This window comes from Pseudomonas sp. 13B_3.2_Bac1, assembly GCF_025466205.1.
Taxonomy (GTDB): domain Bacteria; phylum Pseudomonadota; class Gammaproteobacteria; order Pseudomonadales; family Pseudomonadaceae; genus Aquipseudomonas; species Aquipseudomonas fluorescens_H.
Map to the genome: position 1 here is coordinate 1 of NZ_JANLOG010000112.1, position 50,345 is coordinate 50,345.

At 59.9% G+C, this 50,345-nt stretch carries 46 protein-coding genes, 5 tRNA genes and 1 riboswitch; of the genes, 15 read left to right on the forward strand and 36 right to left on the reverse strand.

The window, feature by feature from the left end:
* Positions 1 to 65: 65 nt before the first annotated feature.
* Positions 66 to 890, reverse strand: a complete 825-nt coding sequence (gene ttcA, locus NTD85_RS18090; RefSeq protein WP_003227187.1) for a tRNA 2-thiocytidine(32) synthetase TtcA — start codon at positions 888 to 890, stop codon at positions 66 to 68.
* Positions 891 to 1,333: 443 nt separating this feature from the next.
* On the opposite strand from ttcA, the gene NTD85_RS18095 reads away from it, so the two are divergent.
* Together NTD85_RS18095 and NTD85_RS18100 are read left to right on the forward strand one after the other, a co-directional pair.
* Positions 1,334 to 1,936, forward strand: a complete 603-nt coding sequence (locus NTD85_RS18095; RefSeq protein ID WP_003227189.1) for a Yip1 family protein — start codon at positions 1,334 to 1,336, stop codon at positions 1,934 to 1,936.
* A gap of 148 nt (positions 1,937 to 2,084) precedes the next feature.
* Positions 2,085 to 2,579: a SprT family zinc-dependent metalloprotease gene (locus NTD85_RS18100; RefSeq protein ID WP_003227192.1), complete on the forward strand. Its 495-nt coding sequence runs from the start codon at positions 2,085 to 2,087 to the stop codon at positions 2,577 to 2,579.
* Between the two features lie 111 nt (positions 2,580 to 2,690).
* Here the strand turns inward: NTD85_RS18100 and NTD85_RS18105 are convergent, their stop codons facing one another.
* Positions 2,691 to 3,872: a CaiB/BaiF CoA transferase family protein gene (locus NTD85_RS18105; protein WP_262142836.1), complete on the reverse strand. Its 1,182-nt coding sequence runs from the start codon at positions 3,870 to 3,872 to the stop codon at positions 2,691 to 2,693.
* A gap of 257 nt (positions 3,873 to 4,129) precedes the next feature.
* Positions 4,130 to 5,464 (reverse strand): dicarboxylate/amino acid:cation symporter, encoded by a 1,335-nt coding sequence (locus NTD85_RS18110; RefSeq protein WP_226499623.1) that lies wholly within the window; start codon positions 5,462 to 5,464, stop codon positions 4,130 to 4,132.
* A gap of 351 nt (positions 5,465 to 5,815) precedes the next feature.
* Here NTD85_RS18110 and NTD85_RS18115 point away from each other — a divergent pair, with 351 nt between their 5' ends.
* Complete coding sequence (locus NTD85_RS18115) at positions 5,816 to 6,814, forward strand: AraC family transcriptional regulator (protein WP_262142837.1); 999 nt, start codon at positions 5,816 to 5,818, stop codon at positions 6,812 to 6,814.
* 130 nt (positions 6,815 to 6,944) lie between these two features.
* Here NTD85_RS18115 and NTD85_RS18120 read toward each other — a convergent pair whose 3' ends face one another.
* Together NTD85_RS18120 and NTD85_RS18125 are read right to left on the reverse strand one after the other, a co-directional pair.
* On the reverse strand, positions 6,945 to 8,291 hold the full coding sequence (locus tag NTD85_RS18120) for an ATP-binding protein (RefSeq protein ID WP_201136848.1): 1,347 nt from the start codon (positions 8,289 to 8,291) through the stop codon (positions 6,945 to 6,947).
* Positions 8,288 to 8,965, reverse strand: a complete 678-nt coding sequence (locus NTD85_RS18125; RefSeq protein ID WP_103485452.1) for a response regulator transcription factor — start codon at positions 8,963 to 8,965, stop codon at positions 8,288 to 8,290. The genes NTD85_RS18120 and NTD85_RS18125 overlap by 4 nt, the downstream gene beginning before the upstream one ends.
* A 220-nt stretch (positions 8,966 to 9,185) precedes the next feature.
* On the opposite strand from NTD85_RS18125, the gene NTD85_RS18130 reads away from it, so the two are divergent.
* Together NTD85_RS18130 and NTD85_RS18135 are read left to right on the forward strand one after the other, a co-directional pair.
* Positions 9,186 to 9,977, forward strand: coding sequence for a dienelactone hydrolase family protein (locus NTD85_RS18130; RefSeq protein WP_262142838.1), 792 nt, complete (start codon positions 9,186 to 9,188; stop codon positions 9,975 to 9,977).
* Between the two features lie 191 nt (positions 9,978 to 10,168).
* Positions 10,169 to 10,894 (forward strand): 4'-phosphopantetheinyl transferase, encoded by a 726-nt coding sequence (locus NTD85_RS18135; protein ID WP_262142839.1) that lies wholly within the window; start codon positions 10,169 to 10,171, stop codon positions 10,892 to 10,894.
* Between the two features lie 115 nt (positions 10,895 to 11,009).
* Here the strand turns inward: NTD85_RS18135 and NTD85_RS18140 are convergent, their stop codons facing one another.
* Both NTD85_RS18140 and NTD85_RS18145 read right to left on the reverse strand, forming a co-directional pair.
* Positions 11,010 to 12,620 (reverse strand): ATP-binding protein, encoded by a 1,611-nt coding sequence (locus NTD85_RS18140; protein WP_003227208.1) that lies wholly within the window; start codon positions 12,618 to 12,620, stop codon positions 11,010 to 11,012.
* A complete protein-coding gene (locus NTD85_RS18145) occupies positions 12,617 to 13,339 on the reverse strand; it encodes a response regulator (protein ID WP_103485449.1) in 723 nt (240 codons plus the stop codon). The genes NTD85_RS18140 and NTD85_RS18145 overlap by 4 nt, the downstream gene beginning before the upstream one ends.
* 849 nt (positions 13,340 to 14,188) lie before the next feature.
* On the opposite strand from NTD85_RS18145, the gene NTD85_RS18150 reads away from it, so the two are divergent.
* Positions 14,189 to 17,083: a ribonucleoside-diphosphate reductase subunit alpha gene (locus NTD85_RS18150; RefSeq protein WP_103521694.1), complete on the forward strand. Its 2,895-nt coding sequence runs from the start codon at positions 14,189 to 14,191 to the stop codon at positions 17,081 to 17,083.
* 11 nt (positions 17,084 to 17,094) lie between these two features.
* Here the strand turns inward: NTD85_RS18150 and NTD85_RS18155 are convergent, their stop codons facing one another.
* The 7 genes from NTD85_RS18155 to NTD85_RS18185 form a co-directional block, all read right to left on the reverse strand.
* A complete protein-coding gene (locus tag NTD85_RS18155) occupies positions 17,095 to 17,388 on the reverse strand; it encodes a hypothetical protein (RefSeq protein ID WP_262142840.1) in 294 nt (97 codons plus the stop codon).
* Positions 17,389 to 17,780: 392 nt separating this feature from the next.
* A complete protein-coding gene (gene flgE, locus NTD85_RS18160; protein WP_201136845.1) occupies positions 17,781 to 19,112 on the reverse strand; it encodes a flagellar hook protein FlgE in 1,332 nt (443 codons plus the stop codon).
* A gap of 30 nt (positions 19,113 to 19,142) precedes the next feature.
* Positions 19,143 to 19,868 (reverse strand): flagellar hook assembly protein FlgD, encoded by a 726-nt coding sequence (gene flgD / locus NTD85_RS18165; protein WP_003227214.1) that lies wholly within the window; start codon positions 19,866 to 19,868, stop codon positions 19,143 to 19,145.
* A 15-nt stretch (positions 19,869 to 19,883) separates the two neighbouring features.
* Positions 19,884 to 20,327: a flagellar basal body rod protein FlgC gene (gene flgC, locus NTD85_RS18170; protein ID WP_003227217.1), complete on the reverse strand. Its 444-nt coding sequence runs from the start codon at positions 20,325 to 20,327 to the stop codon at positions 19,884 to 19,886.
* Positions 20,328 to 20,330: 3 nt separating this feature from the next.
* Complete coding sequence (flgB, locus tag NTD85_RS18175; protein WP_003227219.1) at positions 20,331 to 20,738, reverse strand: flagellar basal body rod protein FlgB; 408 nt, start codon at positions 20,736 to 20,738, stop codon at positions 20,331 to 20,333.
* A 371-nt stretch (positions 20,739 to 21,109) separates the two neighbouring features.
* Positions 21,110 to 21,937, reverse strand: a complete 828-nt coding sequence (cheR, locus tag NTD85_RS18180; RefSeq protein WP_003227220.1) for a protein-glutamate O-methyltransferase CheR — start codon at positions 21,935 to 21,937, stop codon at positions 21,110 to 21,112.
* 46 nt (positions 21,938 to 21,983) lie between these two features.
* Entirely contained in the window at positions 21,984 to 22,916 is a 933-nt protein-coding gene (locus NTD85_RS18185; RefSeq protein ID WP_003227223.1) for a chemotaxis protein CheV, read from the reverse strand.
* A gap of 82 nt (positions 22,917 to 22,998) precedes the next feature.
* On the opposite strand from NTD85_RS18185, the gene flgA reads away from it, so the two are divergent.
* The 4 genes from flgA to NTD85_RS18205 all read left to right on the forward strand — a co-directional run bounded on the left by flgA (position 22,999) and on the right by NTD85_RS18205 (position 25,601).
* Positions 22,999 to 23,760, forward strand: a complete 762-nt coding sequence (gene flgA / locus NTD85_RS18190; protein ID WP_080593261.1) for a flagellar basal body P-ring formation chaperone FlgA — start codon at positions 22,999 to 23,001, stop codon at positions 23,758 to 23,760.
* 159 nt (positions 23,761 to 23,919) lie between these two features.
* Positions 23,920 to 24,246 (forward strand): flagellar biosynthesis anti-sigma factor FlgM, encoded by a 327-nt coding sequence (flgM, locus tag NTD85_RS18195; RefSeq protein WP_003227226.1) that lies wholly within the window; start codon positions 23,920 to 23,922, stop codon positions 24,244 to 24,246.
* Positions 24,247 to 24,294: 48 nt separating this feature from the next.
* The gene (locus tag NTD85_RS18200; protein WP_025112926.1) at positions 24,295 to 24,762 is read left to right on the forward strand and encodes a flagella synthesis protein FlgN; all 468 of its coding nucleotides are present in this window, start codon (positions 24,295 to 24,297) and stop codon (positions 24,760 to 24,762) included.
* A gap of 92 nt (positions 24,763 to 24,854) precedes the next feature.
* Positions 24,855 to 25,601: a flagellar brake protein gene (locus NTD85_RS18205; protein ID WP_262142842.1), complete on the forward strand. Its 747-nt coding sequence runs from the start codon at positions 24,855 to 24,857 to the stop codon at positions 25,599 to 25,601.
* Positions 25,602 to 25,830: 229 nt separating this feature from the next.
* Here the strand turns inward: NTD85_RS18205 and NTD85_RS18210 are convergent, their stop codons facing one another.
* The 6 genes from NTD85_RS18210 to NTD85_RS18235 form a co-directional block, all read right to left on the reverse strand.
* Complete coding sequence (locus NTD85_RS18210; protein WP_262142843.1) at positions 25,831 to 27,207, reverse strand: MFS transporter; 1,377 nt, start codon at positions 27,205 to 27,207, stop codon at positions 25,831 to 25,833.
* Between the two features lie 69 nt (positions 27,208 to 27,276).
* The gene (locus tag NTD85_RS18215) at positions 27,277 to 28,518 is read right to left on the reverse strand and encodes a glutamine synthetase family protein (RefSeq protein ID WP_193774894.1); all 1,242 of its coding nucleotides are present in this window, start codon (positions 28,516 to 28,518) and stop codon (positions 27,277 to 27,279) included.
* 200 nt (positions 28,519 to 28,718) lie between these two features.
* Positions 28,719 to 29,411: a sensor histidine kinase gene (locus NTD85_RS18220; RefSeq protein ID WP_262142844.1), complete on the reverse strand. Its 693-nt coding sequence runs from the start codon at positions 29,409 to 29,411 to the stop codon at positions 28,719 to 28,721.
* Positions 29,408 to 31,012, reverse strand: a complete 1,605-nt coding sequence (locus NTD85_RS18225; protein WP_003227240.1) for a tetratricopeptide repeat-containing response regulator — start codon at positions 31,010 to 31,012, stop codon at positions 29,408 to 29,410. Before NTD85_RS18225 ends, NTD85_RS18220 begins: the two co-directional genes overlap by 4 nt.
* 387 nt (positions 31,013 to 31,399) lie before the next feature.
* The gene (locus NTD85_RS18230; protein WP_262142845.1) at positions 31,400 to 31,648 is read right to left on the reverse strand and encodes a hypothetical protein; all 249 of its coding nucleotides are present in this window, start codon (positions 31,646 to 31,648) and stop codon (positions 31,400 to 31,402) included.
* A 309-nt stretch (positions 31,649 to 31,957) separates the two neighbouring features.
* Positions 31,958 to 32,034: transfer RNA gene (locus NTD85_RS18235), tRNA-Arg, on the reverse strand.
* A 294-nt stretch (positions 32,035 to 32,328) separates the two neighbouring features.
* Between NTD85_RS18235 and NTD85_RS18240 the strand changes: the two genes are divergently transcribed.
* Positions 32,329 to 32,559: a hypothetical protein gene (locus NTD85_RS18240; protein WP_226499598.1), complete on the forward strand. Its 231-nt coding sequence runs from the start codon at positions 32,329 to 32,331 to the stop codon at positions 32,557 to 32,559.
* A gap of 20 nt (positions 32,560 to 32,579) precedes the next feature.
* On the forward strand, positions 32,580 to 32,759 hold the full coding sequence (locus tag NTD85_RS18245; protein ID WP_003227249.1) for a PA3371 family protein: 180 nt from the start codon (positions 32,580 to 32,582) through the stop codon (positions 32,757 to 32,759).
* Here the strand turns inward: NTD85_RS18245 and phnN are convergent.
* On the reverse strand, positions 32,734 to 33,303 hold the full coding sequence (gene phnN, locus NTD85_RS18250) for a phosphonate metabolism protein/1,5-bisphosphokinase (PRPP-forming) PhnN (protein WP_262142846.1): 570 nt from the start codon (positions 33,301 to 33,303) through the stop codon (positions 32,734 to 32,736). The genes NTD85_RS18245 and phnN overlap by 26 nt on opposite strands.
* A gap of 389 nt (positions 33,304 to 33,692) precedes the next feature.
* Between phnN and NTD85_RS18255 the strand changes: the two genes are divergently transcribed.
* A complete protein-coding gene (locus NTD85_RS18255) occupies positions 33,693 to 34,019 on the forward strand; it encodes an Arc family DNA-binding protein (protein ID WP_003178899.1) in 327 nt (108 codons plus the stop codon).
* 225 nt (positions 34,020 to 34,244) lie between these two features.
* Here the strand turns inward: NTD85_RS18255 and mgtE are convergent, their stop codons facing one another.
* Positions 34,245 to 35,687, reverse strand: coding sequence for a magnesium transporter (mgtE, locus tag NTD85_RS18260; RefSeq protein ID WP_003227256.1), 1,443 nt, complete (start codon positions 35,685 to 35,687; stop codon positions 34,245 to 34,247).
* Positions 35,688 to 36,007: 320 nt separating this feature from the next.
* Between mgtE and NTD85_RS18265 the strand changes: the two genes are divergently transcribed.
* A complete protein-coding gene (locus NTD85_RS18265) occupies positions 36,008 to 36,526 on the forward strand; it encodes a cell envelope protein SmpA (RefSeq protein ID WP_262142847.1) in 519 nt (172 codons plus the stop codon).
* A gap of 18 nt (positions 36,527 to 36,544) precedes the next feature.
* Here the strand turns inward: NTD85_RS18265 and NTD85_RS18270 are convergent.
* The 8 genes from NTD85_RS18270 to ltaE all read right to left on the reverse strand — a co-directional run bounded on the left by NTD85_RS18270 (position 36,545) and on the right by ltaE (position 42,656).
* Positions 36,545 to 36,621: transfer RNA gene (locus NTD85_RS18270), tRNA-Arg, on the reverse strand.
* 72 nt (positions 36,622 to 36,693) lie between these two features.
* A tRNA-Arg gene (locus tag NTD85_RS18275) sits at positions 36,694 to 36,770 on the reverse strand.
* Between the two features lie 71 nt (positions 36,771 to 36,841).
* Positions 36,842 to 36,918, reverse strand: a tRNA-Arg gene (locus NTD85_RS18280).
* A gap of 107 nt (positions 36,919 to 37,025) precedes the next feature.
* Positions 37,026 to 37,116 (reverse strand) — tRNA-Ser (locus NTD85_RS18285).
* 62 nt (positions 37,117 to 37,178) lie between these two features.
* Positions 37,179 to 37,367 carry a carbon storage regulator CsrA gene (gene csrA, locus NTD85_RS18290; RefSeq protein WP_002554426.1) on the reverse strand — a complete coding sequence of 63 codons (189 nt, stop codon included), beginning with the start codon at positions 37,365 to 37,367 and terminating at the stop codon, positions 37,179 to 37,181.
* Between the two features lie 187 nt (positions 37,368 to 37,554).
* On the reverse strand, positions 37,555 to 38,796 hold the full coding sequence (locus tag NTD85_RS18295; RefSeq protein WP_003227260.1) for an aspartate kinase: 1,242 nt from the start codon (positions 38,794 to 38,796) through the stop codon (positions 37,555 to 37,557).
* Positions 38,797 to 38,886: 90 nt separating this feature from the next.
* The gene (gene alaS / locus NTD85_RS18300) at positions 38,887 to 41,505 is read right to left on the reverse strand and encodes an alanine--tRNA ligase (RefSeq protein ID WP_086794684.1); all 2,619 of its coding nucleotides are present in this window, start codon (positions 41,503 to 41,505) and stop codon (positions 38,887 to 38,889) included.
* 146 nt (positions 41,506 to 41,651) lie between these two features.
* Complete coding sequence (gene ltaE / locus NTD85_RS18305) at positions 41,652 to 42,656, reverse strand: low-specificity L-threonine aldolase (protein ID WP_262142848.1); 1,005 nt, start codon at positions 42,654 to 42,656, stop codon at positions 41,652 to 41,654.
* Positions 42,657 to 42,933: 277 nt separating this feature from the next.
* A riboswitch (FMN riboswitch) is annotated at positions 42,934 to 43,104 on the forward strand.
* A gap of 101 nt (positions 43,105 to 43,205) precedes the next feature.
* Here ltaE and NTD85_RS18310 point away from each other — a divergent pair.
* A complete protein-coding gene (locus NTD85_RS18310) occupies positions 43,206 to 43,715 on the forward strand; it encodes a 6,7-dimethyl-8-ribityllumazine synthase (RefSeq protein WP_003227266.1) in 510 nt (169 codons plus the stop codon).
* Between the two features lie 155 nt (positions 43,716 to 43,870).
* On the opposite strand, the gene astE is transcribed toward NTD85_RS18310, so the two are convergent.
* From astE to aruF, 6 genes are all read right to left on the reverse strand, one after another.
* Positions 43,871 to 44,881: a succinylglutamate desuccinylase gene (gene astE, locus NTD85_RS18315; RefSeq protein WP_262142849.1), complete on the reverse strand. Its 1,011-nt coding sequence runs from the start codon at positions 44,879 to 44,881 to the stop codon at positions 43,871 to 43,873.
* Positions 44,882 to 44,893: 12 nt separating this feature from the next.
* Positions 44,894 to 45,184 carry a hypothetical protein gene (locus NTD85_RS18320; RefSeq protein WP_003227270.1) on the reverse strand — a complete coding sequence of 97 codons (291 nt, stop codon included), beginning with the start codon at positions 45,182 to 45,184 and terminating at the stop codon, positions 44,894 to 44,896.
* Positions 45,185 to 45,241: 57 nt separating this feature from the next.
* On the reverse strand, positions 45,242 to 46,588 hold the full coding sequence (astB, locus tag NTD85_RS18325; protein ID WP_003227272.1) for an N-succinylarginine dihydrolase: 1,347 nt from the start codon (positions 46,586 to 46,588) through the stop codon (positions 45,242 to 45,244).
* A 142-nt stretch (positions 46,589 to 46,730) separates the two neighbouring features.
* Positions 46,731 to 48,200, reverse strand: a complete 1,470-nt coding sequence (gene astD, locus NTD85_RS18330) for a succinylglutamate-semialdehyde dehydrogenase (RefSeq protein WP_262142850.1) — start codon at positions 48,198 to 48,200, stop codon at positions 46,731 to 46,733.
* Complete coding sequence (astA, locus tag NTD85_RS18335; protein ID WP_003227276.1) at positions 48,197 to 49,222, reverse strand: arginine N-succinyltransferase; 1,026 nt, start codon at positions 49,220 to 49,222, stop codon at positions 48,197 to 48,199. The genes astD and astA overlap by 4 nt, the downstream gene beginning before the upstream one ends.
* 51 nt (positions 49,223 to 49,273) lie before the next feature.
* On the reverse strand, positions 49,274 to 50,293 hold the full coding sequence (gene aruF / locus NTD85_RS18340) for an arginine/ornithine succinyltransferase subunit alpha (RefSeq protein ID WP_007951057.1): 1,020 nt from the start codon (positions 50,291 to 50,293) through the stop codon (positions 49,274 to 49,276).
* Between the last annotated feature and the right edge of the window lie 52 nt (positions 50,294 to 50,345).

The window sequence follows — 50,345 nt, forward strand, 5'->3', positions numbered from 1 at the left end:
AAAAAAAAAAAAAAAAAAAAAACCCCCCCCCCCCCCCCCCCCCCCCGCTCCCACCTGGAATGGGTTTACAGGTTGACCACGTTGACGAAGCGCGAAGCCGCCGTCTCGTCGATCTTCAGGCTGGTGAAGTCGAACAGGTTGCGGTCGGCCAGTTGCGACGGCACCACGTTCTGCAGACTGCGGAAGATGCTTTCAGTTCGGCCCGGAGTCTTGCGCTCCCAGTCCTGAAGCATTTCCTTGACCACCTGACGTTGCAGGTTTTCCTGCGAACCGCAGAGGTTGCACGGGATGATCGGGAATTCCTTGAAGTCCGAGTAAGCCTGGATGTCTTTCTCGTTGCAGTACGCCAGCGGGCGGATCACCACATTACGCCCGTCGTCGGCGCGCAGCTTCGGCGGCATCGCCTTGAGGGTGCCGTTGAAGAACATGTTGAGGAAGAACGTCTCGACGATGTCATCGCGATGGTGACCGAGGGCCATTTTGGTCGCGCCGATTTCGTCGGCGAAGGTGTACAGCGTGCCGCGACGCAGGCGCGAGCACAGCGAACAGGTGGTCTTGCCTTCCGGCACCAGTTCCTTGACCACCGAGTAGGTGTCCTTCTCGACGATGTGGTACTCGACGCCCAGCTCTTTCAGATAGGCCGGCAGCACATGCTCGGGGAAACCCGGCTGCTTCTGATCCATGTTCACCGCGACGATCTCGAACTTGATCGGTGCAACCTTCTGTAGGTGCATCAGCACGTCGAGCATGGTGTAGCTGTCCTTGCCTCCGGACAGGCAGACCATGACCTTGTCGCCGTCTTCGATCATGTTGAAATCGGCGACCGCTTCGCCGGCCAGGCGGCGCAGGCGCTTTTGCAGTTTGTTCTGGTTGACCGTAAGAGTGCCCATGACGCGAAATCCGTGAGGTGTGACGAAAGGCGGGCATTTTACGCAAAAACGCCGGGAGCGCGAAGGGCCGTGGGTCTGTCCCTTTCACCCGATCCCCTGTGGCGAGGGAGCTTGCTCCCGCTGGGGTGCGAAGCGCCCCCAAACCTGCAGCCGCTATTTTCCTGACGCACCGAACCGCAAGGATTGGCCACTGCTGCGCAGCCGAGCGGGAGCAAGCTCCCTCGCCACAGAGGGGATCCGGCCTCAACCGTGCAAGACCCTGCCGCGATTACACCCCGTGTTTACAGCGCGATTTGCTCTAAGCCCCTATCACCTGTGCGGTTAAGTCCTTTCTATACTGCGACATAAGGTCGCACACATCTGAAGACCTGTATTTGCTCGGCCACCTTGGCCCGTAGGCGCTCCGCTGGGGGGCGATGGCAATAACAAGAGGAGTGACTGGCATGATCCATCACGTAGTGGGACTTTTTACCCACCCCGATCAGGAATGGAAGGAAATCCGTGGCGACCAAGAGGAAAGCATCAGCCACATGTACCTGACGCACACGCTGATCCTGGCGGCGATTCCGGCCGTTTCGGCGTTTATCGGCACCACTCAGGTCGGCTGGGTGATCGGCAGCCGCGCGCCGGTGATGCTCACCGTGGAAAGCGCAATCTGGATGACCGTAATGTCGTACCTGGCGATGCTTGGCGGCGTCGCGGTGATGGGCGCGTTCGTGCACTGGATGGCCCGCACCTATGACGCCAACCCGAGCCTGGCCCGTTGCGTGGCCTTCGCCACCTACACCGCGACACCGTTGTTCGTCGGCGGGCTGGCGGCACTGTATCCGCATATGTGGCTGGGGATGATCGTCGGCACGGCGGCCATCTGCTACACGGTTTATCTGCTGTATGTGGGGTTGCCGACGTTCATGAACATTCCGTCGGACGAAGGCTTCCTGTTTTCCAGCTCGGTGCTGGCGGTGGGTCTGGTGGTACTGGTGGCCATCATGGCGTTCACCGTGATTGTCTGGGGCCTCGGCGTGGGGCCGGTGTATACCAACTGACATGATTCACCCCCGAGAACAACAAGATCTGCCAATACAGGCCGCCGCAAGGCGGCCTTCTCGTATGGCGGATGACCATTCGGCAGGTCAGCGATTCGCAAGTCCGGGAGGTTGCGGCATACTCGACGCCTCTGGAGATCCATCAAGCATGCCCGAGCAACTCAATACCCGCGTCGAAGACTGTTACCAACTCGCTGAAGCCTTTTTCAAACGTCATTTCCAACGCCCCGTCGTCAGCCTCAAGCTGCGCGGGCAAAAAGCCGGTGTCGCGCATCTGCACGAGAATCTGCTGCGCTTCAATCCGCAGCTGTACCGGGAAAACACCGAACACTTCCTCAAGCAGACCGTGGCCCACGAAGTCGCGCACCTGATCGCCCACCAACTGTTCGGCGACCGCATCCAGCCGCATGGCGAGGAGTGGCAACTGATCATGCGCGGGGTTTACGAACTGCCGCCGGATCGCTGCCACACTTACGCAATCAAACGCCGCAGCGTGACCCGCTACATCTACAAATGCCCGTGCGCCGACAGTGATTTCCCGTTTTCGGCGCAGCGCCATAGTCTGGTACGGCAGGGGCGACGGTATTTGTGCCGTAGATGCCGCAACACCTTGGTGTTCAGTGGTGAGATGCGGGTGGAATAGCCGGTTTGGTGTTGTCGCCGCCGACGCCTTCGCGAGCAAGCTCGCTCCCACAGGGGGAATGCATTTCAAAATGTGGGAGCGGGCTTGCTCGCGAAAGGGGCGGCACAGACGCTAGAGAATCACCTTGGCACGCCGCAACTCGGCAATCCGCTCAGCACTAAACCCCAACTCCCCCAACACCTGCTCCGTATGCTGCCCCAACGCCGCCCCGACATGTCGCGGCGCCGGCAGCGCCTCGGAGAACTTCAGCGGACAGGCAATCTGCGCCTGGGTCGTACCGTCCTCGCGCGGCACCTGGGTCACCAATTCACGCGCCTGCAACTGCGGATGCTGCACCGCCTCGCTCAGGTTCAATACCGGCTCGACACAGGCATCGACCCCGGCAAACAACTCGCACAGCTCGGCAAAGTCGTGTTTCTCGAATTCAACTTTCAGCGCGTCCTTCAATAACCGCTGCTGCTCGGGTTTCGGCGACAAGCCCTGCGCCGCCAGCTCCGGCCGGCCCAACGCCGTGCACAGCTGCTGCATGAACCCCGGTTCCAGACTGCCCACCGACAGCCAGCGCCCGTCGCGGGAACGGTAGTAGTCATAGAAGCTGCCGCCATTGAGCATCTGCTCTTCCCAATGCGGCTCCTCGCCACAGGCCAGATACCCGGCACCGGCCATGGCGTTCAGGCTGAAGGCGCAGTCGGTCATGCTCACGTCCAGGTGCGTGCCCTGCCCTGTCTGCTGCCGGGCGATAACCGCCGCCAGCAAACCGATCACCCCATGCAGCGACCCGCCAGCCACATCCGCCACCTGCATGCCCAGTGGCAACGGCCCGCTGTCGGCGCGGCCGGTGTAACTGGCAAGCCCGGCCAGCGCCAGATAGTTGATGTCATGCCCGGCGCGGTCCTTGTACGGGCCGGTCTGGCCGTACCCGGTGATCGACACGTAAATCAGCTTCGGGTTGATCGCCTTCAGCGCCTCGTAACCCAGGCCCAGACGCTCCATCACACCGGGACGAAACTGCTCGAGGACGATGTCGTATTCAGTCAGCAACTGCCGAACCACCTCCAGCGCCTCCGGCTGCTTGAGGTCCAGCGCCAGACTGCGCTTGTTGCGGTTCAGGTAAGCGTGGCTGGCCGACATGCCCTGATCGTGCGGCGGCAGCACCCGCAGCAGATCCATGCGCGTCGGTGATTCAATGCGCAACACATCGGCGCCCATGTCCGCCAGCAACAGCGAGGCGAACGGCCCCGGCAGCAGGGTCGAGAAATCCAGCATTTTCAGTGAGGCCAGCGGCGCAGACATGGGCGATCTCCTTGGGCGATACACCCAGCCTAGGCAGCGCTGCCGCGCACGGCAATCACCGGATGCATCAGCGGCAGTGACCGTAATGCTCAAATCGCAGGCAATAAAAAACCTGCCGAGGCAGGTTCTTCAGTGCCTGTGTGGCGAGGGAGCTTGCTCCCGCTGGGGCGCGAAGCGGCCCCGCTCTTCAAAGAGGGGCCTGCTGCGCAGTCCAGCGGGAGCAAGCTCCCTCGCCACAAGGTAGTACCAAATTGCAGTTACTTGACGTTGCTCGGAGTAGCACCTTCAGCCACACCCAGATCATCTTCCGGACGGGTATCCGCGATACCGCGACCGCCCGAGGCCAGCTCGGATTGCAGTACGTCGGTGTCCAGCTCTTTGACCCACTTGGCGACCACGATGGTTGCCACGGCGTTGCCGACCAGGTTGGTCAGGGCGCGGGCTTCGGACATGAAACGGTCGATACCCAGAATCAGCGCCAGACCGGCCACCGGCAGGTGACCGACCGCCGACAGGGTGGCTGCCAGCACGATGAAGCCCGAACCGGTCACACCGGCTGCGCCTTTGGAGGACAGCAGCAACACCACCAGCAGGGTGATCTGGTGCGTGATGTCCATGTGCGTGTCGGTGGCCTGAGCAATGAACACCGCGGCCATGGTCAGGTAGATCGCGGTACCGTCGAGGTTGAACGAGTAACCGGTCGGGATCACCAGACCCACTACCGATTTCTTCGCGCCCAGACGCTCCATCTTGATCAGCATGCGTGGCAGTACCGATTCCGACGAAGAAGTACCCAGTACGATCAGCAGCTCTTCACGGATGTAGCGAATCATCTTCAGCACGCTGAAGCCGTGCATGCGGGCGATGGCACCCAGCACGATCAGGATGAACAGCACGCAAGTGATGTAGAAGCAGGCCATCAGTTGACCCAGCTGCACCAGCGAGCCGACACCGTAGGCACCGATGGTGAATGCCATCGCACCGAAGGCACCGATTGGCGCGAGCTTCATGATCATGTTGATGATGTTGAACATCACGTGGGCGAAACGATCGATGAAGTCGAGGATCGGACGGCCGTAGTCACCCAGGCGATGCAGGGCGAAACCGAAGATCACCGAGAACATCAGCACTTGCAGGATGTCACCGGTGGCGAACGCGCCGACGATGGTGGTCGGGATCACGTTGAGCAGGAAGCCGACAACGCTCTGATCAGCACCTTGAGCCACGTAGGTGGCAACTTTCGAAGCGTCCAGAGTGCTGACGTCGATGTGCATGCCGTTGCCCGGCTGCACGATGTTGACCACGATCAGGCCGACCAGCAGGGCGATGGTTGAAACGATTTCGAAGTACAGGAGTGCGTAACCACCGGTCTTGCCGACCGATTTCATGCTTTGCATGCCGGCGATGCCGCTGACCACGGTGCAGAAGATGATCGGGGCGATGATCATCTTGATCAGTTTGATGAACCCGTCACCCAGCGGCTTTACCGCGACACCGAACTGCGGGTAGTAGTGACCGAGTGCAATACCGATGATGATTGCGACGATCACCTGGAAATACAGGGATTTGTAGAGTGGCTGACGAGTCGTCATTGCAAGTTTCCTCAAGCGTCCTGCGGGCAACATCCATCTGTCGAGCGCAAAACCTGAATTGCGAACCCTCCTGCACTGGAGGGATTTGTTGTGTCGAGCGGCGCTTCTCCGGCGGGATAGACGCACACTTCTGTCGCTCTTATCGCAAACGCCGTGCCACATTGGTGCAATTCGCTACAAGCCTTTTGATATCAGGGAGTGCAGGGTAATTTTTGTCACTGCCCGGTGACGTAAGTGTGGCGGATTTCCGCCAACTCGTTGGTTCTCGTCCTACAATTTGGCGGAAATCCGCCTTGTTGCCCTGCGCATGCCCCGGCTACCATCCGGCGCCAGAGGAAGGATCTGCCGCTTATGCGCGAACGCACCATCGCCAGCCATTTCGCCCGTGCCGCCCTCGGTGGCGCACGCCGTTCGGGCTTCGACTATTCGCTACTGCTGCAGCGACTGGGCATCAGTCCCGAGTTGCTGGATGAGCCGCGGGCGCGAATTGCACCGGAGCAATTCACCCAACTGATCCAGAGCCTGTGGCTGGCGCTGGATGATGAGTACCTGGGCTTCGGCAACGTACCGAGCAAACCCGGCAGCTTCGCGATGATGTGCCACGCCCTGATCCACTGCCGCAACCTGGAGAAGGCACTGCAACGCGGTTTATTGTTTTATAGCCTATTCCCGGGGGCCCCGCGCCTGGACCTGAGCCGCGAAGACGAATGGGTGCGCCTGAGCCTCGATGATTCGCAGCTATGGGACCCGGATCACTTTCTCAGCGAGAGCCTGCTGGTGATCTGGCATCGCCTCGGCAGTTGGCTGATCGGCCAGCGGATTCGTCTGGAGCAGGCCACTTTCAGTTACCCGAAACCGGCGCACGGTGCCGAGTACGACCTGCTGTTCCCCTGCCCGCTGGTGTTTGCCGAGGGCCAAAGCAGCCTGCTGTTTCACAGCCGCTACCTGCACATGCCGCTGTTGCAGGACGAACGCACCCTCAAGCACTTCCTTGAACGCTCCCCCGCCGACCTGCTGTCACGCCCGGACGACGGCGACAGTCTCAGCAGCCGCCTGCGCCGCTTGCTCAGCCGCGACAGCGCACACTGGCCGGATCTGGAAGCGGTGGCCGCGCACCTGCACATCAGCCCGCAAACCCTGCGTCGGCATTTGCGTGAGGAAGGCACCAGTTTTCAGGAATTGAAGGATCAGTTGCGCCGCGACATCGCCATTTATCATCTGGGACGGGCGGATCTGTCGCTGCAACAGATTGCCGAGCAGCTGGGGTTTTCCGAGCCGTCGGCGTTTCACCGGGCGTTCAAGAAATGGACGGGGCTGACACCGGGGGCTTATCGGGCGCAGGAGCAGTAAGCCTCCGCAGAGTTTTACGCCGAGGCGGCAGGCCCCTTCGCGAGCAAGCTCGCTCCCACAGGGGAATGGCGAGCGCCGCCGATTCAATGTGGGAGCGAGCTTGCTCGCGAAGAGGCCCGAAAGGTGCCGACTAAACCGCAGGAAACTGAATCCTGAACGCCGCCCCGCCCATCGGTGAATCCCCGAGCATCAACTTGGCGTTGTAGCTCTCGATAATGTCCTTGACCACCGCCAGCCCGATGCCCTGCCCGGGGTGCTGTCGATCCAGACGCTCGCCACGCTCGAGAATCCGCGCCCGTTGATTCGGCGGTACGCCCGGGCCGTCGTCTTCGATGCACAACTCGGTCCCGGCCAGACTCTCGCGAACGCTGATGCGCACTTCGCCCAGACACAGGCGATAGGCGTTCTCCAGCAGGTTGCCCATCATTTCCAGCAAAGCGCCCTGCTCGATCGGCACATAGCAGTGCTCCGGCAGATCGAAGGCCACCCGCACACGTTTGTCGCGGTAGACCTTGTCCAGTGTGTCGCACAGGCTTTTGAGCACCGGCTGCAGACGCACCTGGTGGCGCACCAGCCCACTTTTGCGCAGGCTGGCGCGTTGCAGTTGGTAGCTGATCTGCTGACTCATGCGCTCGATCTGGGTTTGCAGCACCCAGGCTTGATCACGATCTTCGGGACGTTTCGCCATGTCTTCGCTGACCCCTTGCAACACCGCCAGAGGGGTTTTCAGGCTGTGCGCCAGATCATCGAGAGAGTCGCGGTAGCGGCTGCGCTGCTGGCGTTCGCTGAGCAGCAAACGGTTCAGCGAGCCGGTCAGGCGCAGCAGTTCGCGCGGGTGCTGCTCGGTGAGGCTTTCGCGGGTGCCGCTTTCGATTTCATCGAGTTCCTGGCTGAGCTGGCGCAGCGCCTTGAGGCCCCAGGTCAGGCCGATCCACAACAGCGCCAGCAACACCAGCAATGCGGCACCGAAGCCCAGATAGAGATTTTCGCGCAGGCCTTCGAGGGTGTTTTCGTATTCACGCACCGGTTGCAGGGCAACGATACTGAATGCGGCACTTTTACCGCCAAGCAGTTTGACTTCGACGTCGTAGACGAAGAACTCCTGACCATCGCTCTCGCGGATTCGCGCGAACTCGTTACCCATGCCGTCGTAACGCGGCTTGTAGTTGATCTGCTCTTCCTGCGTGCCTTTCGAGCGCCAGACCAGTTTGCCTTCGCGATCGTAGATGTAGCCGAGCAAGCGGTTGTCGGTGAGGTTGAAACGCTCATCGGGCAACTGCGACGGCATCATCAGGCGGCCGTTCTCGATGCGGGCGGCAGAGATCAGCGTGGTGGCGTCCGAGGCCAGCCGCTGCTCGATCGAGTCCTGCAACGCCAGGCTGAACGCGCCCTGCATGGCGGGGAGCAAGCCGAGCATGAACAACACCGCCAACGTGGTGGCGGCGAGCATCAAGCGAACGCGAAGAGAACGAATCAAGTGCAAGGCTCATTGAACAGATAGCCGAGACCGCGCACGGTATCGATCGGCTTGAACCCCCGCGTGCCTTCGAGCTTGCGGCGCAGGCGGCCGACCAGCACTTCGATCACGTTCGGATCGCGCTCGTCGTCGTCCGGATAGAGCTGTTCCATCAGGCGATCCTTGGGCACCACTTGCTGGTGGTGGCGCATCAGGTATTCGAGGATGCGGTATTCGTAGGCAGTCAGCGCCAGCGGCTCTTCATCCAGCGATGCCTGCTTGCGATTGAGGTCCAGCAACAGCGGTCCGGCGACGATGGTGGACTGGGTGAACCCGCTGGAGCGACGCAGCAAGGCGTTGAGTCGTGCATCGAGTTCTTCGAACTGGAACGGCTTGACCACGTAATCGTCGGCACCGGCGGCCAGGCCTTCGACCTTGTCCTGCCAGTTGCCGCGCGCAGTGAGGATCAGCACCGGAAACGTCTTGCCGGTCGAGCGCAACTGCCGGATCAAATCCAGACCGCCCATGCCCGGCAGACCGAGGTCGATGACCGCCAGATCGAAGTTGAACTGCCCGGTCTGGTACAGCGCCTCTTCGGCATTGGCCACGGACTCGACCACATGACCGCTCTCCGTCAGGCGGGTTTGCAGGTGATGGCGCAACAGCGCTTCATCTTCGACGACCAACAGTTTCATAACGCTCTCCCGGGTAAATCAAAAGCTCCAACTTCAACAGCATACCTGTGAGAGCGAGTCTGCTCGCGAAGGCGACGGCACGGGCGACGACTTTCTCATTGCTGTTCGACTGGATGCAAGGTTAGCAAGCCGCCCCTGTACCTGCCCTGAACGCTCGGTGAACCTGCACTGAATCAAATCGACTAGGCTGTCCTGACCACTTTCGATAAGGAGACCGACCATGCGCCTGTTCCTCGCCCTCGCCCTGCTCGCCGCCAGCAGCCTGGCCAACGCCGCGATCAAGACCCAGGAGATTCCCTACCAGAGTGCCGACGGCACCAGACTGATCGGCTACTACGCCTACGACGATGCGATCAAGGGCAAACGCCCGGGGATCGTCGTGGTGCATGAATGGTGGGGGCTGAACGACTACGCCAAACGCCGCGCCCGCGACCTCGCCGAGCTGGGCTACAGCGCACTGGCGATCGATATGTACGGCGAAGGCAAGAACACCGAGCACCCCAAGGATGCGATGGCATTCATGCAGGCCGCGACCCAGGATGCCGCCGCCTCCAGCAAGCGCTTCGAGGCCGGGCTGAACCTGCTGAAAAAGCAGCCACAGACCGACGTGAATAAAATCGCCGCCATCGGTTACTGCTTCGGCGGCGGCGTGGTGCTCAACGCGGCGCGTCAGGGCGAGCCGCTGGCGGGCGTGGTGAGTTTCCACGGTGCACTGGCGACCACCACCCCGGCGACGCCCGGCAGTGTGAAGGCGAAGATTCTGGTCGAGCATGGTGCGCTGGACAGCATGGTCACCCCGGCCAACGTCACCGCATTCAAATCCGAGATGGACAAGGCCGGCGCCGACTACACATTCGTCAGCCTCGACGGTGCCAAGCATGGTTTCACCAATCCGGATGCCGATCGTTTGAGCCACGGTGAACACGGTGGCCCGGATATCGGCTACAACAAAGCGGCCGATGAAAAATCCTGGGCGGACATGAAAACGTTCTTCCAGAAAATCTTTGGCTGACATTGCCCCTGTGGCGAGGGAGCTTGCTCCCGCTCGGCGGCAAAGCCGTCGCAAAAACCTGCCGATGCGGTTTACCTGACAGACCTCGCCCACAGTTTTGGGGGGCTTTGCCCCCAGCGGGAGCAAGCTCCCTCGCCACAAAAGTGTGCAGCCTCTACCCAGTCGCGGCTTCAACCGGCAAAATGCCCGCCATGAATTCCAGCCCGCCCCTCCCCACCTGCTGCACCGCGCTCGACGCTCACTGGCCGTTGCCCAGCGTGCTGCCCGAGACCGTCCTGCTGAGCACCCGTTTCGACCCGAAACAATTGCTCGGCGACGACTTCCAGCGCAGCGCCATCGAGCCGCCGCCGAGCATTCAGCGTTCGGTTGCCAAGCGCCAGGCAGAGTTTCTTGCCGGGCGGATTTGCGCCCGGGCGGCGTTGCAGCAACTGGAAGGCTCAAGCGTGATTCCGGCGATTGGCGAAGACCGTGCACCGGTATGGCCGGCGCACATCTGCGGCTCGATCACCCACAGCACCGGGCGTGCGGCGGCGATTGTCGCCAACAGGCAGCATTGGCGTGGCTTGGGCATGGACCTGGAAAACCTGCTCGACACCGACCGCGCCGAACGCCTGGCCGGGGAGATCCTGACGCCTGCGGAACTGCAGCGCATGGCCGCCGGTTCGAGGGAACAACTGGCGTTGCTGGTGACGCTGACGTTTTCGGTGAAAGAAAGCCTGTTCAAGGCGTTGTACCCGATTGTGCAGAAGCGCTTTTATTTCGAGCACGCCGAGGTGCTGGAGTGGACAGAGCAAGGGCAGGTTAGGTTGCGTTTGCTGACTGACTTGTCTGGCGAATGGCGTCATGGCACCGAGCTGGAAGCGCAATTTGGGGTGCAGGATGGGCAGTTGCTGAGTCTGGTCAGCATTCCGGCCTGAGGATTTTTCAGCCTGTCCCGCCGCCTTCGCGAGCAAGCCCGCTCCCACCCTTGAAATGCATTCCCCTGTGGGAGCGGGCTTGCTCGCGAAGGCATCATCCCTGCCACCACAAAACTCAGCGGCGTTCCTGATTCCGCGGCCAACTCAAACTGAAGCAGGCCCCGCCCAGACTCTTGCTCTTATTGATCAGCGCCCGGCCGTCATGCCAATGGATGATCCGCCGCACAATCGACAGCCCCAGCCCATGCCCGCCCGACGCCCGCGTACGGCTGTCATCCAGACGCAGAAACGGCGTGAAGATGCGCTCCCACGCCACCTCCGGCACGCCCGGCCCGTCATCCTCGACATCGACCCGGCAGCGCAACTGCCCGACCTGATAACTCACCGTGACTTTCGAGCGCGCATGGCGCATCGCGTTGCTCACCAGATTCTGCAACGCCCGATGCAGGAAGCGCGGTTCGGCCTCGACCCAGGCGCCGTCGTTATCGGTGGATGACAGGCACATACCACGCTGCACCGTGACTCCGGCACGCAACGGCGCCAGCTCTTCGATCACCTGATTGACCAACGCATCGAGGTCGATGCGTTGAAAGGTCAGCGCCGGCGAGCCCTGCTCCAGTCGCGCGTAGGTGAGCATCTCGTCCACCAGCTTATCGAGATCCTCGATGTCGTGATCCATGCCCTCGCGGTACTTTTCCAGCGCCTGCGGGGTAGTGGCCGAGCCGATCATCTCCAGGCCGAAACGCAGGCGCGCCACCGGTGTTCGCAGTTCGTGGGAGACTGCGCGCACCAGCTCGCGCTGGATCGCCAGCAACTGCTGCAAGTGCTCGGCCATGCCGTTGAACGCCGCCGCCAGCCGTCCTACCGAGTCAGCGCCCCGGGCCGGCACGCGGGTTTCCAGGCTGCCCTTGGCGATGCGCGTGGCGGCGGCCTCGAGGCCGCGCAAACGCCGTTCGAGCTGGCGCACCAACAGGTAAACGATCAGGCCGATCAGACTCAGGCCGAGCACGGCGATCAGCACCAGCCATTGCGGCGGATACGGATTCATCTGATACAGCGGGCCGATTTCCAGCACCCACGGCGTGCCGACCATGCCGGCAAACACCCGGATCGAGTCACCACCCTTGCCCAGCGCCATCACCGTGTCGCCCTCGGACACGCGGCGGCTCTGGTCTTCGTCCATGTCGGCCTCGTTGACCGTGACCAGTCGCAGATCAAAACCGAAGCCCTTCTCCTCCTTTAACTGCGCCAGCCGCTTGGGTTGTTCGCCTACCGGAAAACGCACCAATTCATCGGCCAGCAGATAAATGGTCGCGCGGGCCAGTTGCTCGCTGATCTGTTGTACGTCACCGGTCAGCAGCAACTGTTCCTTGTCGCTGACCAGTCGATAGACCCGCGCCGCATGCGGGCCGGTCTGCTCCACCAACGCTTGACCGCGTTGCACCCGGGTACGCTGTGACAAGTCCAGATCAGTCTCGGAAAACTTCTTCAGCGCCAGCGGAATCCCCAGCAGCCGCTCCCACACCAACAGCGCCCGATGGCGCTCGGTTTCGTTCATCGGTTGCAGGTTGTCGGCCATCAGCGAAAACGTGCCGTGGGCGAGGCGCTCGCGGTACTGCTCGCTGCGCACCTGATTGAGCAGATGCAACGCCAGCACGCCGAGCACCGCCACCAGAATCAGCGCCGCGCACATGCCGCCGTAGATGCGCAGAAAAATCGAGTTCACAGCGCCAGGTCTACGCAGGCTTCAGGGACGAACAGATAGCCTTTGCTGCGGATGGTCTTGATCAGGCGCGGGTGGTCGGGGTCGTCGCCGATTTTCGGGCGGATGCGCGAAATGCGCACGTCGATCGAGCGGTCCTGGCCGTCGTAACCGATGCCCCGCAGCGCAGTAAAGATCTCTTCGCGAGAGAGGATTCGCCCGGCATTCGACACCAGCAGCCAGAGCAGGTCGAATTCGGCGCTGGTCAGTTCGATGCCGCTGTCGCTGAGCCAGGCTTCGCGCAAGGCGTTGTCCACCACCAGCGGGCCGAATTGCAGGCGACGGCTTTTTTCCGCGACGGGCTCGGCTGTGTCACTGCGTCGCAGCAAGGCCTGAATCCGCGCCAGCAACAGCCGTGGACGCACCGGTTTGCACACGTAATCGTCGGCGCCGAGGTCGAGGCCCTGGATCTGGTCGGCATCGTCGGTGCGCGCGGTGAGCATCAGGATCGGCCCGTCATAACGGTCGCGCACCTTGCGGCAGATGCTCAGACCGTCTTCACCGGGCAGCATCAGGTCGAGGATCACCAGGTCCGGCTGCTCCTTGATGATCCGCGCCGCCGCCAACGCGCCGTTGCCTTCAATCTCCACCTGCAATCCATTGGCTTGCAGGTATTCGCGGGTGAGTTCGGCCAGACGCTGGTCGTCCTCGACTATCAATACCTGCCAGGCTTCTTGCTCCACCAGTGACCTCTGCTTGCTGTTTTTATTAATAAGGAAGAATGCTCGGCCTGACTCAATTCCCCTGTGGGAGCGGGCTTGCTCGCGAAGACGGCGGCATGGTCAACATGGATATTGCCTGACCCACCGCTTTCGCGAGCAAGCCCGCTCCCACATTTCTCCCGTCTTTTTGTCATCTTTCGGGAGGATAAGAATGGGTAAACACTGCCCGATTGTATAAACGGCGTACAACCAGAACACAAGTCGCCAAATGCGTTCGGACAACCCGGTTTTTTGTGATAGGGTTCGCGCCCTTAAAAATCCGCTGAAGCGTTTTTCCCGAGTGAAAAACAGTGACAAACGGTCTAGCTCAGCAGGTTCGCGGCCTACACGGGAATTCCTGGTTTCTTACACAATTTACGCACAGGCTTATCCACAGCTAGTACGTTGCAAGCCCCCTCGAAACGCATTATCTTGTAGCACGGCGCAAGGAGAGACCCTACATATAGGGTTTTCCGCTCAAACGCCCAACCACATTTCGGACCTGAAACTCAAGCGCTTTATTGCCGGTTTCCGGTTGAACCAAGCAAGTTTTTCAAAGCCCAAACCGCACTTGCGGATGGCACCGTTTTTTGGGTTGGAAACAACCGGAACGGTACGGGTGTTGCAGTCATGACTGTCACCCTGGAAGGAATCCGGCTCGAGCCCTGGCTCGCAGCCAAAAACTTCGGCAAGGATGCGGCGTCATTAGCCTTTTTCCTACTGGTCCGAAGTTGTTATGCCCGACGCCCGTCGGTTGTAGTGCTTCGGACCAGAACGGTGAGCACCATGATGGTGCCCAAACAAACATAGAGAATGTGGAGATCACCCCCCATGCAAACCGACACAACTCGCGAGAACCCGCAGGGCACCTTGCCGCAGGCCGCCGATTCGAATTCGGATCTGGCTGCCACCGCGCCTGGTCAACTGCGCGTGATCAAGCGTAATGGCACTGTCGTTCCTTACACCGATGACAAGATCACCGTCGCTATCACCAAAGCGTTTCTCGCAGTTGAGGGCGGCACCGCTGCCGCTTCGTCGCGAATCCACGACACCGTTGCCCGTCTGACCGAACAAGTCACCGCGACCTTCAAGCGTCGCATGCCGTCGGGCGGCACCATCCACATCGAAGAAATCCAGGACCAGGTCGAACTGGCCCTGATGCGTGCCGGCGAGCAGAAAGTCGCTCGTGACTACGTGATCTACCGTGACGGCCGTTCGAAAGAACGCGCTGCCCACGCTCCGGTCGAAGCTGCGGTCGACGCGCACCCGTCGATCCGTATCACCCGCGCCGACGGCAGCCTCGCGCCGCTGGACATGGGCCGCCTGAACACCATCGTTACCGAGGCTTGCGAAGGCCTGGCTGAAGTCGATGGCGACCTGATCCAGCGCGAAACCCTGAAGAACCTGTACGACGGCGTGGCCCTGAACGACGTCAACACCGCACTGGTGATGACCGCGCGTACCCTGGTTGAACGTGAGCCGAACTACTCGTTCGTGACCGCGCGCCTGCTGATGGACACCCTGCGTGCCGAAGGCCTGGGCTTCCTGGGTGTGGCCGAAAGCGCCACTCACCACGAAATGGCCGACCTGTACGCCAAGGCGCTGCCAGCCTACGTTGCCAAAGGTATCGAGTTCGAACTGCTGAACCCTGTGCTGGCCACCTTCGACCTGGAAAAACTGGGCAAGGCGATCAACCACGAGCGCGATCAGCAATTCACCTACCTGGGCCTGCAGACCCTGTACGACCGTTACTTCATCCACAAGGATGGCGTGCGCTTCGAACTGCCGCAGATTTTCTTCATGCGCGTGGCCATGGGCCTGGCAATCGAAGAGAAGCAGAAAGAAGACCGTGCGATCGAGTTCTACAACCTGTTGTCGTCCTTCGACTACATGGCGTCGACTCCGACCCTGTTCAACGCCGGCACCCTGCGTCCACAGCTGTCGAGCTGCTACCTGACCACCGTTCCGGACGACCTGTCGGGCATCTACCACGCGATCCACGACAACGCCATGCTGTCGAAATTCGCTGGCGGCCTGGGCAACGACTGGACCCCGGTTCGTGCACTGGGCTCGTACATCAAGGGCACCAACGGCAAGTCGCAAGGGGTGGTTCCGTTCCTGAAAGTGGTGAACGACACCGCTGTAGCCGTCAACCAGGGTGGCAAGCGCAAAGGCGCTGTGTGTGCCTACCTGGAAACCTGGCACATGGACATCGAAGAGTTCATCGAGCTGCGCAAGAACACCGGTGATGATCGTCGTCGTACCCACGACATGAACACCGCCAACTGGATCCCTGACCTGTTCATGAAGCGCGTCTTCGATGACGGCAAGTGGACCCTGTTCTCGCCATCCGAAGTTCCGGACCTGCACGACCTGACCGGTAAAGCCTTCGAAGAGCGCTACGAGTACTACGAAGCCCTGACCGAGTACCCGGGCAAGGTCAAGCTGTTCAAGACCATCCAGGCCAAAGACCTGTGGCGCAAGATGCTGTCCATGCTGTTCGAAACCGGCCACCCATGGCTGACGTTCAAAGACCCGTGCAACCTGCGTAGCCCGCAGCAGCACGTCGGCGTGGTTCACAGCTCGAACCTGTGCACCGAGATCACCTTGAACACCAACAAGGACGAGATCGCCGTTTGCAACCTGGGCTCGATCAACCTGCCGAACCACATCGTCGACGGCAAGCTGGACACCGCCAAGCTGCAACGCACCGTGAACACTGCCGTGCGCATGCTCGACAACGTGATCGACATCAACTACTACTCGGTGCCGCAAGCGAAGAACTCCAACTTCCGCCACCGTCCGGTCGGCCTGGGCATCATGGGCTTCCAGGACGCGCTGTACCTGCAGCACATCCCTTACGGTTCCGACGCTGCCGTCGAGTTCGCCGACAAGTCGATGGAAGCGGTCAGCTACTACGCGATCCAGGCGTCCTGCGACCTGGCAGACGAGCGTGGTGCTTACGAGACCTTCAACGGTTCGCTGTGGTCCAAAGGCATCCTGCCACTGGATTCGCAACAGATCCTGATCGAGCAACGTGGCCAGAAGTACATCGACGTTGACCTGAACGAGACCCTGGACTGGGCACCGGTTCGCGCCCGTGTACAGAAAGGCATTCGTAACTCCAACATCATGGCCATCGCACCGACCGCAACCATCGCCAACATCACTGGCGTATCGCAGTCGATCGAACCGACCTACCAGAACCTGTATGTGAAATCGAACCTGTCGGGCGAATTCACCGTGATCAACCCGTACCTGGTTCGCGACCTCAAGGCTCGCGGTCTGTGGGACTCGGTCATGATCAACGACCTGAAGTACTACGACGGTTCGGTGCAGCAGATCGAGCGCATCCCGCAAGAACTCAAAGAGCTCTACGCGACCGCGTTCGAAGTGGACACCAAGTGGATCGTTGACGCCGCCAGCCGTCGTCAGAAGTGGATCGACCAGGCCCAGTCGCTGAACCTGTACATCGCCGGTGCATCGGGCAAGAAGCTCGACGTGACCTACCGCATGGCCTGGTACCGTGGTCTGAAAACCACTTACTACCTCCGTGCCCTGGCCGCGACCAGCACCGAGAAGTCGACCATCAACACCGGCAAGCTGAACGCTGTTTCCAGCGGCGGCAACCACGGCGACGATTCGGTTCTGGCAGCTCCGGCAGGTCCAGCTCCAGTGCCAAAGGCTTGCGCGATCGACGAGCCGGATTGCGAAGCTTGCCAATAAGCTGAGCTGAGTCAGGCGTCGCGAGGCGCCTGATTCTTCCAGGCAAAAGAAACCCCCGACAGGCTTCTGGTTTGTCGGGGGTTTTCTTTTGCCTGCCATTTAACTGTAGGAGCTGTCGAGAGTAACGAGGCTGCGATCTTTTGATCTTCAGTGCTGCTGCCACAGATCAAAAGATCGCAGCCTTCGGCAGCTCCTACAGTGATTACATGAATCTGACGGAGATTAGTTGGCTCGCGGGCCGCCATCGCCAGCAGGCTGGTTTCCACAGAAGAGCAAAAGCCAAGCGCATGCTTTTCACCACTCAATGGCCGAGTGTCAGCTCGCCGAAAGCTTTTGATTTTGCCGTACCGGCCCCGTCGGCAGGCTGAGTGGAGGGATTTATCCGGGGGTGGGAGCGAAGCGACCGTTTGGCGAAGCCAAACACATCGAGAGGAGGTGCAGCGAAGCAAACCGTAGGCGATGCCCCCGGATGAATCCCGCAGCGAAGGAACCCGAGCCTAAGCGAGGGCCGAACGCTGGGGCCAAGCCTTTTGGTTACTTTTTGGCGTCTGAAAAAGTGACTCGCCGTAAGGGCGAAACAGCCAGCCGCAGCACCCGAAGCAACGGATATTCACCCAATCAAAACAGCTGCCACCCAATAGCCGCCCACAAAAAAGCCCCTCAAAAAGAGGGGCTCTTGCACAACCAGAAACCGCAATCAGGTCATCTGAATGATGGTCTGCATGATGGTGCTCTGAGTCGAAATGGTCTTGGCGTTCGCCTGATAGTTGCTCTGGCCCTTGATCAGGTCTACCAGCTCGTTGGTCAGGTTAACGTTGGACTCTTCCAGCGAGTTGGAAGCGATCGAACCCAGAGTACCGGTTTCCGGCGCATCGTAGCCTGGGATACCCGAGGCGAAAGTCTCTTTCCAGCTGGTACCGCCGACCGCCTGCAGGCCTTGTTCGTTGGTGAAGCTGGCCAGCGCAACCTGGCCGATGGCCTTGCTCTGGTTGTTGCTGAAGTTGGCGAACAGCGTACCGGTGCCGTCGATGGTCAGGTTGGTGATCTGGCCAGTGGCGTAACCGTCCTGAGTCGGGATCGAACGGGCGGTATCAGCGTTGAACTGAGTGGTCTTGGCCATGGAAATGGTCACGCCATTGGTGTTGGCAGACGCGCCGTTTGGCGTGAAGGTGCCGTTGGTCACGGTACCCGGTACCCAGCCGGTCAGCTTCAAGTCGCTGCTGATGATCGGCTTGGTCGCATCCGCCGGGTTAGGCGTGCTGACCTGAGTGAGATTGCCCGAACTGTCGAACGTCAGTGTCGAAGCAGTCGGGGCGGTCTTGGTTGGATCGCTGCCGGTTGCATCCGGATTGCGCCCGTCCACCAGGGTGTAGACCTTCCAGGTGTTTTGGCCGGTTTTCACCATGTACTGATCCATGACGTGCGAGTTGCCCTGAGAGTCATAGATCGGTGTGCTGAACGACTTGGTGTAGGTTTCGAGTTTTGCCGGGTCGAACTTGCCTGCCGCCACTGTGTCGTCGATCACTGGGGCCGACGAGTTCAGGTTGATGGACGAAGTCACCAGCGAAGTCGATTTCGGCGCCAGGTTCGAGGTGTCGATCTTCAGGTCGGTCAACACGCCGTTGATGATCTTGCCATTGGCATCCACACCATAACCTTGCAGGCGCGAGGTGTAGTCGGTGTTGGTGATGAAGCCGTTATTATCGACCTTGAACGTACCGGCACGGGTGTAGGTGATCGCGCCGTTGTTGCTCATGGTGAAGAAACCGGAACCGTTGATACCCATGTCCAGCACGTTACCGGTGTTGTTGATGTCACCCTGGGTGAACTGCTGGGACACGTTGGCCAGGCGCACACCGTTGCCGATGACTTTGCTGCCGCTACCCAGGCGAGTGGCCGAGTAGACGTCTTCGAATTCTGCACGGGACGATTTGAAACCGGCGGTCGCGACGTTGGCGATGTTGTTGCCGGTCACGTCCAGTTGTTTGTTGGCTGCATAGAGACCGCTAAGGCCGATATTGAAAGACATATTCCACTCCTTTGTGCCGGTTAGTCGGCTCTATATACCAATGGTTTGTACTTTGGACAGGGCAACGGTGCCCTTGCCGGACAGGTTGAGCATCAGCTCGCCACCGGTCTGGCTGATGGTCACACTGTTGACCGTGGCTGGCAGATAGGTCGCCATATCGGTCGAGGTGCCATTGATCGAGGCGTTGGCCTTGACGGTGTAGGTACCGGTCTTCACCAGGTTGCCGTCCTTGTCCTTGCCGTCCCAGGTGAAGCTCGCGCTGCCTGCGGCGCGACTGCCCAGATCGATGGTGCGAACGACCGTGCCGCTGCTGTCGGTAATGCTGACGGTGCCGCCGGCAATCGACGACGGAACGGTGACCGAACCGGTCATGCCTTTGCTCGGGTCGTCCAATTGAACGGTGTTGGTCTGCACGATCACGTTGCGGCCCACCAGCGACGACGCCTGCAGGGCCTGCGAGGAGTTGTAGTTGCCGGCCAGCGAGCTGACGGTGCTGTTAAGCGTGGTGATGCCTTCCAGACTGCTGAACTGCGCCAACTGCGCAACGAACGCGCTGTTGTCCTGCGGGTCGAGCGGGTTCTGGTTTTTCAGCTGGGTGACCAGCAATTGCAGGAACGCATCCTTGCCCAGCGCCTGGCCGCCGGTGGAACTGTTAGTCGCAGAAGCAATGCCATCGGCGGTCGAACTGGTCTTCTTCGACGAGTTCGCCAGGATGTCATTCATGCTCAAGCTGCTGGTGGTATCGGAAACACTCATGGCAGTCGCCCCTTATTACTGACCGAGGGTCAGCACCTTCTGCATCATGGTTTTGGCGGTGTTCATCATTTCGGCGTTGGTCTGGAACGACCGGCTCGCGGAAATCATGTCAGCCATTTCTTCCACCACGTTGACGTTCGGGTAGTAGACGTAGCCCTTGGCGTCAGCGGCCGGATGGTTCGGCTCGTAGCGCGCTTCGAGGTTGCTCTGGTCTTCGACCACGCCAAGCACCTGTACGCCCTGCCCTGCAGCGTCCTGGCTCTGGAACAGCGAGTTGCTGCCACTGTTCTGGCCACCCTGGAACATGGTGGCGAACACCGGGTGACGGGCGCGGTAGGTCTGGTCGATGCTCGATGAGACGGTTTCGGCGTTGGCGATGTTCGAAGCCACGGTGTTCAGACGCGTGGTTTGTGCGCTCATGCCGCTGCCGGCAATGTTGAAAACGCTGGACAGGGACATGGATTACTCTCCGCGCAGGGCTGACACCAGCCCTTTGAATTTGCTGTTGAGCAGAGTGAAGCTGGCCTGGAAGCCGACCGCGTTTTCCGCGTAGTTCGACTGCTCGAGCTGAGCGTCCACGGTGTTCTGGTCGATCGAAGGCTGCATCGGCGTGCGATACATCAGCGACTCGTCGCCATTGCCCACGCCTTCAGCTTCGATGTGACGGCTGTTGGTCATGTTCAGGGCGATGGTGCCGTTGGCGTTCTTCTGGCTCTGTGCTTCGAGCACTTTGGAGAAGTCCAGATCCCGAGCCTTGTAGTTCGGGGTATCGGCGTTGGCGATGTTGTTGGCCAACACTTCAGCGCGCTGGGCGCGGAAGCCCAATGCCTTTTCGTGAATGCCGAGCGCTTTATCGAAGCTGATGCTCATGTCGGGAACCTTCGGGTGACCGGTTTTTCGTACCTGAGCTTTAGCAAGCCGCGTGCCAATGCGAGAAATCCCCGAAAACCGGGGCTTTGCGGGGCGTTGGCAAAGCGGCAATGCCAGAAAAGCGGCAAACGGCTTCCGCTGGCTGCCGCTTTTCTGCCGCTTTGCCCTCCCCTCGCACCTACACCACAGACCCACTGTGGGAGCGGGCTTGCTCGCGAAAGCGTCGAGTCAGTCGATATCTGTTTTTCTGACACACTGCCTTCGCGAGCAAGCCCGCTCCCACAGGGGATTTGTGGTGTGTGAGGGAGATAATTCAGGCACAAAAAAACGGGAGCCCCTGAGGCCTCCCGTTTTTTGTATTGCCGATGCAATCACTTCGCCTGGTAAATGATCCCTGGGCTGCACTGGACCATCTGGTAATGATCCGGCAAACCGTTCAGCGCTTCGGAAGCGCCGAGGAACAGATACCCGCCCGGCTTCAGCGTGCTGTGAATGCGCAACAGGATGTCTTTCTTCACCTCGGCGGAGAAGTAGATCAGCACGTTGCGGCAAAACACGATGTCGAACTTGCCCAGACTCGCATAGCTGTCGAGCAGGTTGAACGAGCGGAACTCCACGCGATTCTTGATCGGCGCCTTGACTGCCCAGCGTCCCGGCCCTTTCGGGTCGAAGTAGCGCTGCAGACGATCGGCGGACAAACCGCGACCGATCGCCAGACTGTCGTACTCGCCGGTCTTGCAGTTGTTCAGCATGCTGCCGGACAGGTCGGTGGCAACGATCTGCACACCCATCTTCAACTGACCGAGGTTGCTGCGCTCGAACTCATCGATCGACATCGACAGCGAATACGGTTCCTGACCCGACGAGCACGCCGCCGACCAGATCCGCAGACGCTGGTTGGGACTGGCCTTGATCGCCTCGGGCAGCACCTTGTTCTTCAAGACTTCAAACGGATAGGTGTCCCGAAACCACAGGGTTTCGTTGGTCGTCATGGCATCGACCACCTGCTCGCGCAAACCGCTGCGCGGCTGGGTCTGGATGCGCTGTACCAGCTCACCCAGGGACTTGATGCCTTGCTGCTCCATCAGTTTGTTGAGACGGCTCGAGACCAGGTACTGCTTGTTTTCACCGAGCAAAATGCCACAGGCTTTTTCCAGGAAGACCCGGAACTGTTCGAAATCCAAATTACCCGTAGACAATGATGCCGCCTCTTAAATCGTGTTGACCGCCAGGGGCAGAAGGCCCCTAGCTGATATCTGCTGCTTTGATCCGGTCGACTACCCGGGATGCCAGGTCATCAGGACGGAATTTGGCCAGGAAGTCATCGGCACCGACTTTCTTGACCATCGCCTGATTGAAAACCCCCGACAACGAAGTATGCAGGATGATATGAAGCTTTTGCATGCGCGGGTCGCTGCGGATCTCCGCCGTCAGGGTGTACCCGTCCATCTCCGGCATCTCGATGTCGGAAATCATCATCAGGAACTCTTCTTCCGGCTTCTTGCCCTCATCGACCAGCTTGCGCAGGTAATCCAGCGCCTGCTTGCCGTCGTTCAGCGCCACCACTTCGACACCGACCGTCTGCAGGCAACGCGTGACCTGCTTGCGCGCCACCGACGAGTCATCGACCGTCAATACCCGCAGCGACAACGCCTTGCTCTGGGTCTCGACATCGACCACACCGACCGAAATCGCCTCGGGGGTCGGCGCGACTTCCGCCAGCACCTTCTCGACGTCGATGATTTCGACTAACTGATTGTCGACTCGAGTCACAGCGGTCAGGTAATGATCGCGCCCCGTGCCCTTGGGCGGCGGATGGATCTCTTCCCAGTTCATGTTGACGATGCGCTCCACCGAGCGGACCAGGAAACCCTGGGTCTTGGTGTTGTACTCCGTGATGATCACGAACGGATTTTTCTTGTCTTTCAACGCCCCGGAACCGGTCGCCATTGCCAGATCAAGGATCGGAATGGTCGCCCCCCGGATATTCGCCACCCCGCACACGACAGGACTGGACTTGGGCATCAACGTCAGCGACGGGCATTGCAGCACTTCCCGCACCTTGAACACGTTGATTCCGTAGAGCTGTTGACCGTCGAGACGGAACAACAACAGCTCCAGGCGATTCTGCCCTACCAGTTGCGTGCGCTGGTTCACCGAATCCATTACACCAGCCATGCCCAGACTCCTACACCAACGCCAAGTGTTGTTGCGACGCACATTCATTGCTAAACGGCACGGCGCTTGCTTTTTAACTCGTATGAACGCTCAAACGACATTTTTCCGACGCCTGACCTCCCGCACCCGCAAAGCGTTGTGCGCGACGTCTGCCGTCTGCTTGTTTTTCGCTGGCAGCCCTGCCGGTGCTGATACGGTTACCTTGCCTGACATGCTTATCGGCGTCACTCAGGGCTTTCTTGAGTTCACCGTAGAAGACTATCTGGCTACCAGTCAAACCGAAGGCCGCTACGAAATCGAGGTCAACCAGCTCGATCCACGTATGCGCATGCCTATGTGCGACAAGGAATTGACAGCGTCGCTGGAGAGTCCGGCACGCCCGCTGGGCCGGGTCACGGTCAAGGTCCGTTGCGAGGGAAGCTCGCCCTGGACGGTGTTCGTGCCCGCTCAAGTCCGCCTGTTTCGCGAGATTGTCACCACCACCCGACCGCTCAAACGCGCCGGGATTATCGAGCCGCAGGACGTGACCTTGCGTGAACGCGACGTCAGCCAGATCAATCAGGGTTTCCTGACGTCGGTGGATGAAGCCATCGGGCAAAAATTAACCCGACCAACGGTCGCCGATCAGGTCATTACCCTGGTGCACCTGGAACAGGCTGAAGTGGTGCGCAAGGGCGATCAGGTGGTCATCATCGCCCGCAGCGGTACGCTCGCCGTACGCATGCCCGGCGAAGCCCTGGCCAATGGCGGTCTGAAGGAACAGATCCGGGTGAAAAACCTGAACTCGAACCGGGTGATCAAGGCGCAGGTCATCGCGCCGGGCCAAGTGGAAGTGGCCATGTAAAACGCTCACGCAGAAAACTGGCGCCGGCCTCGACGCTTCCCTAAACTGTGCCGAAGCAGGACACGCTTCGACGCATGCAGCTCATTGCAAATGAGCCTAAAGTTTTCCAGGGGATGGCCGAGAACATGGCAAGCGTCCAAATTCCCAGAGGTTTTTAACATGGTCATCGATTTCAGCCGTTTGAACAGCTCCTCGTCACTTACGGGCAGTACACGTACCAGCAACGCCAAGGAAACCGCCGATACCGGCACCTCCGCGCCGCTGAATACCCCGGCCGAAACGGCCAGTACCGTAAAAAGCGGGGAATCGGTACACCTCAGCAATGAGGCTCAACAGTTGCAGAAGGTCACTGACAAGCTGCGCGATCAGCCTGCCGTCGACAAAGCCCGAGTGGCCGAGTTGAAAGCAGCGATTGCCGATGGCAGCTATAAAGTCGACAGCAACCGTGTAGCCAGCAAACTGCTCAACTTCGAAGCCCAGCGCTAGGCTTTTGCCGGCGCCAGGCTTTTGGACGCTTAGAACCCAAGGCCAGCCATGCACGACACTAATTTATTGCAACTGATCACCGACGACTTTGCTCCAGCTCAACAATTGCTGGAGTTATTGCAAACCGAGTCCCTCGCCTTGCACGGTCGCGACATGCCCTTGCTCGAAGATATTCTGGCGCGCAAACAGGCATTGATCATTCTGCTTGAACAGCATGGCCGCAAGCGCAGCGAAATCCTCGCCAGCCTCAACCTGCCGCTCGATCGTCAGGGCCTGGAGCAACTGGCCAGCCAGTCGAGCATTGGCGATCAGTTGCTGTCCCAGAGCGACGTGCTGACAGACCTGATTGCCCAGTGCCAGGCGGCCAACGTCAAGAACGGTCAGTCGATCCAGATTCAGCAGGCCACCACGGCCAATCAGCTGAAAATCCTCACCGGGGGCGAGCCACCAGCGTTGTATGACGCCACAGGCACTTTCGCCAAGCCCACCAAGCCGCGTACGCTCAGCCAGGCGTGAGCCATTCGATGTGCCTGCACTATCAACCCGCGAAACATGCTGGCAAAATGCTGGCTAGTCGTAGTCAAATTTTGTCTGGAGATTGAGAAAACGTGCCAAACGCCCTAAGCGCGGATGATACTCCGCAGCCACCAAAGGTGCTGACCACGCCCCTGGAAATCTCCAGCAACCTGCGCCAGCTGCAAGAAAGCCACGATCCGCTGATCATCACCTTTCACGAGCGCAGTCAGCGCTTCCAGAGCTACCTGATCAAGGTTGACCGCGAAACCGCGACGATTGCCCTGGACGAAATGATCCCGCGCGATGGCGAGCGTTTTCTGCTGGCCGGCGAACCGTTCAAGGTCGAAGGCTTCCACGAAGGCGTGCGTATCGCCTGGGAATGCAACGGCACGCTGAACATTGAAGAATCCGAAGGCGACCGCTTCTACACCGGCGAACTGCCGACCGAAGTGGTTTACCACCAGCGCCGCAACGCTTTTCGCGCGGCCCTGAAACTGACCGATCTGGTCAGCGTTGAACTCGGCGGCGAAAAGCTCAAGGCACCGATCAACGGTAAACTGCTGGATATTTCCGCCACCGGTTGCAAGCTGCGCTTTGACGGCGACATCACCGACCGCCTGCAACTGGGCCAGGTTTATGACCGCATGATCGCCACCCCGCTGTTCGGCAATCAGCCGACTTCGGTCGAACTGCGTTATCTGCACTTCGAAGAAAAGCTCAACATCACCTTCGCCGGCCTGCGTTTCCACAACATCAGTGGTCAGGCGGCGCGCAACGTCGAGCGCTTCGTTTATCAACTGCAGCGTGAAGCACGCCGGTTCGATAAAGACGATCTGTGATTCGTACAGGCAAATAGAAAGGGCAGCCCCTCGCGGGACTGCCCTTTTTTATGCCAAAAATCTTTCTGCCAGCAACGGACACCTGTGGCGAGGGAGCTTGCTCCCGCTGGGGCGCGAAGCGCCCCCACCCTTTATCTGGCAAGCGGTGCCTGCTGCGCAGTCCAGCGGGAGCAAGCTCCCTCGCCACAGTTACAGTGTCTGTCTCTGAACAGCCTTACTCTCACCCGACTCAGGGTCTGGCCCCACTGATGTCCGGTGTCGGTTTATCACCCTCATCTGCCGAATCAGTTTCTGCCACAGCTTCAGGCTGAACCTCGGGTTCTGGCTCTGGCTCCGGCGTAACCGTGGTTTGCATCTGCTCCTGCACCACCTGCTCATCCACTCGCGGATCGAGTGCTGCCACCAGCGGCGAACTCGACATGCTGTCCGGCATCGCCACGTGATGCAGCGGTGCGTCGTCGACCTGATGCAGATTGGTCACGGCTTTCGGGCGAATGCGCCACACCAGCACCAGTGCAAAGAAGCTGAAGAACGCGTACAGACTCTGACTGCCGAACAGCTTCATCAGCACACCCGCCAGCAGCGGGCCGATACTTGCGCCGACACCGTAGGTCACCAGCAGCATCGCCGTCAGCGACACCCGGCGATCGCCCTCGACGTGGTCGTTGGAGAACGCCACCGCCAGCGGATACAGGCAAAACTGCACCAGCGAACAGAGGAAGCCAACCACAAACAGCACCTCCAGCGGCACCTGCGGCAGGATCGCCAACGGCAACGCCGCCACCGCGAGAAAACCGGCGAAGCAACGGATCAGCAGCGCCCGGTCATAACGGTCGGACAACCAGCCCAACGGCCACTGCACCAGCAGCCCAGCAAAAATGCAGCTACCCATGAACAGACCAACCTGCTCGGTCGACAGCCCCTGCTGCGACGCATACAGCGGCGCCAGACCGTAGAACGAGCCGATGATCAGACCGGCCCCCAGCACCGTGCTCAACGACTGCGGCACCCGCTTGATAAAGAAGCGCGGCTCCATCGGTGCCGGATGCAGTGGCGCCGGGTGGATCCGTCGAGTCAGCGCCACCGGCACCAGACACAAGGCAAAACACAGCGCGACCAGCATCAGCAGTTCCAGGCCGAGGCCCGGGTGCATGACCAGAATCAGCTGACCCAGCACCAGCCCCAGATACGAAGCGATCATGTAACCGCTGAACACCAGCCCGCGCTGGTTGGCGTCGGCCTGCTCGTTGAGCCAGCTCTCGATCACCATGTATTGGCACATCATGCCCAGACCGACGATGGTCCGCAGCACCAGCCATGCCGGCAGCCAGTCGACCAGACCATGTCCGAGCACCGCCGCGCCGACGATCCCGGCACACGCCGAATAAGCCCGAATGTGTCCGACCCGGGCGATCAGCCGGTGACCGATCTTGCCGCCCAGCACCAGGCCGAAGTAGTTGGCCGCCATCAGCGCACCGACCCACAGCCCATCGACATGGTCAGCGGCCAGGCGCAATGCCAGATAAGTAGATAGAAGGCCCGAGCCGATCAACATCATCAGCGAGGCGAAATACAGCGCTCGAAAGGATTTCCAGATTTGGCGCATCGGCGTTCCGAGCGGCTCCTTGCAGTAAGTATCGGGCTATCCAAACGATAGCCCGATGACGACAGTTCGTCAGGCCTGGGCTGCTAGAACACGCCGTTCCCAGGGAGTGATTTCATCAAAGAAGCTGGTCAACTCCATGGTCTTCGAAGCGATGTAGCCTTCGATGAACTCCTGTCCGAACAGTTCCCTGGCCAATTGGCTACGTTTCAGACGCTCGAGCGCGGCATGCAAGGTACACGGCAACGAAAGATTGTCCGGCACTTCGAATTCGCCCTGAATCGCAGCGCTCGGCTCCAGCTCATGCTCGATACCATGCAAGCCGGCGGCCAGGCTCGCGGCAATCGCCAGATACGGATTGGCATCGGCGCCAGGCAAACGGTTTTCGACCCGCCGGGCCACCGGCGAACTGGCCGGAATCCGTAGCCCTGCCGCGCGATTGTCGTGGGACCAGCAGGCATTGTTCGGTGAAGCATACGGATGACACAGACGCTGATAGGAGTTCACGTTCGGTGCAAACAGTGCGGTGAAATCAGCCATGCCCGCCTGCTGCCCGCCGATGAAATGGCGGAACATTGCGGTCGGCTGGCCGTTCTCGTCGCTGAACACGTTGTTGCCAGTGGCGATCTCGACGATGCTCTGGTGAATGTGCATCGAACTGCCCGGCGTGTGTGCCAGCGGCTTGGCCATGCACACCACGCTCAGACCATGCTTGAGCGCGACTTCCTTGAGCAGGTGTTTGAACAGGAAAGTCTGGTCGGCCAGCAACAGCGGATCACCGTGCAGCAAGTTGATCTCGAACTGGCTGACGCCCATTTCATGCATGAAGGTATCGCGTGGCAGACCGAGGGCCGCCATGCATTTATAGACTTCGCTGAAAAACGGCCGCAGACCATTGTTGGAACTGACGCTGAACGCCGACTGACCATCCTCGCGGCGTCCATCCAGGCCTACCGGCGGACGGAACGGCTGAGTCGGATCGGTGTTCGGGGCGAAGACAAAAAATTCCAGCTCGGTCGCCACCACCGGCGCCAGACCGCGCGCAGCGTAACGGGCGATGACTTTTTTGAGTTGACCGCGGGTCGACAGATTGGAGCTTTCGCCGCTCAGTTCGTCGGCATCGCAGATGGCCAGGGCACGTGGCTCGTCGCTCCATGGCAGAGGGTGAATCATGCTCGGCTCGGCCACCAGTGCCAGGTCGCCGTCATCGCTGCCGTAAAACCGCGCCGGCGGATAACCGCCCATGATGCATTGCAGCAGCACCCCCCGTGCCATCTGCAAACGCCGCCCTTCGAGGAAACCCTCGGCAGTCATCACTTTGCCGCGCGGCACGCCGTTCAAATCTGGCGTGACACATTCAATCTCATCAATGCCGGTCAGTCGCTGCGCGAGTGAACGCTGGCCATCGGTTGTCATGACGCAATCCTTGTTATTGTGCGAGCCGCGAACGGCGACCCGTACAAAATAGGCTCCGGCTGTTCGGAATATCAAGCAGCGTCAAACAAAAACCCGGGTCACGGCAGATAAAGGCTGAACACCCCGCCACCCAGTGGTCCGCCATTGCGAATTTCGGTGTGCCCGACCACGCCATTGCGCTGATGCAACGCGGCAATCCGGTTGGCGAAATACAGACCCAACCCGGTGCTGCCACTGCTGTGATTGATGCCCTGCACGTAATCGGCCTGCCGCTCGAGCATCTCGGCCGGGTAACCATCGCCGTCATCGTTGATGCTCAACACCAGTTGCCCGGCCTCGTCGCTGACGGTGATCAGCAGCGACTCGCGGGCGTAACGAATGGCGTTGTTGATGCAGTTGCCCAACACCGAGGCAACCAACTCGCGATCGAAGAAACCCAACGGGCTCAGCGGATCGACTTCATAGGTGGCGATGATCCCGCGACTGGCGAACACCTCTTGGTGCGATGCCAGTTGCGCCTCGATGAAATCATCGAGTTCGTGATACGCCGGTTGCAGCGGCATCTGGTTGACGCCGAGCTTGTACAGCCCGAGCAACTGCACCAGCATGCCGTTGAGGTGGGCGAACTCGAAATCGATCACACCCTGCTCCGCCCCACCGCGCTGCCCTTCGGGCAACCGCGCCAGCCACTGGCTGTGGGCCTGCATCAGCATCGCCAGCGAGTTCTTCATGTCGTGAACGGTGGAGGCGATCACCGTGGAGAAATCCAGCGCCTGCTCGTCTTGGTTCATTCGCCAAACGCCTTGCTTTTCAGCTTCTGATAACGCGCATAACGCGCGTCGGTGTCGGGCATCAGGCCGACCATTTTCAGGCAGGCCCGACATTCTTCCAGCTCCGCCGACGGCACACTGGTGTCGGTGCCGTGCAGCAGCGACTGGGCCATGTTCAGCGCGATACTGATGTTCTTCGGTTGCATCTTCAGCGCCTTGCGGAACACCTCGCGGGCCTCCACCAGATTGCCGGTCTTGTACACGCGCACGCCCTGACGGTTGAGGTCGGCGGCGGCGTTACTCGAACTGAGGATAGTCGGGTCATCGGTGAGCTTGGCGATGTCTTTCATCACCGCCGGATCGTCGCCGTAAATCTCCGCGCAGCTCTTGAGCATCGAAGTGCCCGCCTCGGCCTGACCGAGCATCTGCAACTGCTTGGCGACCAGCAACGCCGCCTCGGGACTCATGAACTGCTCCATGCCGTCGAGGCGCATCAGCGCTTGTTCGGTGAGCTTGTCGGCGGTCTCGGCATCGTTGAGCAGCAGACTGGTGGCCTTCATCAGGCGCGCACGAATCTGCAGGCCCGGGTCAGACGGGTTCTCTTTGGCGACGGCGCTGAGCGTGGTGTTGATCTCCAGCCGCGTGCGCGTGTCGAGACCGCGCTCACTGCCCTTGCTGATCAAGGCATGAGCCAGACCGAGGTTGCTTTCCGGATCCTTGAACCGCGACTGCGCGCCCTGCGCCACTGCCTGGCGATAGGCCCGGGACGCGGTGTCAAAGTCTTCATTGGCCATCGCCAGTTTGCCGAGCAACGCCTGCCGGCGCACCGCCAGCGGCGATAAGCGAATGGCCTCCTCCAGCACTCGCTGCGCGCCTTTGGTATCGCCCTCGGCGACCAGCACATCGGCCATGCCGTCGTACAGCGCCGGCATCATCGGGAACACTTTCAGGGCTTTTTCGTAAACACCCTTGGCCTGCGCCACTTGCCCACGCTTGAACAACAACTTGCCCAGCCCGGCGAACGCCCACGGCAACGGCCGGTCAGCGATGATGCTGTCGTAAAGGCGTTCGAGCGCTTCGTTCTGATTCATGTCACGCAGCGCATCGGCGCGATAACGCAGGCACAGCGGCGAATAACGGATGTCCTGCTTGCACAGCGCAATGCAGGCATTGAGCACCTCGACCGGCTTACCGCGATCAAGGGCTTGCAGAATCGGTTTGAGCAACGTCTTGCGCTGCTCCAGACGCTCCAGGCGCTGCGCCAGGCCGGAGCGGTTGAACGGCTTGGTCAGGTAGGCATCCGGCTCATGCTCCAGGGCACTGAGCACCATCGCCTGACTGGTCTCGGCCGTCACCATGACAAACACCGCTTCATGACTGATGAGCTTTTCCGACATCAGGTCTTCCAGCACCTGCTGGCCGTTCTTCTTGCCGTCACCGAGGTGGAAATCCTGCAGGATGAAGTCATAAGACTTCTGCGCACACATCTTCAGCGCCTGCTCGCCGGTATCGGCGGTATCCACGTCCTTGACCCCCAGCTCGCGCAGCATCGAGCGTACGGAACTGCGGAAATCCGAGAAATCATCGACGATCAGAAAACTCTTTTGGTGATACGACAGCATCGAGGATTTCCAGGCAATTGAAGTAGGTGAACCGGGGGCGTTTTCACAGGCGCGCAGATGATAGCTGGAGGCCAAATGCTATCAAGCGATTTCGCGCGAGTCTGAGGTCGCCGAAGGAGTTATCGGCAAGGAGTGGGGTTCTCTGAAGTGGAGGGGTTCAAGATTCCTTGTGCAGCGATTACCCTGCGCGCCGGGTCATCTTTTCACTACAGGGTTTATCTCGACTGGCGACACGTGCGATGGCTGAAGGCTATCGACGTCAACCATTCTGGTTTCGCGGTGCTTCTCGCGCACGCGAACCGAAAGGGCTTTGAATTCGCGGTTTACGGAATCGGAAGAACGTTGGCGCGAATGAATTGAAGATGGAGTGCCAAGGAGATTCACAGGTCATGCGGGGTAATCCTCCCAGCCAGGCCCTCCGTAAGGCGTCTTATCCAGCTCGGGAAAATCCGTCGTCCATTCGCCCCAGTCCATGTACTCATAGTACTTGCTCATCGCTTCGAAGCGGCTTGCCGCCTCAACTTCCCAAATCAGTTTCGACCCCGGCTCAAGGAGGGCGCGCGATTCATCGCCATGAGGCCCAGAGTGACAAAACAACTGTAAGCCATCGGGTTCCAGCCATAGTTCATGATTCAAGGTTCATCCTCATTAGTCTGAATGAGCCATCGGCTGGAGTTCACTACGAAGTGGACCTTCAACACAAGCCGAGAGACGCAAGTTCGGTAGCTAGAAAATCTCCGTGAGCAGTAGCTATCGTCGACCAAAGCCTGAGCTCTTCTCCCAGAGCAATACCTTGATACGAGGTCGCGATTACTAAAACGCCCCGACAGGCAATTACCTGAGCGGGGCTCTTTGAATGCTTGAAGCGATCCACTTGCACCCACCCTTCACCCCTTAAAGATTGGACGTTGGCAGATTAAATCGCTGGAAGCATTGATATGTATATGGTGTCCCAGGGCAGGTTCGAACTGCCAACCTTCCCCTTAGGAGGGGGATGCTCTATCCAATTGAGCTACTGGGACACTGAGTTATCGCGGCCGGACACGGCGTGACGGACGGCGTGCATGTTAACGGCCGGCCCTTGATTTGTCATGTCGTCCGTGGGCTTTTTAAGTGTAGGCAGGCGCCTTGCAATGCTGCGGGAAGATTTACCGTGCAATTTGCACTCCCCCAAAAAGCCATCATTGCAGATTGCAACCCGCGCCTTATGAAAAACCCTTCCAAATGCTTGTTTTTAAAGGACTTCACAGCGGTTAGACTGTTGGCACGACGGCTGCTATGTCTGTTCTCATAACAGAACAAACGGAGTCCGCCCCATGAACAGCACTCTCCTGCTCGCAAACGCAATCGCACTGGCGGTTTTGGTTGGCTTTCATTTTGTCCCCGAGAGTGCTGAACCGGTTGCTCAGCGTATGCCGCATTACTTGCAGGTGCAGAAAGCGCCGCAGTGGGCGGTACTGAGCAATCAGAGCGACTTCGCGGCGCAGGCGGTCAATGAGCCTGAGCAAGCACTGCCGACGCGCGACACCGAACGTCTGGTTTTTTGAAATATCTTCAGGAGTACAGCATGTCCAAATCAGCCGCAGGGTTTCTGATCCTCGCCTTATTGAGTGGCGTTGTGCATTTTTCGCTGTTCGAGGAAACCGCAGTCACCCTTCCCCTGATTGGCTGCGGCGTATTTGCAGTGTTGTTTGTGCTGGCCCTGGTTGCCGGGCGCAAGATCAAATTTGATCCGGTGCTGCGTTAAGCCGGATCAAGTTCAGCAATTGCTTAACGGCGTCCGCCAGGTCGCCCGAGTTGTCGATCAGGTGAACGGGCAAATCAGTTGCCCTTCTGTCCTTGAACAGCGCATTGCGCGCCAGCCTCGCATCAATCTGCTCGGGCGTCTCCCGGCCACGCCTGAGCAGGCGTTCACGCAAGACCTCGTCCTTGACCGTCAGCAGCACCGGCAGCAGTGTCGGGTAGCGCTCAAGCGCCTGACGCAGGTTGGCGCGTGAGCCGTTCACCAGTACGCGTCGCCCAGCACGCAACCATTCGTCCATTTCTGCCGGGATGCCATAAGCCAGCCCATTGGCGTGCCAGGCCAGCGAGAAGTCCCCGGCTTGCTGGCGTCGCTCGAACTCTTCGGCCGTCACGCCGATAGCGTCCTCGCCCACGGATTCCGCTGATCGGGTAATTACTCGACGCATGACTTCGCAGTTCAACTCGCGCAAAGGCTCACGCGCGGCCTCGATCAGGCTGTCCTTGCCTGAACCGGAGGGCCCCATCAGATAAATAAGCTTGCCATCCATCCTGAAAACGCCCTCCGGCCGGTGTTTGCCCCTAGTAAATCGGCAAATTGCCACTATCCTGTACAGGTAAGGAACAAGGATCGAAAGCCGCATAGCATGCACGTTCTGACGTCTTTGGACATCAACAGATGTGCACCCGGAAGCGGTCATTGATGCGGACCAAGGCAAAGTTTTCAAACCAGTCCGCATTTCTGATAATTGGTGCTGGCATTACGCCTTTACCCAGCTCAATATTTGTCACAGAATTGACGCCAATGATCTGGCAATTTTGAGGCATGATGCGGGCCTCTTAACAATTCAGGTTGAACCATTTGGCGCGGATGCTTGTCCTACCACACATCCTGCGGCCAATCCCGAGAACCGCTCCCCTGAACTAACCGGTTAAATATATGCGCCCATTGAAACAGGCAATTTATTCCAGCCGTACGGCTGACAAGTTCGTCGTACGTCTGCCAGACGGGATGCGTGAACGCATTGCCGAGGTGGCTCGCAATCATCATCGCAGCATGAACTCCGAAATCATTGCGCGCCTTGAGCAGAGTCTTATTCAGGAAGGTGCACTGGGCGAAGAGTTGAGCATGCGCCTGGACAGCCCTGAGCTTTCGCTGCACGAGCGTGAGCTGCTGCAACGCTTCCGTCAGCTGTCGCACCGTCAACAGAACGCCCTGGTGTCGCTGATCGCTCACGACGCCGAAATGGCCGCAGACGCGTCCTGAGCCACACCGAACATCTCAAGCCAGCATAAGTGCTGGCTTTTTTTTGCCCGGATGTTAATCACGACAATCCGAGGCAGACTCGTAGTGAGGGGATTTATCCCCGATGGCACCAAGGCCTCTCCTGAGGTCGCTGCGCAACCCATCGGGGATAAATCCCCTCGCCACAGATAAATACACAGGCACAAAAAAGCCCGCCAATTGGCGGGGCTTTTGCATTGCGGCGAATCAGAGCAGGAAGATCGTCGCCAACCCCAGAAAGATGAAGAAGCCACCGCTGTCGGTCATGGCCGTGATCATCACACTGGCGCCCATCGCCGGGTCGCGGCCCATCTTGGCCAGCGTCATCGGGATCAACACTCCCATCAACGCTGCGAGCAGCAAATTGAGCGTCATCGCCGCCGTCATTACCACGCCCAGCGACCAACTGCCGTAGAGCAAGTAAGCGACCACACCGATCACCCCGCCCCAGACCAGACCGTTGATCAACGCCACCGCGAGCTCCTTGCGCATCAAGCGCGAGGTGTTGCCCGTGCTGACCTGGTCGAGCGCCATGGCGCGCACGATCATGGTGATCGTCTGGTTACCGGAGTTACCGCCAATACCCGCCACGATCGGCATCAGCGCCGCCAGCGCCACCAGCTTCTCGATCGAGCCTTCGAACAGGCCGATCACCCGCGAAGCGACAAAGGCAGTGATCAGGTTGATTGCCAGCCACGCCCAGCGGTTGCGCAGGGATTTCCAGACGGAGGCGAAGATGTCCTCCTCTTCCCGCAGACCCGCCATGTTGAGGACTTCGCTTTCGCTCTCCTCACGAATCAGGTCGACCATTTCGTCGATGGTCAGACGGCCAATCAGCTTGCCGTTCTTGTCGACCACCGGGGCCGAGATCAAGTCGTAACGTTCGAACGCCTGAGCAGCGTCATAGGCGTCTTCGTCCGGGTGAAAACTCACCGGATCGCTGGCCATGACTTCAGAAACCTGTTTGTCCGGATCGTTGACCAGCAGACGCTTGATCGGCAGCACACCCTTGAGCACACCGTCGTAATCAACCACGAACAGTTTATCGGTGTGCCCCGGCAGCTCCTTGAGACGGCGCAGGTAACGCAGAACCACTTCGAGACTGACATCCTCACGGATGGTCACCATCTCGAAGTCCATCAGCGCACCGACCTGCTCCTCGTCATAGGACAGGGCCGAACGCACGCGCTCGCGTTGTTGCTGGTCTAGCGTCTCCATCAGCTCATGGACGACGTCTCGCGGCAGCTCGGAGGCCAAGTCAGCAAGCTCGTCGGCGTCCATGTCCTTGGCCGCAGCCAGGAGCTCGTGATCGTCCATGTCGGCGATCAGCGTTTCACGAACGGAGTCGGATACTTCGAGAAGAATGTCGCCGTCGCGATCAGCCTTGACCAGTTGCCAGAGCGTCAGACGATCGTCCAGCGGCAAGGCTTCAAGGATGTAGGCAACGTCGGCGGAGTGCAGATCATCGAGTTTGCGTTGCAGCTCGACGAGATTCTGCCGGTGAACCAGGTTCTCGACCCGGTCGTGATGCGCGCCTTCCTGGCGATGAGTCAGGTCTTCGACGACCTTCTGGCGCTGCAGCAGCTCAACGACCTGAGCCAGGCGATCCTGCAGGCTTTCCTGTGTTTTCTTTACTTCGATTTCGGACATAGGCGAACTCCACTCCCAGCAGCGGGGCACGCCGGAAGGATCAATCAGTCAATTCATGATTGGTGAAACGGGTTACTGAGTAACTACTGGGTAAGTCCATGGAGGTTTTCCATAAGCCCCGGCGGGGCTGACGGGCGCAATGATACACCGCCTGACGGTTTTAAACGTTAAAAATCGCGGTCGAAACAAGCGCTTGCGCGACAAAGCTGAGCACTGTCCTGACCCGTGCAGATGCGACGACTCATCTTGAAAAGAAAACACACCGGCACTGAAAAATGTAGCGACTACCCTTGAGCGTAGATCGTCATGGAGGACGTCGAATGCTATCCAGAACATTCCGTTTTGTAGTCGCCAGCCTGCTCTGCCTGCCGCCCGCCGGGGTTGCCAACACCCTTCACCGCTGCGAAGCACCCGACGGCGGCATCACCTTCACCACCCTGAGTTGTGCGAACGATGAGCAGCTCTCGCTGCAGCAAGTCAAGCCCTACTCACCCGGATCTGTCGTGCCGATCATGCCGGAACACAACCACGAAGAAATATACGGTATGACAATCAGGGGACGTGAACCTGGCATCGTTGGCCGCCTGGAGGACAAATGCGGCAACCTGATCAATGCCAGGCAGCGCCGCGCAGCGATCATCAATCAACGAGTGATTGCCGGCATGAGCCAACAGGATGTTGAAAGCGCTCTGGGCAAACCGGACAAGGTAAATATTCGAACGTCGACGACGAGCTATCGATACGACCTGAAACGAGGCCGCAGTGCTCAAGTCGATTTTGATGAGAAGGGCTGCGTGAAAGGAAAAGCCAAATCGCAGACAACAAAAAGCCCGCGTTAAACGCGGGCTTCTTGAATATGGTGCACTCGACAGGATTCGAACCTGTGACCGCTCGGTTCGTAGCCGAGTACTCTATCCAGCTGAGCTACGAGTGCATTTTGTGTTTTTAGACCAGACCACAACTGGTTGAAGCCGAGTTGCCTGTATTGCTACAAACGACTCTTAAATGGTGCACTCGACAGGATTCGAACCTGTGACCGCTCGGTTCGTAGCCGAGTACTCTATCCAGCTGAGCTACGAGTGCATTTGTGTTTTTAAACCAGACCACAACTGGCTGAAGCCGAGTTCTTTATATCGCTATAAACAACTCTTAAATGGTGCACTCGACAGGATTCGAACCTGTGACCGCTCGGTTCGTAGCCGAGTACTCTATCCAGCTGAGCTACGAGTGCATTTGTTGCGCCGCATTATAGCCCGTCTAATCTCTATTCCAACCACTTTTTCTAATAAATTCAACAACTTACAGAAAAAGCCAGATTACAACGTACTAAGCAAATAATGGCGGAGAACGGGGGATTCGAACCCCCGACACCCTTTTGAGGTGTACTCCCTTAGCAGGGGAGCGCCTTCGGCCACTCGGCCAGCTCTCCGCAACACGGGGCGTATATTAACCACCTTCTTCCCCGTTTGCAAACATAAAAATCGATAAAAATTAATGGCTTGGTTCTTCGTCCTTCTCTTTCTTTATACGCAGGTAAATTTCCTCACGGTGCACGGCAACCTCTTTCGGGGCGTTGACGCCGATACGCACTTGATTTCCTTTGACGCCGAGCACGGTCACGGTGATTTCGCCATCACCGATAATCAGGCTTTCTGCGCACCGACGAGTCAGAATCAGCATACCTTTCTCCTCACGCATTTCATTTCAGGGACAACAGTCTGCAAAAAAAAGGCACCCGACCTACAACCGGAGCGATCGTAGCCCTACATGCCTGAGTATTGACCAGCGCGAGCAAAAGAACAGTTCAGGGGCTCGCGCCATTCAAAAATAAAGGGCGCGGTCAGACCGCGCCCTTCAGGTGACCGGATTACTCGCCCTGACGGGCCGGAGCGTCCAGTTCGAAAGCCGTGTGCAGAGCGCGCACAGCCAGTTCCAGGTACTTCTCTTCGATCACCACGGAAACCTTGATTTCCGACGTCGAGATCATCTGGATGTTAATGCTTTCCTTGGCCAGGGATTCGAACATGCGGCTGGCCACGCCTGCGTGAGAACGCATGCCGACGCCGACGATCGAGACCTTGGCAATTTTGGTGTCGCCCACCACTTCCCGGGCACCGATCTCGCGAGCGGTGTTTTCCAGCACGGTCTGTGCGGCCTGGTAGTCGTTGCGGTGCACGGTGAAGGTGAAGTCGGTGGTGTTATCGTGCGCGACGTTCTGCACGATCATGTCGACTTCGATGTTCGCGGCACTGATCGGGCCGAGAATCTTGAACGCCACGCCCGGGGTGTCTGGCACGCCACGGATGGTCAGCTTGGCTTCATCGCGGTTGAAAGCGATGCCGGAAATGATCGGCTGTTCCATGGTTTCCTCTTCATCAATAGTAATGAGGGTGCCCGGACCCTCCTTGAAGCTGTGCAGTACGCGCAGCGGAACGTTGTACTTGCCGGCGAATTCCACCGCACGGATCTGCAGCACCTTGGAACCGAGGCTGGCCATTTCCAGCATCTCTTCGAAGGTGATCTTGTCCAGACGCTGAGCGACCGGCACCACACGCGGGTCAGTGGTGTAGACACCATCGACGTCGGTGTAGATCTGGCACTCGTCAGCCTTCAATGCCGCCGCCAGTGCCACGCCCGTGGTGTCGGAACCGCCACGACCGAGGGTGGTGATGTTGCCGTGCTCGTCGACGCCCTGGAAACCGGCGACAACCACCACGCGACCTGCTTTCAGATCACCGCGAATCTTCTGGTCATCAATCTGCAAGATACGCGCTTTATTGTGCGCACTGTCCGTCAGGATCCGCACCTGATTACCGGTGTACGACACCGCCGGCACACCGCGCTTGATCAGCGCCATGGCCAACAGGGCAATCGTCACCTGCTCACCGGTGGAAACGATCACGTCCAGTTCACGCGGAACCGGTTGCGCGTCGCCACTGATTTGCTTGGCCAGATCGATCAGACGGTTGGTTTCGCCGCTCATTGCAGACAGCACAACCACCAGGTCATCGCCGGCATCGCGGAATTTCTTAACCTTGTCGGCGACCTGCTCGATTCTCTCGACAGTACCGACCGAGGTGCCTCCAAATTTCTGTACGATCAAAGCCATTTCAAAGCCGCCTCTGCCCATGAAGGGCGCCCAATAATCACTCGAACAGCCGCCGGGCCCGCCACTAGACTGCGGGCCCGACGGGCCGTCTTATAAACCCTGCTCGACGAATGGAACGGTCAGCGCCAGCGCGCCATCCAGTGCGCCGGCGTCGACACCGCCGCCCTGCGCCATGTCCGGACGACCACCGCCCTTCCCGCCCACTGCCGCAGCAGCCTGTTTCATCAAATCACCGGCTTTGAGTTGGCCAGTCAGGTCCTTGGTTACACCGGCAACCAGTACGACCTTTTCCTCATGGACACTGCCGAGCAGGATCACTGCGCGGCCGAGTTTGTTTTTCAGCTGATCGACCAGCGCCAGCAGCGCCTTGCCGTCCTGACCATCCAGACGTGCAGCCAGAACCTTCACGCCCTTGACGTCGACTGCCGAGTTCGACAGATCGTCGCCCGCGGCGCTGGCAGCCTTGGCCTGCAACTGCTCGAGTTGCTTTTCCAGCGCGCGGTTGCGCTCCAGCACGGCCGACAGCTTGTCGATCAGATTGTCGCGGCTGCCCTTGACCAGGTTGGCCGCTTCCTTGAGTTGTTCTTCAGCAGCGTTCAAGTAGGCCAGTGCCGCAGCACCGGTGACTGCCTCGATACGACGCACGCCCGATGCCACACCGCCTTCGCTGATGATTTTCAGCAGGCCGATGTCGCCGGTACGGTTGGCGTGGATACCGCCACACAGCTCGACAGAGAAATCGCCGCCCATGCTCAGCACGCGCACGTTGTCGCCGTACTTCTCGCCGAACAGCGCCATCGCGCCTTTCTGCTTGGCGGTTTCGATGTCGGTCTCTTCGGTTTCAACTGCAGAGTTCTTGCGGATCTCGGCGTTGACGATGTCTTCCAGCGCTTTGATCTGCTCCGGCTTGATCGCTTCAAAGTGGCTGAAGTCGAAGCGCAGACGCTGGCTATCCACCAACGAACCTTTCTGTTGCACGTGCTCGCCCAACACCTGACGCAATGCAGCGTGCAGCAAGTGGGTGGCAGAGTGGTTCAGCGAGGTCGCGTGACGCACTTCGGCATCCACGTGAGTTTCCACCGGAGCGCCAATGGTCAGGCTGCCGGAATCCAGCACGCCGTGGTGCAGGAATGCGCCGCCAGTCTTGGTGGTGTCACGGACGTCGAAACGCGCGTTGCCCGCCTGCAGGAAACCGCAGTCGCCGATCTGGCCGCCAGATTCAGCGTAGAACGGCGTCTGGTTCAGCACGATTACCGCCTCTTCGCCTTCACTCAAGACGTCGACCGACTGGCCATCTTTATAGATAGCGACGATTTTTGCCGAACCGCTGGTGTCGGTGTAACCGGTGAACTCGGTGGCCACATCAACCTTGACCAGCGTGTTGTAGTCCAGACCGAACGAACTGGCGGAACGCGCACGCACACGCTGGGCTTCCATTTCACGCTCGAAGCCGACTTCGTCGACCGTCAGGCCGCGCTCGCGAGCGATGTCGGCGGTCAGGTCCATCGGGAAACCGTAGGTGTCGTAGAGTTTGAACACCACGTCGCCCGGCACCACGGTGCCTTTGAGTTCCAGCAGATCCTGCTCGAGGATCTTCAGGCCGTGCTCCAGGGTCTTGGAGAACTGTTCTTCTTCGGCCTTGAGTACGCGCTCGATGTTGCTCTGCTGCTTCTGCAGTTCCGGGAAGGCTTCGCCCATCTCGGCGACCAGCGCGGCAACGATCTTGTAGAAGAAGCTGCCGGTGGCGCCCAGCTTGTTGCCGTGACGGCAGGCGCGACGAATGATCCGGCGCAGCACGTAACCGCGGCCTTCGTTGGACGGCAGCACGCCGTCGGCGATCAGGAAACCGCACGAACGGATGTGGTCGGACACCACTTTCAGCGACGACTGATCGCCATTTTCGCAGCCGATGGCTTCGGCCGAGGCCTTCAGCAGGTTCTTGAACAGGTCGATGTCGTAGTTGGAATTGACGTGCTGCATCACCGCACTGATCCGCTCCAGGCCCATGCCGGTGTCGACCGACGGTGCTGGCAACGGATGCAACACGCCATCGGCGGTGCGGTTGAACTGCATGAACACGTTGTTCCAGATCTCGATGTAACGGTCGCCGTCTTCTTCCGGCGAACCCGGTGGGCCGCCCCAGATGTGGTCGCCGTGATCGTAGAAAATCTCGGTGCATGGGCCGCATGGGCCGGTATCGCCCATGGTCCAGAAGTTGTCGGAGGCGTAAGGCGCGCCTTTGTTGTCGCCGATGCGGATCATGCGCTCGACCGGCACACCGATTTCTTTGGTCCAGATGTCATACGCTTCGTCGTCGGAGGCGTAGACGGTGACCCAGAGTTTTTCCTTCGGCAGTTTCAGAACGCCGGTCAGGAAGGTCCAGGCGAAGGTAATCGCGTCGTGCTTGAAATAGTCACCGAAGCTGAAGTTACCGAGCATTTCGAAGAATGTGTGGTGACGAGCGGTATAACCGACGTTTTCCAGGTCGCTGTTCTTGCCACCGGCACGCACGCACTTCTGGCTGCTGGTTGCGCGGGTGTACGCGCGCTTTTCCTGGCCCAGGAAGCAGTCCTTGAACTGGTTCATCCCCGCGTTGGTGAACAGCAGGGTTGGGTCGTTGCCCGGAATCAAAGAGCTGGAGGCTACACGGGTGTGGCCTTGCTCTTCGAAGAAGCGAAGGAAGGCTTCACGGATTTCTGCGCTTTTCATTAGGTTCTTCCACGGAGGCTGCGGCCAAAGGCCTGTACGAAACGTCAACAGACGAAACGACGGCAAAGGGCCGCATTATATCGGCCCTTCGCGTGGGGTACAGCGTGTTTATACGATAGTAACGGTCAATTGGGCGGCTAACGCTGTCACTTGCGCGAAAACTCGACGAATGTCGCGATCACTTGCTCGATTTGCGAGCGACTGACGTCCATGTGCGTGACCATGCGCAAGCGCGCCGCGGCGCTCAACTTGATCCCGCGTTCGGCAGCAAACGCCTTGAGCGCTTCAGCTTGGTCGCCCATTTGCACGTAAACCATGTTGGTCTGCACCGGCTCGACGCTGAACCCGGCCTCGCGCAAGCCTTCGGCCAAAAACTGTGCGTTGGCATGGTCATCCGCCAGGCGCTCGACGTGGTGATCCAGCGCATACAGCCCCGCCGCCGCGAGCAACCCGGCCTGACGCATGCCACCGCCAACCATTTTGCGCAGACGCCGGGCCTTGCCGATCAGTTGCTCAGTGCCACACAACACTGAACCGACTGGCGCCCCAAGGCCTTTGGACAGGCATACCGACACCGAATCGAAATGCCGGGTGATTTCCCGGGCATCCACCCCGAGCTTGACCGCCGCGTTGTACAGCCGCGCGCCGTCCAGATGCAGAGCCAGGCCATGCTCCTGAGTGAATTGGCGCGCCCGGGCCAGATACTCCAGCGGCAGCACCTTGCCCTGCATGGTGTTTTCCAGCGCCAGCAGACGGGTACGGGCGAAGTGAAAGTCGTCTGGCTTGATCGCTGCCGCCACGTGAGCCAGATCCAGCGAACCGTCGGCCTGCACTTCCAGCGGCTGCGGCTGGATCGAACCGAGCACCGCCGCGCCACCGCCCTCGTACTTATAGGTGTGCGCCTGCTGGCCGACGATGTACTCGTCGCCACGTTCGCAGTGCGCCATCAGGCCCAGCAGATTGCTCATGGTGCCGGTTGGCACGAACAGCGCGGCGGCGAAACCCAGGCGTTTTGCCAGTTCCGCCTCCAGACGATTGACCGTCGGATCTTCGCCGTACACATCGTCACCGGTAGCCGCCGCAGTCATCGCGTCGAGCATGGCAGGAGTCGGTTGGGTGACGGTGTCGCTGCGAAGATCGATAACGCTCATGAACCTGGCCTCAGAGTCAGCAGGGGAAATCCCTTTTCGAAGGTGAATTACTGCGGTCATGGCGCCGATTAATCAACCCTTGAGTGAGAAAAAGCACATTACTTATTGAAAGGACGCAATCCAATGTGGGAGCGGGCTTGCTCGCGAAAGCGGTGTGTCAACCAATCAATTTGCCGGCTGACACACCGCCTTCGCGAGCAAGCCCGCTCCCACAGGTTCTGTGCAAGGCCGGAAAATCTGTGATAAAAACGCTGCGCCGCCCGAGAAAGGGCGGCAAAAACGTTCTCAGGGCGGGGTGTAATTCCCCACCGGCGGTAATTGCGCGCAATGCGCATAGCCCGCGAGCGCTTGGCGACGACACGGCATTGGCGGTGATCGGCGGCAAGGTCAGCAGACCCGGTGTGATTCCGGGGCCGACGGTCATAGTCCGGATGAAGAGAGAACGGGATTGACGCCAAAGGGCCGCCCGCGCGCTTGTGTGCTCGTGCGTACCCTTGAATCCCTTTCGATTCATAACGCCCTGTTTTTCACACAAACAGGAGTCAGAACATGCAACCCACCGCTATCGACAGCAAAACCAAACACCCTCACGGCGAGCGCGTTGCGTTCATCCAGGCCTGCTGGCACAAGGAAATCGTCGACCAGAGCCGTAAAGGCTTCGTCGCCGAAATGCTGGCCCAGGGTTATCAGGAGTCGGACATCGACTTTTTCGAAGTCGGCGGCGCCTTTGAAATGCCGCTGCACGCCAAGTTGCTGGCCAAGACCGGTCGTTATGCCGGCATCGTCGCGGCGGCGCTGGTCGTGGACGGCGGCATCTACCGTCACGAGTTCGTTGCCCAGTCAGTGGTCAGCGGCCTGATGCAGGTGCAACTGGAAACCGAAGTGCCAGTGTTCTCGGTGTCCCTGACCCCGCATCACTTCCATGCCGGTGAAGAACATCAGAAATTCTTCTTCGAGCACTTCGTGCACAAGGGTCAGGAAGCGGCGCGGACTTGCGCGGACACGCTGCAGAAGGTTCGTGCGCTGCGTCGCACAGAGCCACGTGCAGTCGCCGTCTGATAGACCATAAGTGAGGCTTTTGGTCTCACTCATTCCCCTGTGGGAGCGAGCTTGCTCGCGAAAGCGGACTGACAGCCAACTCAAATGTTGAATGCCAGATTGCATTCGCGAGCAAGCTCGCTCCCACAGGGTTATATATCAGACCGGAAATTGGGTCAGGCGAGATGTTCGTCGGTGGTCGGCACGATCAGGATGCCGGCACGCAAGCCGTTCTTGACCTTGGGATTGGGGAAGATGATCCGCGCGCCCTCTTCCTCGATGATCCAGCGGGTATTGGCCAGATCTTCGGCCAGCACATAACCCACATCCAGCTCGGAAAAGTTTTCGATGTCCGCCGGCAGGTTCAGGCGGAACGCATCGCTGTGCTTGATGATTTCCCGGGCGACGCTGAACAGCTGCAAACCGTCCAGGCCTTCTTCGGCCAGATCCGGCTCATTGCCTTCGATGATCTGCTTCAGACGGGTTTCCAGACGTGAAACATCCACCCCTTCGTTCTGCCCGAACGGCCGCGCCTTGCCCAGCTCCAGGGTGAAGGACTCGGCCCCGAGCTTGTCGTAGGTGTAGGAGCTGAACACGATCGACGGCTTGTTCTGCAGCAACACCGCTTCCATCCCGGCAGCGCGCAGGCGCGCCAGTTCGCGGCGCGAATGCTGGCGACCTTCCTTCCACGGGTACAGCGCGAACTGCTCGATCTTCGAACCACGAATCGCCGTGTGCAGGTCATAGTGCAGGCGCTGACGATCCGCCAGGCTGAAGAAACTTGCCGCCAGCCGTTCCAGCTCGCAGGCGCGGATGGCTTCGGAGCCGCTGGTTTGTTCATGCCGGCCGTTGAACAGCCGATTGACGTCCTGCTCGACGAAGCGCTCGCCTTTGCGAATCGCTTCCGGGTTGCCGAACAGGAACAGAATGCGTGCACGCGGCTTCAGATCGCCGCGAGCGATGTCATGCAGCAGCCGATCGAGCAACTCGATCGGCGCTGTTTCATTGCCGTGGATGCCTGCCGACAGCAGCAGGTCCAGGCCATTGTCGCGCGCTTCGGGTGGCCGGACTTCCAGCGCACCCTCGCTCAACCAGCGCATGCGCACGCCTTCGACAGTCAGTTGAGTCTTCTCCGCCGGTTCGCGGCCGGCGAGGGTCAGTTCAAGCAGTTTGCCGAGGGCGAGCATAGAGCGGTTTCCTTAGTGGTCGTGGTTGCAATCCGGGCCGTGCACATGTTCCTCGTCATCGCCGAGGTCAGCCGGTTCCATTTCCAGTTGCAGACTTACCAGATTAGTTGCCAATGGGCGCAGCAGCAGGTTGGCGTACTCTTCGTCACCTTCCTCGACGTCCACGCCGATCAGCAGTTGACCACGGCCGTCCTGCTGGATCCACAGCTCTTTGCCTTGCCACATGACCGCGACGCGGGTGCACGAGGTTTGCAGTTGCGTGCCGTCGGTGTCTTCAAGGATCAGCTGCAGGGAATCGCTCATGTTTTTACTCTCTTGGGTAGACAAGCCGCGCGTCGCGTTCAGGCGACGCGCCGGCCATCAATTGATCTGGAATGGATAAACCGCGCCCAGTTTAAGGATTTGCGTCAGTTCATCCAGTGCCGTCCGGCATTCAAGCAGCAACTGCGGGTCCGCCAGATCGGTTTCGCTCAGGCGGTCGCGGTAGTGCTTTTCAACCCATGCGGTTAACGAACCGTACAACGGGGCCGTCATGATAACTCCTGGATTGACGGCCGCCAGCTCGGTTTCGTTGAGCGCGACGCGCAGTCGCAGGCACGCCGGGCCACCGCCGTTCTGCATGCTTTGCTTGAGGTCGAAGACTTTCACTTCGCGGATCAGGCCGCCGGAGCTGGTCAGCCCTTGCAGGTAGTTCCACACGCGCTCGTTGCCACGGCACTCTTCCGGCACGATCAGCAGCATCGAACCGTCAGGACGCGACAGCAACTGGCTGTTGAACAGGTAGGAGCGCACGGCGTCGTCGACGGTGACCGCCGAACGCGGCACACAGATCGACTGGAACTTGCCGCCGACCTTGGCCAGTTTGCCCTGCAACTCGGCCAGCATCTGCTCGGTGTCGAGGAACGCATCCTCGTGATAGAACAGCACCTCGCCGTTACCCACCGCGATCACGTCGTTGTGGAATACGCCCTGGTCGATCACTGCCGGGTTCTGCTGCGCGTAAACCACGCCTTCGTCACGCAGACCGTGCAGACGCGCCACCGCTTGCGAGGCTTCTAGGGTCTGGCGCGCCGGGTACTTCTGTGGCGCCGGGTAACGGGTGTCGAACGCACTGCGACCGAACACGAAAAACTCGACACCGGCCTCGCCGTACTCACGGCAGAAACGCGTGTGGTTGGCCGCGCCTTCGTCACCGAACTGCGCCACCGCCGGCAACGCGGCGTGATGGGCGAAGTGCTGCTGATCGGCGAACATCGCGCCGAGCACGCGGCTGGTGGTCGGGTGTTCGATGCTGCGATGGTATTTGCAGTTGAGGTTGGCGGCGGTGAAATGCACGCGACCGTCAGCGGTGTCGGCACTCGGGCTGACGGTGGCGGCGTTGGCCACCCACATGCTCGACGCCGAGCAACTGGCAACCAGCAACGGCATGGCTTCCTTCGCGGCGCGCTCGATCACTTGCGCGTCGGTGCCGCTGAAACCCAGACGGCGCAGAGCGGCCACGTCCGGACGTTCCTGTGGCGCCAGCACGCCTTGCTGAAAGCCCATTTCCATCAGCGCTTTCATCTTCGCCAGGCCTTGCAGCGCCGCTTCCTTCGGATTCGAAGATTGCTGGCTGTTGCTCTGGGACGCAACGTTGCCGTAGGACAGACCGCCGTAGTTATGGGTCGGCCCCACTAGACCGTCAAAATTGACTTCATAGGATTTCATCAGCGAGGCTCCACGAGAATCTGTTGTTATAGGCTTCAGTAACTAACTGTTCAGTGCGACCGCGTCGCGGCCTTCGCGAGCAAGCTCGCTCCCACAGGGATCTCATCGCCCTTGTGGGAGCGAGCTTGCTCGCGAATGGGCATCACACCATTTTGATGCCAGGCGTCAGGGCCGCAGGCAACACCAGGCTCGGCGTTTCCAGCGAGGCCACCGGGTACGCGCAGTAATCTGCGGCGTAGTAGGCGCTGGCGCGATGATTGCCCGAAGCCCCGACACCGCCGAACGGCGCGCTGCTCGCGGCACCGGTCAGCTGTTTGTTCCAGTTGACGATACCGGCGCGGCTTTCCAGCCAGAACTGCTGATAACGCGCTTCGGAATCCGACAGCAACCCCGCCGCCAGACCATAAGCGGTATCGTTGGCCTCAGTGATCGCCGCAGCAAAATCGGCATAGCGAATCACCTGCAGCAACGGACCGAACAGTTCTTCGTCCGGACGCTCGGCCACCGCCGTCACATCCAGAATGCCCGGGGTCAGCAATGCCGACTGCGCCTGCGGCTGCGTCATCTCCAGCAACGACACCGCGCCATTGGCCAGCAGGTGTTGCTGGGCATCCATCAGCGCTTTCGCCGCGCCAAGGGAAATCACCGAGCCCATGAATGGCGCCGGCTGTTGATCGAACGCACCGACCTCAATCGTCGAGCTGACCTCCACCAGACGCTTGAGCAGGCTGTCGCCCCACGCGCCCTGCGGCACCAACAGACGACGCGCACACGTGCAGCGCTGACCGGCGGAGATGAAGGCTGACTGAATGATCGTGTACACCGCCGCGTCCAGATCAGCCACCTGATCGACCACCAGCGGATTGTTGCCGCCCATTTCCAAAGCAAGAATCTTGTCCGGACGCCCGGCGAACTGCTGGTGCAGGTGATTGCCGGTGCGGCTGGAGCCAGTGAAGAACAGACCGTCGATGCCCGGGTTCGCCGCCAGCGCAATACCGGTTTCACGAGCGCCTTGCAGCAGGTTCAACACGCCAGCCGGCAAACCGGCCTCGATCCAGCACTTGACCGTCAGCTCGGCGACTTTCGGCGTCAGTTCGCTTGGCTTGAACAGCACGCTGTTGCCCGCCAGCAGTGCCGGCACGATGTGCCCGTTCGGCAAGTGGCCCGGGAAGTTGTAAGGGCCGAACACCGCCACCACACCGTGTGGCTTGTGGCGCAGCACGGCGGTGGCGTCGCCCAGCGGGCCGCTCTTCTCGCCGGTACGCTCGCGGTAGCTCTGCACCGAAATCGCGATCTTGTTGACCATGCTGGTGACTTCAGTCGCGGCTTCCCACAGAGGCTTGCCGGTTTCCTCGCCGATGGTGCGGGCCAGTTCGTCACTGTGGTTTTTCAGGGCGGCAGCAAAGGCTTCGAGCACGCTGATGCGCTCGTCCAGCGAACGCCGCGCCCAGCCCGGAAACGCCTGACGCGCAGCCTGCACGGCGGACTCGACCTGAGCGGCGGTGGCGCCCTCCCCCGACCACAGCACTTGCTGGGTTACCGGGTTCAGCGACTGAAAGGCTTCGCCCTGACCGGCCAGCCATTCACCTGCGATGTATAGCGAATTCATTATTTCGACTCCCGAGCAGCAGACAACGCCACGGCGCGCACTTGATCGCCAGCGTTGAGTTGAAGACGTTTGGCGGTCTGCGGATCGACCACCAGCGTGCCAGCGGCCAGACGGGCAGGCGCAGCTGTGATGCGGCAGTCTTCGCGCTTGCGGTTATGGATGATGAACGGCGTGGCGTCATCGCCCGGCGTACCGATCGCCAGCACCAGCGCTTCGCTGTCGCGGACTGCGCGGATCTTGCTGGTTTCGCATTCAATGGCCGGGCCGGCGTCGAAGATATCGACGTAACCCTGATAGCTGAAACCTTCGCTCTTGAGCATCGCCAGCGCCGGCTCGGTGTCCGGGTGCACCTGGCCGATGACGTTGCGCGCATCCGGTGACAGGAAGCAGGTGTACAGCGGGAATTTCGGCATCAGTTCGGCGATGAACGCCTTGTTGCCAACCCCGGTCAGGTAATCGGCCTGGCTGAATTCCATCTTGAAGAAGTGCCGACCGAGGCTCTCCCAGAACGGCGAGCGTCCGGCTTCATCGGACACACCGCGCATCTCGGCGATGATCTTGTTGCCGAACAGCTCAGGGAACTCGGCGATGAACAGCATGCGCGCCTTGGACAGCATGCGGCCGTTCAGACCGGTGCGGTAATCGGCGTGCAGGAACAGCGAGCACAGCTCGGAGTTGCCGGTCAGGTCGTTGGCGAGGAACAGCGTCGGAATCTCGCGATAGATGTTCAGCTCTTGCGAGGCGCTGACGGTCAGGCCGACGCGGAAGTTGTACCACGGCTCACGCAGACCGACCGCGCCGGCGATGGCGGAAATCCCCACCACGCGACCGTTGTCGTCTTCGAGCACGAACAGGTAGTCCGCATCGCCACGGCCGGCTTCGCCGCGAAAGGTCTTCTCGGCCCAGCCGACCCGGTGGGTCAGGCGCTCTTCGTTGGCCGGCAAAGTGGTCAGGCCGGTGCCGGTGCTGCGGGCCAGGTCGATCAGCGCGGATAAATCGCTGCTGCGTACGGGACGAACAATCATGCTATCTCCTCAAACGGGCCGCCTTCGCCACCCGTGAAACTCGCTAAGGCGTTAAACCGCCACCAGGCGCACGCTGGCACCTTCACCGACGCCCAAGGCTTCGGCTGCTTCCAGATCCAAGGTCACCGGTTTGCCCGGCGCGTAATCGAGTTCCAGCAGCACCGCGCGGTAATCCTGCAACTGCGCGTTGGCCACCAGATACTGGCGCCCGGCGCCTTTGACCGGCTCGCCGATCTTCACCGGCACTACACGGCTCTGAGCGATCGAACGGATCCCCGAAACACGCGCATGCAGGGTCGGGCCACCGTCGAAAATGTCGATGTAGTGATCGGTCTCGAAGCCTTCGCGCATCAGGATGTCGAAGGTGATCTGCGCACGCGGGTGCACCTGGCCCATCGCTTCTTGAGCGGAGTCCGGCAGCAGCGGCACGTAGATCGGGTAATGCGGCATCAGCTCGGCGAGGAACGTGCGGCTCTTCAGGCCGCACAGGCGCTCGGCCTCGGCGTAGTTGAGGTCGAAGAAGTTGCGACCGATGGCATCCCAGAACGGCGAGTCGCCGTTCTCGTCGCTGTAGCCGACGATCTCGGTCACCACCGAATCAGCGAAACGCTCCGGGTGGCTGGCGACAAACAGCAAGCGACCACGGGAGTTGAGCTCAGACCACGGCGAACCGACCAGCTCGCGTTGCACGTAGAAACTGGTCAGCAGGCTGTTGCCGGTCAGGTCATGGCATTGCGAGAGCACGTGGATCTTGTTGTGGATCTTCAGCTCGCGGGACGCGTGGACGAAGGTCTCGTTGCGGAAGCTGTAGAACGGCTCCGAGTAACCGGCCGAGGCAACGATCGCCGAGCAGCCGACCAGTTTGCCGGTGGCGGTGTCTTCGAGGACGAAGAAGTAGCTCTCTTCACCGTTGAAGCTCACTTCGGCGGCGAACGAGGCTTCGCTTGCGGCGATCTTGTCGCTCAGGCGTTCCACGTCATCCGGCAAGGAAGTGACACCAATCGGGCTGTCCGCGGCCAGACGCTGTACCTCGCCCAGATCAGCCATTTGCGCAGGGCGCATCACCAGCATGGTGTCACTCCTTTTCTCTTATAAAAATCACAGAAAAAACACCGAACATTGT

What these genes read in the sequence shown, in the direction of transcription:
- NTD85_RS18245 (WP_003227249.1), top strand. Translation starts at nt 32,580, where the DNA reads ATGTCCAAATCAGCCGCAGGGTTTCTGATCCTCGCCTTATTGAGTGGC.
- NTD85_RS18110 (WP_226499623.1), bottom strand. Translation starts at nt 5,464, where the DNA reads ATGACGACTCGTCAGCCACTCTACAAATCCCTGTATTTCCAGGTGATC.
- NTD85_RS18255 (WP_003178899.1), top strand. Translation starts at nt 33,693, where the DNA reads ATGCGCCCATTGAAACAGGCAATTTATTCCAGCCGTACGGCTGACAAG.
- flgD (WP_003227214.1), bottom strand. Translation starts at nt 19,868, where the DNA reads ATGAGTGTTTCCGATACCACCAGCAGCTTGAGCATGAATGACATCCTG.
- alaS (WP_086794684.1), bottom strand. Translation starts at nt 41,505, where the DNA reads ATGAAAAGCGCAGAAATCCGTGAAGCCTTCCTTCGCTTCTTCGAAGAG.
- ttcA (WP_003227187.1), bottom strand. Translation starts at nt 890, where the DNA reads ATGGGCACTCTTACGGTCAACCAGAACAAACTGCAAAAGCGCCTGCGC.
- NTD85_RS18240 (WP_226499598.1), top strand. Translation starts at nt 32,329, where the DNA reads ATGAACAGCACTCTCCTGCTCGCAAACGCAATCGCACTGGCGGTTTTG.
- NTD85_RS18220 (WP_262142844.1), bottom strand. Translation starts at nt 29,411, where the DNA reads ATGAACCAAGACGAGCAGGCGCTGGATTTCTCCACGGTGATCGCCTCC.
- NTD85_RS18185 (WP_003227223.1), bottom strand. Translation starts at nt 22,916, where the DNA reads ATGGCTGGTGTAATGGATTCGGTGAACCAGCGCACGCAACTGGTAGGG.
- aruF (WP_007951057.1), bottom strand. Translation starts at nt 50,293, where the DNA reads ATGCTGGTGATGCGCCCTGCGCAAATGGCTGATCTGGGCGAGGTACAG.
- flgC (WP_003227217.1), bottom strand. Translation starts at nt 20,327, where the DNA reads ATGTCCCTGTCCAGCGTTTTCAACATTGCCGGCAGCGGCATGAGCGCA.
- flgM (WP_003227226.1), top strand. Translation starts at nt 23,920, where the DNA reads ATGGTCATCGATTTCAGCCGTTTGAACAGCTCCTCGTCACTTACGGGC.
- flgA (WP_080593261.1), top strand. Translation starts at nt 22,999, where the DNA reads ATGAACGCTCAAACGACATTTTTCCGACGCCTGACCTCCCGCACCCGC.
- astB (WP_003227272.1), bottom strand. Translation starts at nt 46,588, where the DNA reads ATGAAATCCTATGAAGTCAATTTTGACGGTCTAGTGGGGCCGACCCAT.
- phnN (WP_262142846.1), bottom strand. Translation starts at nt 33,303, where the DNA reads ATGGATGGCAAGCTTATTTATCTGATGGGGCCCTCCGGTTCAGGCAAG.
- mgtE (WP_003227256.1), bottom strand. Translation starts at nt 35,687, where the DNA reads ATGTCCGAAATCGAAGTAAAGAAAACACAGGAAAGCCTGCAGGATCGC.
- astA (WP_003227276.1), bottom strand. Translation starts at nt 49,222, where the DNA reads ATGATTGTTCGTCCCGTACGCAGCAGCGATTTATCCGCGCTGATCGAC.
- NTD85_RS18135 (WP_262142839.1), top strand. Translation starts at nt 10,169, where the DNA reads ATGAATTCCAGCCCGCCCCTCCCCACCTGCTGCACCGCGCTCGACGCT.
- NTD85_RS18130 (WP_262142838.1), top strand. Translation starts at nt 9,186, where the DNA reads ATGCGCCTGTTCCTCGCCCTCGCCCTGCTCGCCGCCAGCAGCCTGGCC.
- NTD85_RS18310 (WP_003227266.1), top strand. Translation starts at nt 43,206, where the DNA reads ATGCAACCCACCGCTATCGACAGCAAAACCAAACACCCTCACGGCGAG.
- NTD85_RS18150 (WP_103521694.1), top strand. Translation starts at nt 14,189, where the DNA reads ATGCAAACCGACACAACTCGCGAGAACCCGCAGGGCACCTTGCCGCAG.
- NTD85_RS18320 (WP_003227270.1), bottom strand. Translation starts at nt 45,184, where the DNA reads ATGAGCGATTCCCTGCAGCTGATCCTTGAAGACACCGACGGCACGCAA.
- NTD85_RS18095 (WP_003227189.1), top strand. Translation starts at nt 1,334, where the DNA reads ATGATCCATCACGTAGTGGGACTTTTTACCCACCCCGATCAGGAATGG.
- NTD85_RS18215 (WP_193774894.1), bottom strand. Translation starts at nt 28,518, where the DNA reads ATGACTGCCGAGGGTTTCCTCGAAGGGCGGCGTTTGCAGATGGCACGG.
- NTD85_RS18200 (WP_025112926.1), top strand. Translation starts at nt 24,295, where the DNA reads ATGCACGACACTAATTTATTGCAACTGATCACCGACGACTTTGCTCCA.
- NTD85_RS18225 (WP_003227240.1), bottom strand. Translation starts at nt 31,012, where the DNA reads ATGCTGTCGTATCACCAAAAGAGTTTTCTGATCGTCGATGATTTCTCG.
- NTD85_RS18210 (WP_262142843.1), bottom strand. Translation starts at nt 27,207, where the DNA reads ATGCGCCAAATCTGGAAATCCTTTCGAGCGCTGTATTTCGCCTCGCTG.
- NTD85_RS18100 (WP_003227192.1), top strand. Translation starts at nt 2,085, where the DNA reads ATGCCCGAGCAACTCAATACCCGCGTCGAAGACTGTTACCAACTCGCT.
- NTD85_RS18105 (WP_262142836.1), bottom strand. Translation starts at nt 3,872, where the DNA reads ATGTCTGCGCCGCTGGCCTCACTGAAAATGCTGGATTTCTCGACCCTG.
- flgB (WP_003227219.1), bottom strand. Translation starts at nt 20,738, where the DNA reads ATGAGCATCAGCTTCGATAAAGCGCTCGGCATTCACGAAAAGGCATTG.
- NTD85_RS18265 (WP_262142847.1), top strand. Translation starts at nt 36,008, where the DNA reads ATGCTATCCAGAACATTCCGTTTTGTAGTCGCCAGCCTGCTCTGCCTG.
- ltaE (WP_262142848.1), bottom strand. Translation starts at nt 42,656, where the DNA reads ATGAGCGTTATCGATCTTCGCAGCGACACCGTCACCCAACCGACTCCT.
- NTD85_RS18115 (WP_262142837.1), top strand. Translation starts at nt 5,816, where the DNA reads ATGCGCGAACGCACCATCGCCAGCCATTTCGCCCGTGCCGCCCTCGGT.
- astE (WP_262142849.1), bottom strand. Translation starts at nt 44,881, where the DNA reads ATGCTCGCCCTCGGCAAACTGCTTGAACTGACCCTCGCCGGCCGCGAA.
- NTD85_RS18295 (WP_003227260.1), bottom strand. Translation starts at nt 38,796, where the DNA reads ATGGCTTTGATCGTACAGAAATTTGGAGGCACCTCGGTCGGTACTGTC.
- csrA (WP_002554426.1), bottom strand. Translation starts at nt 37,367, where the DNA reads ATGCTGATTCTGACTCGTCGGTGCGCAGAAAGCCTGATTATCGGTGAT.
- NTD85_RS18125 (WP_103485452.1), bottom strand. Translation starts at nt 8,965, where the DNA reads ATGAAACTGTTGGTCGTCGAAGATGAAGCGCTGTTGCGCCATCACCTG.
- flgE (WP_201136845.1), bottom strand. Translation starts at nt 19,112, where the DNA reads ATGTCTTTCAATATCGGCCTTAGCGGTCTCTATGCAGCCAACAAACAA.